The organism is Mesorhizobium sp. WSM4809 (genome assembly GCF_055811655.1).
In genome coordinates this window covers 514,084-571,754 of the sequence record NZ_JBVVQW010000004.1, presented here as the reverse complement: position 1 = coordinate 571,754, position 57,671 = coordinate 514,084, and the positions used below count along the sequence as shown (strand labels likewise).

The following is a 57,671-nucleotide window of genomic DNA, read 5'->3' as shown; positions in this document are numbered from 1 at the left end:
CGACGAAAACGGCCAGGCATGGCAGGCCACGCCCGGTGCAGTCGCGTGGCTGGCGGAGGTTACCAGAAAGCTGAAACCACGACGACTGCGTGACTGACCACCGGAACCGATGGGCGTGTTCTAATTTGGGTATACCCGGCCTGAACACCTGCCCTGAACACGTCGCAACCGGAAAAGCTTGTATATTGTGGGCTCAATCTTCGTCAATGAACAGAGCATCGCGCCGACACACCCAAAATGAACAGTTTGCATGACCCGCATCGGATACGCCCGCACCTCCACCACCGAACAGAACCTCGCCGCGCAGATCGCCGCGCTCAAGGCCGCCGGCTGCGAGGTCATCCGCGAAGAGCAGAAAAGCGGTTCAGTCCGCCAGCTACGCCGCATCAGCGTCCGGTTGCAGACGCTCGCACCTCAGATGCAGTCCGCTCCGTCTGCAGGAAATCTACGCCGGGCTCGATCCTGTCCTGCTATTCCGCGATATCCGTGCCGTGCAGGAGCGACTCGCTGCGCTTGCCGATACTCCGCCCGCCATGCGCCCTGACGGAACAGCTCAGCCAATCGACCTTTTCTTGGCGAGTTTGCGGACTGCTTGGAAGGACGGAGCTATCCGGCCGACGGGTCGCCCGATTGTGAAAGCCAAAAGGGGGCGGCGGCGTCCTGACCCTCTCGTCAAGGCGACTGCGGACTCACGAAATTGGTTCGAAGCCGAACCATGGCGAAACCGGCAGCGAACTTCTGTCACGACTGCAGGCCGAGTATCCCGGCGATTACCCGGACAAAATGCTTCGAACGCTTCAGCGCCGGCTAAAAGTCTGGCGCAGCGAACAGGCGGACGCGTTGCTGTTTGGCCCCTTGAACAAGGAGCCGCCGATCCTGCAGATCGCGGGGCCACACTGAGGCGCCGTGGCGCTCGCTAAGGAGGCCGGGAGCAAAATGGATGAGGCAACGCTGGAATCTCGAGGAACATCGTTACGTGAGGCAATACGGCATCTCATCCTGATCGTCGCGCTATAGAGTTCCAGGCCTACATCGCCTTCCAACAATGCCAGCCTGATCAATTACGGCGAGAGCTACGGCCCGGAGAGCGCATCAGCGCATCTGTCGTGAAAAGAGCTGTTCTGCTTGGCCCCAGCCATGGAGCTCAACGTCCCGCGTCGGAGCGCTCTCTGCTTCTGAAGGAGGCCATCAGCTCCGCTCGGGCTTGATCGGAGGCTTGGCTGATGGACGTCGTGGTTGCTTCGCTCGGCTGCCGCCCCATGGCGCTTTGCGGATTGTCAGTCCTCTGCCTCTTCGCTGGCCGCAACAGCGCTGTTGAATCTTCATTGTTGATGATGACGCCCCCGCTGTTCACGAGGTTGCTCCTGTCAAGTGTACTCGTCAGCTCGTCCTGGGCCTCGCGCGTCTTGCCCAAGTGCCGTTCAAACGGCGCTGGCGCGATTTGTCGGGCTTGCTGCTCTTGCAAGACGGCGTGTTGCACCTGCGACCCGGCTGCTGCAAAAGCATCCGCGGGGATTGCGGCAAGCTCGTGCGGCAAGCGGCCCTCCCTCAGTCGGTTTTGCAGCGCCTGCCGGTCGGCGAAGAGATAGTCGAGGTGCAGCGGCAGCTGCGGGACTGGCCGCTCTTCGTTCGCCAATCGAAGAACCAGCTCGCGCGTGCCGTCCACCACAAAGACGCCGCAATCAACACCGTTGTTCTGCCGGGCCATGGCGGGTGTCACAAAGGTGGTCGCGTCCAGTCTTGTTGCGAGCTCTCGTGCAGGTGCGTCATTGGATCCCCGTCGATCGCGCTGATGGATGGAGTCGTAGTGATAGGCGACCGCTCTTTCCGGGTCGCGGCGATCAACGAGCAGCAACGACCAATGCTCGTTGCGTCCATCATTCTCCACCATAGCCATGGGATTGCCACTGTTCACTGGCAGGAACACGAAGTCGGCTGCGACGTCGTTTTGATGATAGATGGACAGCAATGTAGGTTGCGGGTCCCGGTCGTGACGGCGCAGTTGCTGGGAGACCAAGGAATCCACCAACCGCGTTCGGGCGGCGAGCGCTGGGTGGGCGGCCTGCAGGCTCTGCTCCAGCAACCGGTAATCCCTGTGAATATGGACGTCGCCCAGCAAGTCGTCGCCGAGCACCGCGCCCGCGGGAAGGTTGGACGAGCCTGACGGAAAAGCTCCGATCGGAGCATCGGAGGAGGTGGTCAGATCGACCAACGGAACATCGCGATAGGTGTCTGACAGCCTGGCGGTCGCTGGCGAGGCGGGTTCTGGAACCCTTGCCGGTAGTGCTGCCGCTGCAGCTTCCCTCATCCGACCGCGATGGACGAGCCAAAAGTCGTTGCGCCCTTCCGGCCTCTCGGCGGTGTGGCCGTGACCTTTGATCTCATAGTTCCATTTCGGGTTTTCCGCATCCGGCAAGAGGCCATGGTGGTCCAAGGAAGAGAGCATTGCGTCTGGCACGCGTTGAGTCCCATGGGAGAAGCCTTTGGGGACGGCGAATGAGACGTCTATGGAGTTCTCGATGGCAGCGAGGGGTGCCTCAGACCTTGCGGAGGGCGCGGCCTGCGCATGCAGCCTTCCGATGTGTTCGGACCCTGTGCCTTGAACCGGCACCCCTTCCAATGGCAATTCACCCAACTGCTGCATGGGGGGCTGCATCGGCACGCGACCGCCCGAATTGCCGATTTCGCTCAGCGGCTGCTGAATGGCGGCGGCTTGCGGCGTATTCGGGACCCTCTGCCTCTCCGCTGACCGCAACAGCGCTGTGGAATGTTCATTGTTGATGATCACCCGCTCGGGTGGCAGGTGGTTGCCCTGGTCAAGCGCATCCGGCGAGGGCCGGATCTGCTGTTGGCTGGCAGCTAACGCCGGCGGGGCGGCGGCCTGAACTCCGGCGTGCCCAGAGCCGGCCGGTGCCAAAGCGTCCGCCACGATGCTGTTGAGGTCACCCGGTCCAGCGGGCATCCCTGGGTCGCTGAAAAAAGACGAGGCGGCTTGATCATCCTGCCGTTGCTGAAGCACTTCGCGGAACCCATGTTCCAGTCGCAGAAGCTCCTTTGGATTGGTTGGCGACTCGTCAGCTTGATCGAACAGCCTCCGGGCCGTCTCGAGACCCCCGTCTGACACGGGCTCCGCATCGCGAACCCGTTGCAGCGCGGAGAGGAGCTTGCGGTTGCCTGGAAACAACCTCTCGGCGAATTTGATCCGCGAATCGTGATCCAGCCCAGAGATCGTCTGGCCCCGACTCTCAAGCGCCTCAGAAAATCTGCGGAGACTACGACCATAGACACCACGGGTGCTTGAGGCCAAGCTGCTGTCACTGGCCACTTGTTCCAAGACATGCGCGTCTGCCTTTGAGGGCACTGCCGGCCGGGCAGTCGCTGAATAGTCCGGCTCATGATACGCACGCAGGACGTTCAAAGCCTTCTTCAAATAATCGTTTTTCGGAAAGACAGCATCGACGTGATCGACCAGGGATTGGTGATTTTTTAGATCAGACGCTTGGCCGCGAGCGCCGAGATCATTCACCAATCGGCGAAGTGCATACTTGTACATTCGGAGCGTGCTCTCGCTATGGTGTTGCTGAGCCGCAGCGTGGGCGATCGCCTTATCAATAACGTCCTGGTGTTCGCCGGACAGATGGGGATAGCCGGTAGCACGGGCGCCACTCGCGACAGGAGCGGGATCGGCTCGGCGCGGCTCGGCCACGTGCTGCTCAAAGCCCGCTTGCCGGGCCTGGCCCGCATCCGGCAAGGGGTCATGGCGGTCCAAGGAAGAGAGCATCGCGTCTGGGACGCGTTGAGTCCCATGGGAGAAGCCGTTGGGGACGGCGAATGAAACGTTTATGGAGTCCTCGATCGCAGCGGGGGGCTTCTTAGACCTTGCGGAGGGCGCGGCCTGCGCATGCAGCCTTCCGATGTGTTCGGACCCTGTGCCTTGAACCGGCACCCCTTCCAATGGCAATTCACCCAACTGCTGCATGGGGGGCTGCATCGGCACGCGACCGCCCGAATTGCCGATTTCGCTCAGCGGCTGCTGAATGGCGGCGGCTTGCGGCGTATTCGGGACCGTCTGCCTCTCCGCTGACCGCAACAGCGCTGTGGAATGTTCATTGTTGATGATCACCCGCTCGGGCGGCAGGTGGTTGCCCTGGTCAAGCGCATCCGGCGAGGGCCGGATCTGCTGTTGGCTGGCAGCTAACGCTGGCGGGGCGGCGGCCTGAACTCCGGCGTGCCCAGAGGCGGCTGCTGCGAAAGCGTCGGCCACGATGCTGTTGTGGTCACCCGGTCCAGCGGGCATCCCTGGGTCGCTGAAAAAAGACGAGGCGGCTTGATCATCCTGCCGTTGCTGAAGCACTTCGCGGAACCCATGTTCCAGTCGCAGAAGCTCCTTTGGATTGGTTGGCGACTCGTCAGCTTGATCGAACAGCCTCCGGGCCGTCTCGAGACCCCCGTCTGACACGGGCTCCGCATCGCGAACCCGTTGCAGCGCGGAGAGGAGATTGCGGTTGCCTGGAAACAACGTCTCGGCGAATTTGATCCGCGAATCGTGATCCAGCCCAGAGATCGTCTGGCCCCGACTCTCAAGCGCCTTAGAAAATCTGCGGAGACTACGACCATAGACAACACGGCTGCTCGAGGCCAACCTGCTGTCACTGGTCACTTGTTCTAAGATATGCGCGTCGGGCCGCCGGCCAGTCGCTGAATAGCCCGGCTCATGAAACGCACGGAGGACGTTCAACGCCGTCTTTATATCATTATTTTTCGGAAGGAAAGCATCGACGTGATCGACCAAGGATTGGTGATTTTTTAGATCAGACGCTTGGCCACGAGCGCCGAGATCATTCGCCAACTGGCGAAGTGAATACGAGTATCTTCGGAGCGTGCTCTCGCTATATTTTTGCTGAGCCGCAGCGTGGGCGATCGCCTTATCAATAACGTCCCGGTGTTCGTCGGACAGATGGGGATAGGCGGTAGCACGGGCGCCAGGTGAGGCGGACTCCGCATCGCGAACCCGTTGCAACGCAAACATGAGATTGCGGCTGTCTGGAAACAACCTCTTGGCGAAGTCGATCCGCGAATCATGATCCAGCCCAGAGATCGTCAGGCTCTGACTCTCAAGCGCCTCAGAAAATCTGCGAAGAGTACGAACATACTCGGCACGGCTGCTTGGGGCCAAGCTGCTGTCACTGGTCACTTGTTCTATGATATGCGCGTCTGCCTTTGAGGGCACCGGCGCTGGCGGCTCATGATACGCACGCAGGACGTTCAACGCCGTCTTTATATCACCGTCTTTCGGCAAGAAACCATCGACGTGATCGACCAGGGATTGGTGATTTTTTAGATCGGTCCCTTGGCCACGAGCGCCGAGATCATTCGCCAATCGGCGAAGTGCAGACGTGTAATTTCGGACCGTGCTCTCGCTATATTTTTTCTGAACCGCAGCGTGGGCGATCGCCTTATCAATAACGTCCCGGTGTTCGTCGGACAGATGGGGATAGCCGGTAGCACGGGCGCCACTCGCGACAGGATCGGCTCGGCGCGGCTCGGCCACGTGCTGCTCAAAGCCCGCTTGCCGGGCCTGGCCCGCATCCGGCAAGGGGCCATGGCGGTCCAAGGAAGAGAGCATCGCGTCTGGGACGGGTTGAGTCCCATGGGAGAGGCCTTTGGGGACGGCGAATGAAACGTTTATGGAGTCCTCGATCGCAACGGGGGGCTTTTCAGACCTTGCGGAGGGCGCGGCCTCAGGATGCAGCCTTCCGATGTGTTCGGACCCTGTCCCTTGAACGGATAGCCCTTGCAATGGCAATTCACCCAACTGCTGCATGGGGGGCTGCATCGGCACGCGGCCGCCTGAATTGCCGATTTCGCTCAGCGGCTGCTGAATGGCGGCGGCTTGCGGCGTATTCAGGCCCCTCTGGCTCTCCGCTCGCCATACCAGCGCTGTGGACTGTTCATTGTTGATGATCAGCCGCTCGGGTGGCAGCTGGTTGCCCTGGTCAAGCGCATCCGGCGAGGGCCGGATCTGCTGTTGGCTGGCAGCTAACACTGGCGGGGCGGCGGCCTCAACTCCGGCGTGCCCAGAGCTGGCCGCTGCGAACGCGTCGGCCACGATGCTGTTGTGGTCACCCGGTCCAGCGGGCATCCCTGGCTCGCTGAGAAGAAACGAGGCGGCTTGATCATCCTGCCGTCGCTCAAGCCGTTCGCTCAATTGTTCCAGTCGCAGAACCTCTTCTGGATTGGTTGGCGACTCGTCAGCTTGATGGAACAGCCTCCGGGCCTCGGCAAGGTGCTGCTCATCGCCCACTTGCCGTGCCTGGTCCGATTGCCCCTCTTCCAAGCCGGCGTCCTGCACCTGCGACAAAGCTGCTACCCGGGATGGGTTACTATTTCGCGGGTTCATACTGGCCTCACATCAAACCGTATCATAGTCCTGCGCCAATCCACGCAACTGCTCATTGGGTTGAGATTCTGCCGAGAGCCCCTCGTCTGCTTGCATCAAGGGTGCCGGCTCCGGGAGGGCGCCTGTCTGGCTTTCGAAGATTCGTTTAAGGATGCGGTCCGAAAAATATCGCACCTTTCTTAGTTGCAATGGTGGCAGGCCTTTGATGAGAACAATCTCGTAGTCGTCATCGAGCAGCCGAATCTGTTCGGGACGCAGCAGCGGTGCACCTTGATGCGAATTCTGAATGTTCCAATCGAACGTTCGCGCTTGGCTGTAGGAAATCGATTTGGCTTCGAACGTGTATTCACCGATGGCTTTGGAAATGTAGGTTGGAGTCTCGTCATCGGCCGTGGCCATGAACACTTGCAGGCCGGTATTGCTGAGAAAATTCTGCTTGCCAGCCTCGCCATAGGCCCCCGTCAGTGCCGAGAGGCTTTGGATGATGAGCATGAAGCGACCCTTGTAGTCCGCGATGGTCGTAATTGCGGTCTCGATCGCCTCCAGCTTACCCAAGTGCTTGAATTCATCGAGCACAAAGAAGTGCAACGTCCTGAACTGCACGTCGCGTTTGCCTCTCGGCGGATTTGAAGCTCCCAAGATCACGTGCTGTATCGCGCGGGTTAGCGATTACCAACCGTTCTGCAACATTGGTTCAGTGGCCCGTCTGGAAGGTCAAGGTGGTTACGGCGTTCCTCGGCCCTCCTCCCGTCGCGGGATGAACTTCCAGCTGCACGTGTCAGTTTGCTATCGCGATCCATTGCTCGGCTTCCAGAGTCGTTTCTCTACCCCATGAGGTTACCACCGAAGCTTGATTTGCTACACCAATATGGTGTTACACTTGTAGTCTCGCAGAGGCTTCTCCCAGCTCTCTGGGTCACGTCGAGAGCCGTAACCGGATCAGATTTTCCGGGCGGAGGGGGTTTGCGGCGAGCGCGTTCGTGATTCACTATTTGCGGACGCTACCACCGACTGATTCGCTTGAAGGCCTGTCGCTTGCTCAGCTCCGCGGGCCGTTTGCTGCGCTGATCGGCTTAGTGCGCGGTCTTCAAGGCCGGGTCGAGAGCCTTGAGATCGAGAACCAGGTGCTGCGCGCCGAGATCCAGACCCCAAGATCGCCCTCCGGACAAGCCGACCAAGCCGTCGGAATGGGCAACGCAGCCGGCATCTGGCAAGGGGAAGCGACGCCGTCGCGGCGCAAAGCGCGACGGCGGTCGCGTGAGCCACGAGGTTACGGTTGCGGAGAGCGCTCCTGCGGGCTCACGCTTCAAGGGATACAAGACGATCCTGGTGCGCGATCTGGTTCTGTCGGCCGGGGTGATGCGCTATCGCTGGGGGTGCTGGGTGACACCAAGCGGCGAGAGGCTCGTGGCGCCGCTGCAGGCGGGGATTGTTGGCGGCCTGGGGCGCGAACCTGCGCCGCTTCATCCTGGCCTGTCACGTTCAGCGGCAGGTGACCCTCGACAACGGCCTCCTGTTCTCGCGACGACTGCGCAGGAACCGCAGCGAACGCATCTGGGCACCGCCACAGCACGGCCGCATCCTCCAGGTCCTGCATAACCGAGATATGCCGGCGCCTTCTTCTACGGTCGAACGCTTGGTCGGCCCCGGCCGGGCGGCGGCGTCTCGCAGATCAAGGTGAATAATATGGCCGAGTGGCGGTTAGTCATGCCGACCTGCATCCGGGTTATATCGACTGGGAGCACTTCAAGGCCAACCAGGAGCGTGTCGCCACCAACGAACAAGCTTATGGAATGCAGCGCCGCGCCGGGACAGTCCGCGAAGGATCCGCCTGCTCCAGGGCAGAGTTCTCTGCAGCCTTTGCAGCGGGCAAACATGGGCGTCCATTACAACGGCCCTCCGCCGAGGGCCCGTCGGCGAGTCGGAAGCCGAAAGAGTCGCGGCTCCCCTCACCCGTTCGGCCGTTCCGTCGTACCAGGCGAGCGTCTCGCAGCGCGAAAGCTGCTCAGGCGACCCTTCGCGATTTTGGCCGGATCGACGTCGTCCTGGGGCAGGAAAGCAGGCAAAGACTGGCAAAAAGCGTCCGCCGCAGCCCGGCGTCGATCACTAGAACCTGGCGCGGGCGCGGCGGAACTGCAGGGCGGCGGCCATTCCGGAATAGCTGCCGCAGGTCTCCTGAATCGAAGCCTCTATCCGATCGACGAACGCCTCAAGTTTCGCGGGCAGCAAGACCGGCCGGGACCAGGTGTATTCGGTATCCTAATCATCGCACAGCGTGTTTAGCTTGGGGTCGCGCAGAAGGTGAATGGCGTCAGCGCGGTGAGGTGGACCGCGACGCTAAGCTAAAAACGTGTTGGACTAAGCGACGGGGCGGCTCACTGGTATGGGCGTTCAATTGATCTGGCGCCTTAAATGGCAGGAAGGCCTCGCGGCCGGTTCGAGGCGCATCATATCCTCCTCCGAAGCAGCACGAGCAAGTATCGTCACAAGCCCCGAGCGCTTCGCGTTCGGCGGTGTACAATTTCCGACAGTGTCGGATACAGAGTCAGATCTACTGGGTTGCGTTTAAATCGTTTTCTCATTTGGCACAGTACATGCACGTCATCCGCAAGCACGACCGACCAACAAGAAGACGCATGGTCACCTCACCGAAGCATACAGCCGCGGAACAAACACTTCGCCGCGAACTTGCTTATCGCCTACCACCAAAACCGGAGGCCATCGATGTCTGACGGGTTTCCCAGAATACCTGCTGCGACCGCGCTTGCCCTTCGACCGCTCCGGCTCCGCCCGTTACGGACGAGGAAAAGTGACGGATTTCCTGCTCGACGACGGCATGGAGGTGGTCGTCATCCCCGATCACCTGCGCCGGTCGTCGCCCGTGTGGTGCAAGGTCGGCAACATCGCGCCCACGAGGAGATTTCCGATGTCTGAAGCCAGTCAGGAAAAGTTGGACGCATTCTTGAGGAAAATGGTCGGCGATCTCGGTGCGATCGCTACGGGCGCGGGGGTCTTGCTGGGCGACAGACTCGGCCTGTTCAAGGCATTGCGTGAAGGCGGCAAGACGACGGCCGCCGAACTTTCGACACGCACCTGCACCCAGGAACGCCTTGTAAGGGAATGGCTTTCCGGGCAGGCGGCGGCGGGCTACGTCGACTACGATGAAGCGAGCGACGAGTTCTATCTCAACGCCGAGCAGGGACTGGTGTTCGCCGATGAAGATAGCCCGGCCTTCATGGCTGGCGCGTTCGAGTTCCTGTCCGCGCTGTGGCTCGATGAAGAAAAGGTGAGGCAGGCATTCCAGTCCGGCAAGGGCGTGGCGTGGCACGATCATAGCGCGTGTCTGTTTCGCGGTACGGAGCGGTTCTTCCGTCCAGGCTACAATGGCAATCTGATCGGCTCCTGGCTGCCGGCTCTGGAGGGCGTAGTCGAGAAGCTCGAACGCGGCGTGGAGGTCGCGGATGTCGGATGCGGTCACGGCGCATCGACCGTGCTCATGGCGCGTGCTTTCCCCAATTCGCGCTTCGTCGGCTTCGATTATCACTCCGCTTCGATCGAGCGTGCCCGAAAGGCCGCCGACGAAGCCGGCGTTGGCGCCAACACGCGCTTCGAGGTCGCGGCCGCCAAGACCTATCCCGGCACGTATGACCTCGTCGCTTTCTTTGATTGCCTTCACGACATGGGCGATCCAGAGGGCGCCGCCGCCCATGTCCGCGGGTCGCTCAAGCCGGATGGCACCTGGATGATCGTCGAGCCGTTGGCGCATGACCATCTGGCGGCGAACCTCAATCCCGTCGGACGCGTCTATTATGCCGCTTCCACATTCGTGTGCACGCCCGCTTCGCTGTCGCAGGAAGTCGGACTTGGGCTTGGTGCCCAGGCCGGCGAGGCGAGGTTGCGCAAGGTGGTGACCGCCGGCGGCTTCAAGCGATTCCGTCGCGCCGCGGAGACGCCGTTCAACATGGTGCTGGAGGCTCGCCCCTAGCGCGGCCGTCGCTAGAAATTGTAGCTCATCGTGAAGATCACCGCCAAAATCCGGACGCACATTTATCGGCAAATTTTTCAAAGGCGCCCTGGGTTTACGCAGAGGTCGCTGCCGAGCCGCCGTCTCTAAACCACTGAGGTCGATGTCCGGCAGATTCTTTCCCTTGCTGCGGTCACAAGGCGGGCGGCCGATACGAAGTCTGGGAAGGAGATCGGCACCTCGGAGGTCGAGCGGATCTGGACGGGAGTGTCAAACGGACCCGCCCCAGACCTCGCAACGTCAAGCTCGTCCTATCCGCGAGAAACCCAACAGCGCCAGGAGCGCCACGCGACCAGTGGCCTATTTATCAACTCGAAAGCGCTTTCCATCTTCGCAATGCGTTCCGTCAATGCCATCTGAACAGGCTCATCGTGTCTGCAGCTCACGACGCCTTGCGAGGCAACGCAGTCTGGTGTCCTAGCCATTGGTGAATTTCGTCGGCGATGCGCTCGGCGTGCGCGGTGACCTCGGGTATTCCCATCAATTCACCGACGCTGCCACGCGCCAGCGGCCCGCTGACAAAAATGCTGTCGGTCGTGCCCGGATGTGCCGACCGCATGGCCTTGGCCGTCGGTTTCAAGTCCAAGACCGGCCTGGTCTAGTCGGACTAGCTCCAACCGTCCGAGAGCGGCGACCGCCGTATTGGTCCGGAAAATATCGGCATGCGCCGGCCCAGTCGTCACGATCACGCTGTCGTAAGCCTGGCAAGGACGCGGCGTTGGCCACGCAGTCGCTGCGTGACGCGAATTCGCCCGTCGACTTGCTCGGCGCCGGCAATCGATGCGGCGCGATAGGCGAGCGTGCCTTCGGCAACCCGGCGATCGAGCACGGCCGCGATCTGTGGCGCTATGCGGAAGCGATGGACATCCCACAGCGCGCGCAAATGGCCGCACGACGCGGCGTTGCTCAGCGAGCGGCAGGGCCTGCCAGATGATTGCCCTTGTCGCCGGACGGCGTCGAGAACCGGTGCCAGCCTTCGCCCTGTTGCGCGGCGGTTGCGATGGTCGACCGGATACGCCTGAGCAACGCTGTGGCGCTGCGTGCAGACAGGTGGTGAAGTCGCCGATCGGATCGGCATGCGTAGCCGCATGGCCTCGCGACCGGTAGCCATGGCGCGACAGTGCGGTGATGCGACCGCGATGGCCACTGCGGTCGAGCGTCGCGATTACATCCGCCGACGTCAGTCCAGTGCCAACTATCAGCACATGGTCGTCGCGTCCGATCGCTCCCAGCCTTTCGAGATCATAGGGATTGGCCACAAACCCGGCTGCGCCAATCACGGACTGCAGCGGCAATAGCAAAGCCGGTGGCGGATGCGTCGTCGCAATCACCAGGGCGTCCGCTGCGAGCGTTCCTCCATCAGCGAGGATCAGGTGGTAGCCCTCGCCACTGAGCTCGGCTGACGCAACTGCGGATCTGACATGGCGGATCGTTTTACCGAGCAGAAAGGGCTGAAGATGGGATTCCACGTAGCGCCCGAAAACGCGACGATGCGGGTAGAGCGCTCCTTTGGCGGCAATAGCCTCGGCATCGTCCGCAATGGCGCGGGTCTGCTCCAGCCAGTCGGCAAAGTGGCTGTCTTGGCCAGAGATCAGCGTCATCCTCGACGCCGGCACATTGATGCGGTGTGAAGGATCGGGCGTCGAATAGGCCAGACCATAGCCGAGCCCCTCTCGGGGCTCGACGACGACGATTTCGGCAGCACCGGCGGGCAGAAGCCGCGCAAGATGAAACGCAGTCGCCGCACCGGAAAAGCCGCCGCCGATGATGACTACGACCGGCCCTCTGCCCGATTCTCTGGCGCTCAAGACTGACTCGCGCGGAGCGCCGATGGCCGATGGTCGCCGGCCACCGTTTCGCCGAGGGCCCCATGTTCACGGCCGTCGGTCGCGTCGAGATTTCATGATCAAGCGGCAATAGCGGTAGCACCAGTTCGCCAAAACGATAGGCTTCCTCCAGATGCGGATAACCGGAGAGGATGAAGGTAATCGATACCAATACGCTCCGTTCCGCCACCGTGGCCGCATCGCCGACCAGGGCGGTGCCGGCGCCGCCGCGAACCAGGCCGACCCCGGCCCACAGGTTGGGGCTGATTTCGAGCTTGTCGCGATGCCGCCATGCAGCCGCCTCATGCGCGATTGGCCAACAGAATCCATGCGCGCGAACACCTTCTGTGCCTCGGCGATCGTTTTGTCGTTCAGCCGGCTGATCAGCCGGTCGGCATCGGCCCAGGCTTCGTCGTTGGTTTCACGGACGATGACATGCAATCGGATTCCAAAACTCACCGCTCGTCCCGCCTTCTCGGCAAGGCCGCGCACATGGTCAACCTTGGCGGCGACGTCGGCCGGCGGTTCGCCCCAAGTCAAATATTTGTCGATCTGCTCGGCGGCGACCGCATTGGCCACCTCTGATGAGCCGCCGAGAGCGGCGGATGTGGCGTCTGCCCGGGCGGAAACAGCAGCCGGCCGCCCTCGATACGGAAGTGCTTGCCTGCGAAGGCAAAAGTCTCGCCACGCAGCACGGCCTTGTAGATGTCGAGGAATTCCCGCGTCACCTCATAGCGCTCGTCATGGCTGATGAAGATGCCGTCGCCCTTGTTCTCGACGGGGTCCCCGCCGGTGACCACATTGATCAGCAGGCGTCCGCCGGAAATGCGGTCGAGCGTCGAGGTCATGCGGGCGGCGAGCGTCGGCGATTGCAGGCCCGGCCGGACGGCGACAAGAAAGCGAAGCCGCTGCGTCAGCGGCGCCAGAGCCGACGCCACAACCCAGCTGTCCTCCCAACTGCGTCCGGTGTGGTGTTCAGAATTATCTGCCTCTCTCCGGAATTAAGCCGAGGTTAGAAGATCGTGTGCGGTATTGCGCGCGCCCGGTCAAACCGTGTCGATTTGCGGCGTGGCCGACGTGTCTCAAGCTAGGCGGCGTCGCACTCTGGTCCCGATTGTCGTGCGACGGTGAATGCGCTGGGCTAGACCTTGGTCGAAAGGGCTGCTCCGGTTTACCAATCCTGTCGTCTTGGGTTGACCAATCCGTGGCCGATCGTGAGCGGGTTTACCAATAGGGGCGGCTACATTGTACGCAAATCCAACCACTTATTGCCAATCCAGAATTAACTGTCATTGAGGTCATTGGTAAACTCGATCTTTCGATCGGAAACCCATACCCTCAGCCAGAAAACTCGCCTTTTTTCAATTGCATAGCCCACGCGCCAGCAACCCATAATTCCGGACTGGTAAACCCCGTGAATGCCAAATAATTCCGGACGTCACACCAGTATGCCCTTTTATGCGACTTTCGGAGCACAGACCAGGAACATTTGGCGTTTTCCATTCATCGCCTAAGGCCAGTTTCGCGCTGGAAAAAGCCAAAATGCGGGAGTTCAAAAGTGGCCGCAACGGGCCGTTTGCTGACGGACAGGTTTGCGCTCGAACGGCCGGGAAGCTGCCCTTCAGAAGCGACCCATACAAGCCGTTCCTGCGATACAAGAGCTGTTCCAAAGCTGGAGAGCAATTGAGCCGTCGCTTGGTCGAGTAAGTCAAAAGAGCTGGCAGGATCGTTCAACCGACCAGTTACTTTGCTCTCGGGCGCCCCATTGGAAGCGATCGGGTGACGTCTACAAGCCTATGGATTAGATGGCGGAAATCGCTCTGCAATGAACATCGGAGGGCGAAAGATCGAACCTGATGTTGTTGACACAGCCCGCGAATGCACCGGTCTATTGCTCATTTTTCAAGGGAGCAACTGGCCGCCATATCCGGCCGAAGGGTCGATTCGTTCGGGCGGCGGCCGCAACGTAGCGGCGGAATATTCTGCATAGTCTACCAAGAAGACCTTGTCCTCGATCGGTCCGGCATCTCGTGAAGCGACTCTCCGCGCCGCGAAGTAAATCGATTCCACCCCCAAGGCGCTGCCTGTAGCGACTCTTGACAACGCGCAATACGAGGTTCCAGCGGCCGACCAGCCAATGATCCGGGTGTCCGGGGGCACCGCCTGCGCTTCTTCACCGAGTTGCGTCCCCGTCCCGTCGTTGAGAAGCGCCCCCAATTGTACGAGATAGACTTCCTCCCGTGATGAAAGGCCAATCCAAAAGGCTTCCTTGTCATCAACGGGAAGAAGCAATCGTCCATTGCGCGCTCTTGCGATAGGGAGCGCTCCCAAGCTTCGCGGGGCGACACGGACAACGCCAGTATTGGGCAGCTCGAATCGTTGAAAAGACATGGTCAGCGTTCCGAGTTGCAAGCCAAAGCCCGCTTCACCCGGAGACCAGCCGCGCTCCATCTAGGTTCCCCGTTTCTTCTGCAGGGCTTTCAGAGCCGAGGCAGGGAGCTGGTAGGTGAGGGCAAAGCGGCGCACCTGCGCCTCTGTTGACGCAAAGCCAAGCTTGCCGTCGGCGGCGTCGAATCCCGTAGGCTTCGGTTCCGCACAAGCCAGTGACTTCGCAGCCGATGGAACGGAGGACCGCCCGGATGCGGCGCGCTTCGAACCGCTCGGCGAGAATTTGGCCGCGCTCTTCCCGGTTTTCGGCTTGGCCGCCTTCATGGACTTCGACGCGGGGGCTGCAAGCTTCTTGGGCGCGACGGGGTCGAAACCCATCATCTCCTGCGGCACCGGCGCCGCAAGAGGAGCCGCCGCAACGAGGTTCTCCAGAAGTGTCGAACGATAGGTTTTCCTTACTTCGCGGTTCGCCGACCATGCAAGATAGGGCGGCATTGTCGAAAGCGCGGCGACGCGATTCCATAGAGCAAGTGGAACGAGCGCCCGGTTTTGCTGGCTCGCTTCGACCATCAGTCGCCAACTCCGTTCGAATAAGGGCGGCGCCGTGAAAGGTTGCGTCCGGCGCAAAGACACGTCAGGGCAGCGAAGCGAGAGCGCTTCCACATCTGGGTGCTCACTGCCGACGAGGCCGCGTAGGTTGGCGACCACGATATTGAGATCGTTGAGGTCGACCGAGTGGTCGGCCTCGTCTTGAACAAGTAAGAGATGCGCGCCGACGATGCCTTCGAGCGGGTTCTTATACTTCTGCAGGAGCAACTCCTCCAGCCTGTCGTTTAGAATGGGACGCTCTTCGGCAAGTGCGATCGAAGCCTTCTCGAATCTGTCGTTTTCTGCGACCGACCAAAGCACCTTGCGGTCCGGCGGTTCATCCTTTCCATTCCGCATGATGAAGGATATCCGAGGAGGCCCTTCTTGCTCGCCGGTTTGGAAGCGCAAGAGATAGGCTTCAAGACGCCAGCCCGCAACTGCCGGCAATGTCATCTCGGTCGTTCCGGCAGATGGGTTGTGGAACCTCAGGAATGCGATTGTGGGCTCGATATCAACGGTATGGTGTGCGATCCCATCCTTCGAGGCCTCGTCTTTGGTGCTGGTCTTGGAAAGGTCTGCGATCTCCCTGCCGTGTGAGTCGACGATCCTGACACCCTCCCAGGGATTGGCGATTGCGGCGACCGTATCGGATGTCCAACTTCTCGCAACAACCGCGATCTGCGCCCTTCCAGGCCCGGGAGCCAGTCGCTCCGCAAAGTGATCAACCAAAGCTGACTGGTTCTCGTGAGAAAGCGGTGCGTCGCGAAATGGGACCGCGGACGCAATTCGAGGCAGAGCGCCGGGGCCCAGAATCAGGTCTTGGTCGAGAAGGAACACCTGATCCACAAGATCCCTGGCTACCCGGATGCGGGCGCGGTAGATGCCACATCTCAATCTTGCGTCAAGTCGCCCTTTGCCGTTGTCGGCGGTCTCGAACTCCGCGGTTTCGATCGAGATCTGGTTTGCCGAGTCGCCTCCGTCGAGGGACAGATTGAAAGTGTTCGGGGTAAGCGATACCTTCGGTCCCTTCTCCGTTACCTTCACCGCCCCCGCTCGCGTCACCTCGAAACCTTGACGATAGCCGCTGTCGGGAACCTCGATGACATGGAGGCCTGCGGGCAGCTTGGCGGTCATGGCCACCAATGTCTCAAACGCCGAGGCCTGGGGCGGCGCGCCAGACCATAGGCGGGCGGACTTTCCAACGGCGTCCGGCTCGAACTGCAGCTGAATGTCGAACGTCATCGGCGCGATCCCCTTCGCGAGCACGATTTGCGGATGCTCGGCGACGATTTCGGGCTCGAGCGAGATCTCGAGATTTTTCCGGTCCGCCTCTCCAAGACGATGCGGGAGGGCGTTTCGGAGCCAGTTGGCCATGCTTTGGCCGGTCACGGAGCCCGCCCCATTGACCGCGGCGCCTTTAACTCCGTCGAGGAATGCCCAGGTGAAGACGCCGTGGAACTTTCCGCCGTCCTCCGCGACGGGCGCTTCCACGGCTTTCAAAGGCCGCTTGGCGGCGAAGGCAGCGAAGGCAGCGCCAGGCGGAACGGGATTGCTGACCGCCGCTAGCGGTGGCGGATTTGGCACCGCGATCGACATGCGGTTCATGCAGGCGTCGAGCAACAGAACAAATTCCTGAAAATAGCCAGCATCCTGCCACCAATTCAGCCATGCCGATGCGGAGATGTTCGCATTGACCTTGTTAGGTGCCACATCAGCGGTCAGCAGGCAGCCCATGCGCTGGACAGTCGAAAAGCCGTGACCGGACATATAGATGTAGAGACGTTCGCCGACTGTCCGGCCCATGCCTGCTGCGACATTTCTCTCGGCGAGGCCCTCGATCCACATAAACGCGTGCCGATTAAGGTGCTCCGCCCAAGGCTCATCGGACGGCGGTGCCGGAAAGTCGGAAGAGACGATCTTCTTGACATTGTCCGGCGGCAGATCGCCGCCGGTGGGTGCGAGCAGCCACTTGCAGATGCTTTCTACGTCATTTTCCGGCCCCTGCAGGTCAGCTGGAGGGTTCGTGAGACCTGGATAGGTCTTCAGACCGATCGCGATTGCGTAGTGGTCGTGCTTCGGCATTGGTCACTTGGGATATGCTTGGCTGACGAGTTGCCTGTCCGTTTTCGAAAGCTCAGAATTCATACCCGCCGAAAACCCGTCAAGGGTCCACGCCTTCGGGATAGGGTACATCATGATCGACAACGAATCGACTGGCGAAGCAATCACCGTATCGTCTGGATAATGGTGGAACATGTTGTTCTCGATGGTCGCAAGATCCCAATTGTTGGGAGGTCCGCTGAGATCGGCAATCACCGCGTCACGGTTCCACTTTATGCCGCCCAGCGGATTCTGGTGTTCATGGATCAGGCCCACCGCATGGCCAAACTCGTGAAGCACCACACGGCGCAAAACATCTTCGCTCGAGCCGTCGTCCAGCCATCCGTAGTTCATAGTTTCTCGGGGCTCGGGGATTTGACGGCACACCGTGCCGAGATAGGACCACGAACCGTTGCCCTGAACGAACGCGATGCGAATGTCCGTTGGCCCCTTAGCCCGGAAATCCAGCGTCAGATTCGCAACATTCTCCCACTCCTTGGCGACCGCGCGGACCCGGGCCTGAAGCGCGGCGGAACCGCCAACAAACCGGCAGGTGATCAGGGCGCCATCGTCCCACATCGCCTCCTTGAGCACCGCAGCCTTGTGGAATGAGACCCCGGTTTTGTCTGCGCCCGTCATCGGCGCTCCGGTAAGGCACATGCAAAAGTGTTTCGGATTCTCGGCCATCGCTTATCTCCTTATGGTTGGGTTGGTTTTTCTCTGATTGCGGTCTCGACCGCCACTTGTCGCCCCTCGATCGCGGCGACGCGCTGGTGGAGATTGAGATTCACGTCCATCGGTCGGTTACCGGCCGGCACCTCGCCCTGCAGCTCCTCGTCAGCCTGCAGCTTCTTGCGGCGACCGTCCAGGAACCACGCGACGCCGAACGCGCCGCCTGAATTGCGCACCATGATGATGAGAGCCAGGAAATAGGCGAAGAACCCGCCGAACAGGCCGATGCCATAGGCGCCGAAAAGAGCCTTGTCGCCGTCGCCAAAAAGCGAGGTTACCCCAGCGCCGCCAACGATACCCACGATCGTGGTCAGATCGCTGAATTGGACGTCGGCCTTGCGATAGCGATTGATGTAGTAGACCAGCCAGCCGATGATCGCACCGAAGCTGGCTGCCCCGAGATGGGCGATGTCTAACATGCTAACTCGTCCTCCTGTTGTGGGCCAGGTGCCAGTCGTCGCGACATGCCGGCGCACCAAATATAAACCCCTCGGTGCAAAGTCATACCCAATGATACTCCCAATATTGTCTCCATATAACCGCTAGGTGTAAATAACGCTATGGACACAACGATCGCAGAGAACGATATAAGTGTATTATAAATTCGCTTTTGGCACCTGTCTCGAAGACCAACAAGCCACCCGCATGGGATGCTTAAGAGAATTCCTTCCCAAACGAGCATACGTTCTTTCCTCACTAGCGGCAGCATTGATGAAGAACTAGACGATTCCGATCTCAATCAGATGCGCGCAGGCGTCGCCGTACCATTTTGCCGCCCGGTCGAGATGGTCGCCATAAGTACGCAAACCCCACGGGCTATGCGCACTGCTGTAGAGTCCGCCGGCGTTGAACGCGGCCGCGACGAAGATCGGATCGAAGCCGCTCTTGTTTTGCCGGATCCGGATTTCCGCGGCGCCAAGATCAAGATTGGTTGCAAAATCATACAACGGATGATTAGCCGGCTTAGGGTCTGGTTTGGCCGGATACACCGGTGCGACCGCAAAGGGATCGTAGTCGAGGTCGAACACCGTGCCTTTCGAGCGGATGACCCAGCGTGCCGTCGTGCCGAGCGATTGCACGGGGCCTGCCGAATAGTCCCCGAGCGTCTGCGGATTGACGTCGTCGTTCTCGACATGCGCCTCCCAGCGGAATGTTTTCGGGCCTGTGAATTTGTCGGCTTTATAGATGTGCGTCTCGGTCGCCACCGTCATCAGGAGCAGCGCCGGCGGTATGCCGTGTTTGGCGCTCGCGGCGAGCAACTCGGAACCCATGTACTCCATGATCTTGCGCATCGTATCGAGGCCATGCTCCCAACGCTGGCGCTCGACAGTGCCGTTCTCGCGGGTGGCAAGGCCGCGCTCGTCGTACCGCCATTCCCTTGTTCCGTTGCCGAACGAATGCCAATTCTTCTCATCCATCGGCGGTACGGCTGCCGGTACAAAAGCAATCGAGGGCGCGCTGACGGTCTGCATGCGGTCCGATTTTGCAATACTGAGGGGAGCCACGGCCTGATCGGCATCGAGCCGCACGGCGGACGCGGCAAGGTCGAGAAGTAACTGGCTTGGATTGCGCAATCGGCTCGGGCGGGGGTTGGCCTTCGGCCAGGAATAGTTTTTGGTCGTGCCGCTCGAATAGGTCTCAAAATGCAGCATGTTCAATCGGCCGACAGTGCCGATCCGCTGCCCGGCGTTCACCCGGTCGCCGATGCTCAGGCCGAGCGATGAGAGCGAGTTGGGCGAGACTTCGCCGTAGTTGACCACATATCCATCGTGCTGCACCAAGAGCGCGTTGGTGTTTTCATAAAAGGGGTAGAAATTGGCGATTCTGCCGTCTTCCACGGCGACGACCGCGTCCCCTTCGGAAGAGTAAAGATCAATCGCGCAGTGATAGCGGGCGCCGCCGCTTCGGTCGGCAAGGAAGCGACGTGAGGCATTGGCACCCGAAGCGCCGCCGCCGACCAGGCGCGTGTTGACTTCCAAGGCGCGCGGATGGCGTGTCACAACAGGCCAGTAGGATGTGCTTGCGGTGGACGTGGCGAACGCAATCGGGTCCCCGGTCGGGATCGGCAGGGCTTGATCGGCGGCAGCTGTGCCGGCGTCGGCATGCGCTGCAAAGTGATAATCGATGGACGCGAGCGCGTCGTCTGTTGCCTCTGGAGCTTGCGTGCTTGCGACTCCCGCCTTTGCCGCCGCGACAAAGTTGACGTCGCTCGGCGAGCGCCCGCGCGATCCCTTGCTGTAGAAGGCGACGCGGTCGAGGAACGTCCGCCAGCCATTTGGCTGCCCGCGCAGGACGCTGGGGCAGTTTTTGCCTGTCCAGTCATGATGCTGGCGCAGGCCCTCGGGCGCGGTGATGCCGAGCTGCATGCCCAGAAACACGCAAAGCCGCGCCGCCTGGTCGTATGCGGCTGCTTCATTCATGCCGCGATGCATGCAGACCTCGATGCCAATGCTGGATGCATTGGCGGCGGCATGAGCGTGCCATCCCATCTCATTGACCGGGAGATGCTGATAGATGTCGTTGTCATCGACCGTGAAGTGCCACGATACCCTGCGGGCGACCGCGTCACTGCCGCGAATGTATCGATTGTGTGCTGCGGCGTCGGCGCCCGGACCGGAATTGTCCGTATTATGGATGGTCAGTGTGGTCGGCCGTATCCGTGTTCCAGGCCGCGTCGGGAAGCCCGATGGCAAGAGGTCGACAACGATGCCGAGAGGATTGGCCGATGCCGCGCCGATTGCCCGTCGCGGGCCGGCATTCGATTTGACCAGTATTTTCGGCGCTAGTTTATCCAAGGCATCCTCCTTTGACGGGCAGCGCAATCGCTTGAACGAATTCACCAACGCGGTTTGCAAAATTGGTGCAGACGAGATGCTCGCAATCCTAGATCACGGAAAAACTCGTGGGCGTGAAAACACCGTGAAATACTTCGATGCGAGCCTAAGGGGGGGAATGGAGTGGCTACCGCGTGCGTGTCACCACCGGCTACCAGCAACTCTTGCCGAACGGATTTCGCTCACTTCAGCCATATGATTTTGCGTTCCCCGCGTGGGTCAGCAATGGCGCAATAACATTTGCTTCTTCTAATGGATGGCGGGACGCCGAAAATTGCAGTAAGTAAATATAGGGCACAGAGTACTACTGCGGGCGGACATGCTAAAGCTAAATGCTCTCGGCAGGCTAACCCTCACCGATGAGGGGGGGCGTGATTTCGCGCCACAGGGCAGCAAGGCGCGCGGGGCGATTGCGCTTCTGGCCGTCGCGCCCGGCCACACCCGCACGCGGGCATGGCTGCAGCAGCGCTTGTGGAGCGACCGGGCAGCGGAACAGGCGGCAGGCAGTTTGCGGGCGGTCCTCAGTGAGATCCGCCGCGGGCTGGGGCCGCACCGTCAACTGCTGGTAGCCTCGCGGCATGCCGTGACTTTAGAGCCCGCGGGCTTCAGGGTTGTGTACGAAGCGTCCGTCGATATGAGGCAGGGAGGTACGGTCGAGGCCTTTGAAGACGTCGACGTGCACGACCGTGAATTCGAACATGTTATCCGCGACGTGCGCAGCCATGTCCTAGAGAGATGGGTGCAGCAGCGCAGGGCAGCGCCGCGTCGAAGACGCATCGTCCTTGTGCGCAGCGATGCACGAGGAGCGCCAGCGGCCGATGTCGGCGCACGTCTGTTGCAAAATCGTATCCTGAGTGCATTGCGGCAGATGGACGATTTGGAAATCATGAGTGCGGACGGGTCCGACGGTGCGGATGATCTCGATGCACCCGGAGGCCAGCCGCAGGCGATACTCTTGATCCGAGTGCTTTCCGTTGCGGTTAGCAACGACGTTTTCCTGTCCGTCGAAATTCAGAATGGCCGTCGGCTGTGGTCCGACAATGCGAGCGTGCCTGGTGCCATCGGCGCGATGCACGAGTCGGTCGATTTGGACAGGCTTGCGCTCAACACAGTCGAACGCGTTTCCGATGCTTTCGCCGAAGCGGCATCGATTAATGGAGCGGATGCTTGTGCATCCGTCCTGGCGCACCAAGCGCGGAACCTGTTTTTTCGTCTTGACAAGAAAAGCCTCATTGCCGCTGACAGCCTATTCAAGCGCGCTTTCGAGATTGAGCCGCGCGGCCGGTACCTGGTCTGGCGCGGCTTCTTGCGCAATGCCGCATTCTTTCAACATCGAACGATGTCATTCCTGGACAACGTTGCGCCGGTCACCGAGCTCGCTGTGGAAGCGCTCCGCCACTCGCCCGACGATGCCGTTGTTCAGACAATCAGTTCGCAGATTGAGTATATTCACCAAGGCAATCTGCGTACGCCGCTCGTGATGGCGCAGCGCGGCGTCGAGCGCGATCCGACGGACCCGTTGGGATGGGCGCTGCTCTCCAACGCCTTGAGCACAAACGGCAAGTTGGAAGAGGGATACCAGACCGCCCGGCGTGCACTGGACCTTACCAAACATAGTCCTTTTCAGTTCTATTTCGAGCATTTCGCCTGCATGGCCGCAACAGCTCTGGCGGACTACGATCGGGCGCTGTTGCACGCCAGAACGGGCCTTCGCTTCCGCCCGGACTTTGTCTCAACACGGCGCTATGAGGTGGCCTTGCACCTGCACCGCGATGAGACGCCGCTGCTCCGTCAGGCGGTCAAAGCGCTACGGCAGCAGGAGCCAGGCTTCAGCCCAATGGCCCTACTTGATCCGAGCTATCCGGTGAATACGCTGAGGCGTCTGCCGATCATGGAGACTGTACAAAGGAGAGTTGCGGGCCCGATCAACGATCTGCTGGAGCCGTGAACGGCTGTCGACGACCGCGCGCGGGAAACACAAGGTGAACTGCCGTCCGAAAAGCGCGAAGCGCCAGAGTATAGCGCTCGCCGAGATCCGCCGTGCCCCGTCGCGTCAAGCACGGCACCTATATTCAATTCTTGTCGCGGCCAATTTAAGATTGTGGGCGCTAGAGCAAGTCCCCTGCTTCCCGTGAAATCACCGTGAATTCGTCAACGCGGTCGGGTGGATCAGTGCCGTCCCACTATCTTTATCTTTGTGGGGCCGATTTACTTAAGGGAGTTTCAAACGCGTTCAATCAGGAGAGTCCCTTGGCAGCGCCAAAACGTCCCGATCGCTTCGGTCCTGAAGAACTCGCCGCGCTGAGTGCTGCGCTCGACAAGAACAGGCTGTGGTACTGGCCTGAGGATCAGTCGGTCGTTGCAAGCGCGATGGCGGCTTATGCCAAGAAGTTCGGCGCTCACCGCGCCGTCGCCACGTCATCAGGGACGGCCAGTCTCCATGTGGCTGTGGCGGCCTCGCAGATGCCCACCGGGTCGGAAGTGATCACAACCCCGATCACTGACATCGGTACAATCAATGCAATCCTCTACCAGAATCTTATCCCCGTGTTCGCGGACGTCGACCCCGACACCGCCATGCCCCGTCCAGAGCACATCGAGGCGGTCATAACCGAGCGGACAAAAGGGGTGGTTGCTGTGCACTTGGCGGGCCGCCCCACCGAGATCGACGCCATCGCCTCGCTTTGCGCCAAGAAGGGCATCGTGCTCATCGAAGACTGCGCTCAGGCGTTGGGAGCTATCTACCAAGGAAAATCGGTTGGCAGGTTCGGGCGTTTCGGGTGTTTCAGCCTTAACGATCAAAAGCACATTACCAGCGGCGAAGGCGGTCTTGTTCTGACAGGCTCGGACGATGACTTCTATCTCTGCCACAACTACGCCGACAAGTACTATGACCGGCACGGTCGCAACGTGCGGCTGCACGCGCTTGCACCAAATTACCGTATGAGTGAACTGGACGGCGCAATGGCAGCCGCCCAGTTGCCGAAGCTCGATGGCATTGTTCAAAAGCGGCGCGAACTGGGCGACCGACTGAACGAGGAGTTAGCGAGAATCTCAGGCATCATCCCGCAGGGAAAGCCGGCGGACGGCGAATGCAGCTACTTCTTCTTTCTTCTGCGGATCGACCCCACAGTCATCAAGTGCACGAGGGATGAGTTCCTTTCGCAGCTTGGCGATCAGGGATTGGAATTTTCACGCTCCTACGTGCCAAGGCCGATCTACCGCAGTCCATACTTCTTGAACAAATCCTTCTTCCCCGGAGCGTGGCCTGCTGAGGTCGTATCGGGACGGGTTTATGACTACACCAAGATTTCTCTACCCGGCGCCGAAGAAGCGGTGGCGACGGGGATCTCGATCCCGTTGAATGAAGGGTTCGAAAATAGCGACATCGAGGCGTATATCGCAGCGATTAAGTTAGTCGCCGAACGCAATCGCTGAGAATGTTTTCGGGGAGATGGCCATGGCGAAGCGTGCACTTCTGTTTTCTCTGGTGAGCGTATTTTTCGCGGCTTTCTTGTCGGCCAGCCCTGCTCAGGTTGCGGACGAGCCACCCTGCGCCGTGCACGAAGGAACGCCATTCAATGAGGCCGCGCGCATCAAATTCGCATGTTCAAGCACGAGACCCCTGACGGAAGGCGCAAGCCACCGCGAGTTCGCTCTCAAACTGGGGTCGCTGGCAGCGATCGCTACCCCGAAATTGTCCTGGAAACAGATCGATCCAATGCAAGAACCGGCCCGCTATGCGAAAGCGCTGCTGGAGTACGGCATGAAAGACAATCAGGGGGTCGACTGGCGCATTGAAGACAACAAGGCAAGCACATGGTGCCACGCGCCCTGGTTTCAGGATCTGCGTGAACGGCTGCGCGGCATGACACTGGAGCGCGGATCCCGCCCGTTCGAACTTCATGCCAGGCAACAGACATTCAGTCAGAACTGGGCGATCGGCTTTTATAACGACGTTGCTTGCCGGAGGCTTGCCCTGGTGTGGCAGGACCCCGCCTCACCCAAGACGAAGGATTTCGCCTTTCCCGATGGCAGCTACGCGATCAAGCTGCTCTTCACGGCTGCCGACCCTTCGGAGGTGCCTTATCTCACCGGGTCACTGGAATGGGATGCCGCGATCGGCGAAAAGGGCGAGGTCACCAGGATGCGCCTGCTGCAGGTCGATGTGGCGGTCAAGGACAATCGGCTCAACGGTGTGTCGGGGTGGTTCTTCGGTACCTTCATGTATGATGCCGGAACGCCCGGCAACACACCTTATGAAAGACTGACGCCCGTCGGCGTGACGTGGGGCAATGACCCCATGCTGACAGCGTTCCAGTATGAGCAGCGTGGCAAGGCGGTGCGTGAATCCTGGGTCAACCCTGCTGTTGCAGAGAAGTTCTTCGCTTTGCCTCGGCACACCCTTGGCCTCTTTGGCCGGTTGAACGGGCCGGTGGACAATCCGAAATCATCATGCATCGCTTGCCACGGACAAGCGCTCGACTGGGGACGCGCCATCACGAGAGGAAGCCTGGCTGAGGTGTCGGCCGGCCTGCTTATGCCGGGGCCGCCGCAGGATCCTTACGACGATGGCGTTGTGGGACGCTACTTCCTCAATCTCGGTGTGGCATCGTTTGTCAACGGCACTCAGCCGCTTGATTACTCACTGCAAGTAGCCCTGGGCATAAAGAATTTTCGGGCTTGGGTGTTTGCCAACTACCCACAGATGGCGGACCAAGCCACCGATGTGCCGAAGTTCGGTTTTCCGACTGATCCGTTTGATGCCGTACCGCTGGCTCCGACAGAACCATCCATGGAACTCTTCAAGCGGTAGGTCGGATCGCGCCTGAGCAGGTAACTCCGTCATCGGGAAGGGAACGGGAGCATGCACGACTTCTTCGGACCGCGCGAACCGGGCTTCGACATTCCCGGCCGAGCATACGCTCTGCTCATCGACGGGGCCGACAGCGAGTTTGTGCTCTTCGACGCTGTCAACGCGGATTACTTCGACCGGATCTATGCGCTGTCCGGGCCACTCCCTCAACCGGGCAGTTGGCGAAGCCATGTCGACGGCGCGCCGATTTACGCGATCGAAATCAATGCGTCGGATGCCGGGGCCGAGTGGCTTGCACGGCATCCGCACGATGCTCTGCCTGAGTGGTCGCAGATCGAGTTGGTCCCAGACGGCAAGGGCGAGGCCGCCGTCTACAACAGTATCGCCGGCCCGCCGCGTCGAGCCAGGATTTCGGTTCGGCCCGCGTCGAACAAGGTCGCGCGCATGTTGGCGCTGGCGACTGATCTTGGGCCATACGTCAGGCCGGAGGATGTGGTCTGCCTCCGGCATGATCCTCCGGTCATCCTGACCCACTGGCATTACGACCATTTCCATGCGGCCAACATCTATCCGTTGGGGCAGGCTATGACTTGGATCGCACCACTGCAGACGCTTGGCCCAGGCCCGCAGTCGGCGATGGCAAACGCCATTGCGACCACGGGCACGCTGATGGTCTGGAACGGCAACGGAATCCTTTCGGCCGGCAAGATCGATCTGGAGCGCTGCACCGGGCCTTGGAGCAACCAGAACAGGTCCGGCATTGCGGTGTGGGTCTGGGGAACAGCCGGCAGCGATCCGATCTTGCTGCCGGGGGACGCAGGCTACAGCGATGTTCCCACGCTTGTCGCAGGTAAGGCGATCGCGGGCGTCGCGGCCGCCCATCATGGCGGTCGCGCAACGGGCACGCCACCGGCGAAGCCCGGCACCGGCACGCCGCGCGTCGCGCTCTCCTATGGACACAGCAACATCTACGGGCATCCGTTGGCGACTTCACTTCAGGGCCTGGCGACCTCGCGCTGGGCAATCGGCCATCCCGCCGCAGGCCTTGACGAACGGCGCACTGAAGATCGTCCGGGAGGTGCGGGCGGTACTGGTCTCGGCCACATTCGCTTGAACTGGACCGGCAACAGCGGTGCATACCACACCTGCAGCTGCGGCTGCACACTCGATCCGACACAGTAGACGACCAACCAGACGAAAGAGAGCAGGCCATGAAGTGCGTGGTATTTGTGCCGGGGATCATGGGCTCGATCCTGTCGCTGCCGGACGGCGAGGAAGTCTGGCCTCCGACACCGCTCGAGGTCACCTTCGGCTACAAGCGTAAACAGAAACTGCTGCTGGAAGACCTCGTCGTTGGCGATGTGGTGCGCGCGGTGTCCTGCTTCGACGTCTACAAGCCGCTCGTCAACACGTTCGCCACCATCGGCTTCAAGGAGAGCGGGCCGGGCGACCGCCTCCACGTCTTCCCCTATGACTGGCGGCGAGATCTTGAAGTCCTTGCCGATCAGTTGGCAGACCGGCTCGACACGCTGCCCGCCGGCACAACGTCGATCACCATCGTTGCCCACAGCATGGGCGGGTTGATCAGCCGATTGATGCTCGAGGCCGGCAAGTTCGATGCAAGACCCTGGTTCGGGAAGATCAATGCGTTCATGACGCTGGCAACGCCGCATCTCGGCGCACCGCTCGCACTGGCGCGTATACTCGGCCTCGACAGCGCCATGGGCATCAGCGCGGCCGACTTTCGCGAAATCACGGCGGACAAGCGCTATCCGTCCGGCTACCAGCTTCTTCCCGCACCAGGCGAAGCGGCCTGCTGGGACATCAAGGCAGGCGGCACGCTGGGCGACCTTGATATCTATGACCCGGCTGTCGCCACCAGCCTTGGAATGAATCCGGCATTGGTCGCCCGTGCCGCCTGGGTTCACGAGACGCTCAGGAATGGGAAGGAACCCCAGCATATCCGGTATTTCTACTTCGCCGGAACCGGCCACAAGACCGCGACCCGCATAAACGTCGGCACGAGCTCCAGACAGGTGACCCGTTCAGAAGACGCCGGCGACGGCACGGTACCGTTGTGGAGTGCACTTCCGGTTTCGGCGCAAAAGCAGCTCGTCGTCGGCGAGCATGCCGGCTTCTTCACGGAAACCACCTTCAAGGCCGTGTTCTTCCGCCTCTTCGGCAAGAACTTTCCGACTCCGCCCGTTGGCGTGAAGGGGACAGAGACCGCAACACTTTCCGTACAGTCCCTGACCATCCGCAAGACAGATGAGATTGAACTAGTCATCGCACCGTCGGCACCGGTCGACATCGTCAAGGGAAAGGTAGTGCTGGAAAGCACGGACGGACCCGACCAATCTTTCACGGCCGCCGGCGAGGCCCTGAAGGTAAGCTACTCCGGTCCACCAATCCCTTCGCTGAAGCTGCGCCTGCCGCCCCTCGGCAAGCCAGGCTTCTATCGCGCGCGCTTCGCCGGCAAGCCTTCCGGGGAGAAACCAGCGCAGTTCGTGGTGACCTACAAATAGGAGAGGACGCCTGTGGCGAAGAAGAAGACGGTTCCCGACACCAACGTCGTCAAGCTAAAATATATGGACGCCGAGCCAGGCCCTGCGCCCAAGGGTACGAAAACCCGGATGCAGGGCTGGGAGTATGCGGCGACAGAGCCTCTGCTCGACGGGCCGGTGTCACGGCGCGTGGCGGTGATCGACCTCGATCCCGACACTGGCGCGGTGATGCCCGGTGCGCGTTTCGTGCCGCCGAAGGGCCGGACGCAGGGATACTACAAGGTCAACGACGAACTGGACTTCGAGGCCGCCGACTTCATGCAGGTCAGTGTGTTCACGGCGGTCATGAAGATGATGTCTATCTTCGAGGGGCAGGATGTACTCGGCCGCAAGCTCAGCTGGGCCTTCGACGGCGAGCAGTTGCTCGTCGTGCCACGCGCCGGCAAGATGCCAAATGCCTTCTACCATCGCGATTCACGCAGCCTGCAGTTCTTCTTCGTCGACGACCCCAACCCCAAGAAGCCCGGCAAGTTCGTCTACACCTGCCTGTCGCCGGACGTCGTCGGGCACGAAACGACGCACGCGATCCTCGATGGCATCGCGCCCGATCTTTACAATGCGACGTCGCCGCAATCGCTCGCAATGCACGAGGCGATTGCCGACCTCGGAGCGGTGATGCTCGCGGTGCGCACGGATCGCCTGCTGCGTCAGGTGATGATCGACACTGGCGGCGACCTCCGGAAAGCCGAAGCCTTCAACGAGATCGCCCGGCAGTTCGGTGAGGCCCTCTACGGCGAAGGGCGACCGCTGCGTGACCTCAACAACAAAGCGTCGATGCTTAAGCCCGACGATCTCGATCTAAATGAGCCGCACGACCTCAGCACCGTGCTCACCGGCGCGCTCTATGCCCTGCTTGTCGCCGAATACGAGGAAATCAGGCAGGAGGATTTTCAGGACAAGCTTGCCAAAGACAAGCAGAAGCGAAAGCAGGCGGGCCTGTCGGCACCGACGAAGGAGGAAAAGGACAAGATCCGCTTTTCCGTTTCAGGTTTCGCGCTGTTCAAGGCGACTGAGAAGTTCAAACGCATCGCCTTCCGAGCGTTGGACTATCTGCCGCCGGGCGAGATCTCCTTCGCCGACTACGGCCGCGCCATGGTCGTTGCCGACACCTATTCGAACCCGCAAGACTCCGAACCGCGTGACTTTATCAAAGCGGAATTTTTGCGACGGGGGATGGTCAATGACGCCGGAACGCTCGACCCTGTCGATGCAGGCTTCGACATACCCGCCGACCTCGACCTTGAGCAATTGGTACGCAGCGACTGGGCAGCCTACCAGTTCGCAGAAAAATGGCGCCAGAAGCTTTTGATCCCCGCCAACATGCCGTTCGAAGTGCGGCCGCGGCTCGACGTCAGCCGCAAGACCTGGCGCAAGAACGGAGAGCCGGCCGTGATGCGGGCACTCCTGTTCAAGGTTGCATGGCAGTCCACCCAGACGTTCCAGATTGGCGACTTCTTTAACGAGGTGGCCGTCACACGCGGCACAGCGCTCGCGGTCGACTGGGAGACGCGCAAGGTGCATGCGCTGCTGTCGACCAGCCCCGATCATCCCTCGCAGCGTGACGCGTCGACCTTGCGCAACGATGCCATGAGGAAGGCATTCCTTGCCACCAACATCGCTGAGGGGGTCCTCGAGTTCGGCTCCCCAAATGTCCAGATCCAGAATGGTACATTGCGCATTCGCGCGATGGGCCAGATGCTGCACATGATGGGGCACTGAGATGGCAAGAAAACTCAGGATCAGGATCTACAATGTCTTGTTTGGCGATGCCATCCTGCTGACCATTCCCGAGATCGACGATGCCGGTCAGGAGGTCATGCTCAACGTGCTAATCGATGTCGGCAATGCGCTTGCCGGGACGGCGGGTCGCGACGAGGTCTTCAAGCCCGTGCTTGAAAATATCAGGGACGAACTCGGCGGCAAGCCAATCGATCTCTACATCATGACTCATGAGCACATGGACCATGTGCAAGGGCTTCTCCATGGCGCCAGGAAGCTCGGTATCGAGTTCAAGGCGAGACACCTGTGGATGACCGCCTCGTCGGAAGGCGCGTCCTACTACAACCGCTTCCCAAAGGCGAAGCGGAAGCAACTCGCTGCACTCGCGGCCTACGACAGCGTCGCCGAGTTTCTCGCAAAGAGCGCCGTACCAGTGCCGCTCGGGATCCAGGCCCTGCTCGACATCAACAACCCGCGATCCACCAAGGACTGCGTCAAGCATATCAGCGAACTCGGGCTTGACGGCGTGAAGGCGCTCTACGTGCATCGCACGACCGACGTCTCGGGGCATCACCCATTCCGCCGCACGAAAGTCCGGCTACTCGCGCCGGAGGAGGACACGTCGATCTACTACGGCGCGCTGCCGCCCCGCACGCTGGGTGCCCTGTTCGACGGCGCTGCACCCCTATCGCTCGACGCCAAAGCCATCACGCCCCCGGCGGGTGTCTCTGCAGGGGACTTCTTCGATCTGATCGAGTTTCGTTCCAGCGGCATGGCCGCCAATCTGCGCACGATCGACAAGGCCGCCAACAATTCGAGCATAGCCATCGAGCTCGAATGGGACGGCTGGCGGCTGCTCTTCCCCGGCGACGCGGAAGAGAAGAGCTGGGAGATGATGGATCGGGAAAACGAATTGAAGCCAGTGCATTTCCTGAAGGTCAGCCATCACGGCAGCAAGAACGGCTCGCCGCGGCATCAACTCGACAAGGTGCTGCCCGAGCAGGCGCCGGACGGCCGCCCCCGCTTCGCCGTCGTGTCAACACGCGAGGGCGCCTACTCCGGTGTACCCGACACCGACACGCTGACCCTGCTGGCGGGACGAGCAAAGCTTGAGGATACGCGCGCGCTGAATGATGGTGGCTGGTTCGATGTAACGTTTCCCGATGACGGCGGCGTGCCGGAATCACACCCAGCCCCATAACGCGATTTTTGGTTAGGAGGTGCAAATGCTCCGATTGTTACCAGCCGGCCCTGCGAGCGGAAGGGGCTAACAGTATGCACGCAGCGGCCGCCAATAGCCTCGTTCAAGCGCTGACCTGGCGGCTACGCGACATGCGCATCCGGGCCGGCATCTTCGAGATAGAGCAGGCCGCCGCCGTGCTTTCCACTCAGGAAGCATGGACGAAGGAGGAGCTGAGGCTGGCGCTGCTTCCCATCTTCTGCAAGCGTCAAGAACAGCGCGAACTGGTTTCGACGCTGATTGATGAGTTGCTAGCGCCGCCTTCCCCACTATCCGGGCAGGCGGCCAGGGAAAACGTCGATCCGATCGAGCCCAAAATAAAGGATCCCAGGCCCGATGAGCCCCCGCAGGCGGAACCGGGCTTCAGGCAAAAGCTCCAGGCCCGGATCGTCCGTTTCCTAGAAATCGCTCGCAATCCAAAATGGATGTCGCGGGTGCTTTGGCTGCTTGTTGCTGTCTTCCTGCTCACAGCGTTTATCATTCTTTTTCCGGGCGCCCTTTCGGATCTGGGAGACAGGCTGGCGCTGGTCGCTATGTCTGTGTCCGGCATCTTCACAGACCCGGTCGGAGGCGAACTCATCGCCGAGCACGAGGACCCGGAGGGCCTGGCTTTCGCACTTCTGGTTCGCCACAGCACGGTCGCGGGGCTGGTCGCATCCAGTGTCGTCGCGGTCCTGCTCATTTTCGAGCTGAGGAAAAAGGCCGACATCAAAAGCGAACTTCCCAAGGACAAGCCGCAAATCCCTCAGCCTCTAGCCAAGGGTGACAATTCGGTATTTCGGGTCGGCTCGCTTGGAGGGCCTCCGCCACGCTTCCTCACGCCGCAGCTCGCATCCGAAATCGTCGAGCTTTTGAACTACCGTTTGACCGAGAGCGACAGGCCGGAGCTGGATCTGCGCGCCACCGTCGACCGCCGCGTGCGCGGTACCATCGACAGCCTCGTTTTCGAGAAGCGCAAGGAGTTGCCGACCGTCGTCATACTCACCGATGCGTCCTGCGACGCCAGCTACTGGAACACGATTGCTGCGGAATTCCAGATCGCGCTTGAGCGGCGCGGCGTGGTTGTCGAGGCCCTTGTCTATTCCGGTTCGTTGTCAGGGATAAACCGGTCGGACCCGTATCGAACTGGCACGGTCGCCTCGGCGCTGGAGACGATCGCCGAGGGCAGTGGCTGGATGCTCACCGCCGTCTTCGGCGATCTGAGGCGCTTGTCACGCCGAGATGCCTCGCTGCTTGCCGACCTGCGCGAGCAGGGACCGGTGCTGACCTTCGACTACTACGACCCGCGGCTATGGGACAGCCGCCACGAAGTGCTGGACAGTCTTGGCATCGGGCCGCACGCTGCGACTGGACCCGCTTTAAGGCGGGCCCTTGCCTCCGCCTTTGCGCCAGATCGCGCGGCGATCCGTAAGGCTGGGTCTCCAAAGGTGTCAGTTGCCGTCTTCGAGACTCTTTCCGAGCCTCACGCGCAATGGGCTTCGGCCTGTGCTATGGTTGAGCCGGTTTCCTTCTCGCTCGCTGAGAAGCTGCGAGGCGCGCATCCTCAGCTTGGTGACGAGGGGGAAGGGCTTGCCTTTTCCCTGCTCGTGCGCCTGCCCGGAAGCTGGATCGGCCCGGAAGGCCTGCGTTTCTCGGCCGAGATGCGCCGGCGACTGCTATCGCGGTCCTCGGTCACACCACGCGATCAGCAGTTCGCCTTCCTGAGCGTGCTGGACGGGGCTTTCGGAGAGGAGCCGACATCGATCACCGCCGCCGAACTGTGGCGCTACACGCGGGCTCAGGCCGAACTTTTCACACCGCGCCAGGTACGCGCACTGCAGGATCTCGCTGACATCAAAGCGGGCGGGCTGATCGACGAGCGCAAGTTCGTGGATTTTGTCCAGCGGCTGCGCCAGCCCGGCCAATCCGCCGAACAAGGAACGATGCTCCTGCCGCAACACTCGACCCGGGTTCCCGCATTGACCGGCCGTCCGCACACCGAGCCCGGGCCGGAAGAGGAAACCGCGGAGGAACCGGAGACTGCATCCGCAACCTGGTCGCTCGGCCTTTCCGAGGTTCGCGTCCGGCTGAGCGCTGATGCCACCCCGCTTGTCGCCTTCCTGCCCGGAGGCAGAAATGTCCTCGTGATGGAACCGGACGCTACGAACGCGCAGGCCATCTTCAGCCGTATCGACGCCGTGCTTGGCACCCGTGAACCGGTCAGCCTTCGCGAACCGCTGTCCAGAGCCGACACCGTGCCTCACGATTTCTCGGAGATGATGGTTTTCCCGAACATCCAGGCCGGGGTTCTGGCAACCCGGTCCGGACGCCTTTTCTCGTTCCAGCAAGCCGGAGAGGCCGGCAAGACTACTGCCGAACCGCTGGCCAACCTGTCCTTGGTGGAGGTGCCAATAGGGACGACAGAGATCGGCGGCTCGCCCCTGGTCGCGCTGAGCACAGTGGGAAACCGCATCGCCTGCTGTGGCCGGCGCGCGGATACCCTTATCGTGACCAATATGAACGAAGGAAACAGGCCTCAGCACTTCAGCTTGCCCGGCGCCATCACCGCACTCGCCTTCTCGCAGGGTGGCGCCGTGCTGTGCGGTCTGGAAAACGGCAACATTTTCCGCGTGGCCGACCTGGCGTTGCCTTCTGGACTCGAACCGTCCTCTACCAGCGAGTCGCTCTCCGGCCCAGGTTCGCCCGAAAGCATAGGGTCCTTCGGTCTTGAAATCACCGCCCTGGCAGAAATCGTCCCGGAAGACTCCAATCGAACCGCCACCGTCGTCGCGCTCTCCGATGGCAGGATCGTATTCGGCGAAGGGCTATCCCACGGCAATGCCGAACTGGCGTTGCCGTGGCGGCCGCGATGGCTCACCCCCTTCCCGGACCGCAAGGCCGCGCTGGTCGACAACACTCCCGTCGGCTTTTCCTTGGCCGCGACGGGTTCGAAGGGCGAATTCGACATTGCCGGGTTTCCGCTCAACAACGAGGGCTACCAATACCGGGCGGAATCGCTGATCAGCGAAAGCGTCGACCCGTCGCGCGACGGCGTCGCCATCCTTGCAATAAATGCCGAACGTCGCCGCGTCGTTGTGCGCAATGGCATTTATCTCGAAGTCCGTCCCCTGCTGTATGACCTGCCTGAACCCGAGGAGGCAAAGGCCGCCACGCAGGAGCAAGAAGCGCCACCCTCGGCGCAGGGACCGGCCTTTAGCGGCGAAGAGCAGCAAACGGTGCCAGCATGAGGCGCACCGAAATTCGCATCAAGCAGGCCGGGGACACCATCCAGATCCTGCATCCGGCTACCAGGACCTGGCAGGATACGACGCTCTCGCGGGACATGAAGCTCGATAATCGGTCAATCCCCGACATCAAAGCCCTGCTCGATAACTATCTCGACAAAGACTACTTGCCCAACAACACCTGGGACATGCGCGTCACTGAGCAATCGAAGATCGGCGTGGAACTTTGGAACAGCGTGTTCGGCAAGAGCGTCGATTTCGACCCCGGCTCGTGGCTACATTTCATTCCTGAAGTCAGCGAGTCGAAGAGCGAGGACTTCATCGACTTCATATGCAAGGTACCGTGGACCATGCTCACGCGCGGCGCGCTCGGCAAGCCGATGTTCATGGCGCTAGACCGCAGTGATCCCGTTGCCATCACCGTCGATGCCAGTGCCGTCGCACCCGATGAGCGACGTGGAAACTACAACATCCTGCAGCCGCCTACCCCGCGCCTATTGCTCGTCATGCCCGAGGTCAACCACACCGACGCAGCCAAGAACACCGGTGCGGCCTCACACCGGGAAGCGTTGCAGAAGATCCTTGAGCCACATTACGAGGCCGGCAAGGCCCCGCAGAACATCAAATGCGTGCGCAGTCTCGCTGAGTTCGAAAGCGCCATGCTGACGGAGCGATTCGATCCGCATATCATCTATTTTTACGGACACGGCACCACGCCCGGCGCCAAGGGCACCAAGTTCCAGTTCGATAACAATGGTAAGGAGGACTGGCAGGATGTCGGCGACATCGCCTTCGTCATCACCCAGGTCGTCAACACCAACGGCAATCCGCCCTTCATCTGGTTCAATGCGTGCTTGGGCGCCGCCGCCAACCAGGACAGCGCGTTGCGCAGTTTCTCCGCAACAGCCTCCTGCGTCGTCGCCATGCGTACGGTCGTGCGCATGGACGCCAGCCGTATCCTGGCCGAACGGGCGTTGAAAGCGATTATCGTCGATCGCTTCTCGCCGCCTATCGCCGTGCGCGAGGTGCTGCGTAACTGCCCCACAGACTGGATGCGTAGCGGCCACTGGGCGTCCACGGTGGTTGCCGCCCAGTTTGCCGACTGGACCGCCCTCGGCAACGACGACGAGCGCGTGGCCGAGGACGACGACGCTGTCGGCAACTTCCCGATCCGTGTCGACCGCGTCGATGCGCTTGGCATGATCGAAAGCCGGCTAAACGCTTCCTTCGTCGCGCCTGCGGCTTCTGACGATCCGGCAGTGCTGTTCTGGAGCGGGGCGGCTGACCAGATGCCGACGATCTTCGAAGAGCGAGTGCGCGACGTCGTTGTCGAGCGCTTTCCAGGCCACAAGCCTGTGCTGTTGAAGGTGGAACTTCAGGCGGCTGCGCGTCCGAAGGATCCTGACGAGCTGGACACTCAACTGCGCGTGGCGATCTTCAAGGGGTTGAGCAACAATGCCGACGTTCCGGTGGAAGATGCCTCATTTGGCCGCATCCGGCGGCTAATCGTCAACAAGTCGCCGGGCCGCAACGGCGTGCTGATGCTGTTGCACGGTCCGCTCGCCGCATCCGATGCCGATCTTGTGAAGGCCTATATGCGCATCTGGAAGAGCCTTTGCGACGACCTCAAAGACAGTCCCAACTCGCCGCGCGTCGCACTGGCCTTCGGCTTCGATGCCGAACAGGGCGAGACATTTGAGGCGTCGGAAGGGGATGAAGTCGTCCATCTTGGGGCTGTCCCGCCGGCCGAGATCAAGACGCATCTCGGCCGCTACCGCCGTTTCTATAATATCGCACCCGCCGATCTGGAGACCGAAAGCCTCAAGCTGGCACGCGATACCGAGGGAAGTTTCAGGACATTGCTTGAAAAGCTGGAAAAGAAAGCCGGTTTCAGGCGCTAGGATTGGAGGCAGACATGCAAGTATTTCGCCTGATCGACCGTCTGGCAGACGGCGCAACCGCTATACTCGACGAACGCCAGAAGCGGGTGAACCGCTTCTTCGACACCAACAAGGGCCGCGCCGGGAGCTACGTCGCTTCGCCCGAGTTGAAAACGGCCGTGGACGTCGCACTGACCCTTGGCCGGCCGCTGTTGCTGACCGGCGAACCGGGTTCGGGCAAGACGCTGGCCGCGTTCTGGCTCGCCCAGCAGCTCGAGTTGGACAACGGCCACTTCCACGAATACCAGGTGCGCTCCGATTCCCGGGCACGCGACATCTGCTATGATTTCGACGCGGTCTCCTGGTTCCGCCAGAGCCAGATTGCGCAGAAGGAGGTCGACAAATCAGGCTTCCTCAGCGCGCGCGCGTTGGGCATCGCCTTCGGCTGGAATGGTGAGGAGGATGCGAAGCCGCATGTCGTGCTGATCGACGAAATCGACAAGGCGCCGCGTGACTTCCCCAATGACCTGCTGCTCGAACTCGACCAGATGAAGTTCACCATCGCCGAAACCGGAAGGACTATTGGTCCACCGAAGCAGCGTCCGATCATCGTGATCACCTCGAACTCCGAGCGGCGACTGCCGGATCCGTTCCTGCGCCGTTGCGTCACGCACCATATCGAGATCAAACCGGAAACCGTCCTGGATATCCTCAAGGCGCGCCTGAAAGCCTATCGCGGCGACGCGCCGGCCAATCCCCAGGACAATCAGCTGATCGAGGCCGGCGGCGCGTTCTGGAGTGGACTAACAGAGTTGGAGGGCAGGTTCAGCCGCAAGCCTACCGTCGCCGAATTTTGGCAATGGCTGGTCCTGGCTAGCGAATTTCCAGATGACTCCACGGTGAACCTGATCGAGACGCTGAAGAAGAAACGCGGCGCGGATATAGCGAAGTTGCCGCGCATCAACAGCCTGTTCCTACCGGCCGACCTGGGGGTTATCTCCAGTGTCTGATCCCGTCCAACCTGCACAGGCGGATAGTTGGTGGGGGCGTGTCGCGAGCCATTTCGTCCGCCGAAAATGGGCCTACGTCTTCGCCGCCTTTGTCTGGGCACTGGTGTGGTATGCTGTCATGAATGTTCTGACCGTCGCACTGGAGAGAATACCCGGCCTTGGCGAGGTCGCGCCTTTTCCCGTCGATGTCATGCCCCTCATCGCCGGCGTACCGATCATCATCGTCGGCTGGCGGGCCGTGGCGCTGGGAAGCCGACTTGAAGAGGCGATCGGGAATTTCGACGACGGTGCGGCTTTCGTGTTCCCCGCCGGCCAGGCCGGTGCCATGAAGAAGTTCATGAGCGACCTGAGAAGGACGATCAGCTGGTACTCTAAGCTCGTTTCGGCGGTGATTTTCCTGATTTCGCTGACGGGCGTCATTCTCCTGACCTCTATCAACGATCTGGATTCCGCCCATCTTTTCATCTCCTTCCTGCTGATCGTCGGTGTGCCGGCGATCGCTTTGCCCATCGGCACATTACTCGGTCGGCTGCTCGGCTACGGCCAGTTCGTCCGCATCATGGGCCGCAATGGCATCGCACTGGCAGGCCTTTCGACGCCGCAGGCGCGCGCGGCCTTGCGCGAATTGGAGAGCGTCCATGCCTTCGCCATCATCGCACTGTCGGTGCTCTGCTTCTGGTTCGCCGGATGGTGGATCAGCTGGGGTCTGGGCTACGGGCTCGAATACGAAAGCATGTGGCGAACCCAGTTCCTGGTTCTCTCGCTTGTCTCGATAAGCCTCTTCATCACGGCCGGCATTTGGCCCGCCTGGAGCTTCCGTCGACGCGTCGCCGAACTTAGCGGCGGAACTGCAGGCCGCCACGCCAGGGAAGAGCAGATTCGGCAGGCGAACGCCGATCTCGTACTTTGGCAGGGAGCGACCGCGCAAAAAGCACGCCAGCAGCGTGAACGCATCGTAGAGCTGAAGCGCTTCATCGCCAATTTGGAGGACCAGCGCATCGAAAGCTGGTTGCTCGACCCGAGGTTGCTGGCCTTCCTGCTGGCCATCAACCTGGCGATCCTCGTCCTTCCCTTGCTGATACCCGAAGCGCGCTCGCCGGCGGCGGCTTTCTAAATCCGAACAGCTTTCAAGGAATCTGAAAATGATCGACGCCGTTTCGATTTCCATGCTGCCGGCCAGGGACGGCGACTGCCTGTTCGTCGAGGCGGCCGGGTTCCGCCTTCTTGTCGATGGTGGGCGGCCGCAGACCGGGCTGACTGTACTGCCAGCCTTTCTCGCTTCCTTGCCTACGCGCCCCGGCAAGCCAACCATTGACCTAATGATCCTGACACATGTCGATGCCGACCACATAGCTGGTGTGCTGACCTTTCTAGCCGACCCTCGCGGGTTGACCATCGGCGAGGTGTGGTTTAACGGCGCCGAGCATCACGCACGCGCCGCGGACTTTTTTGTTAAGCCGCCGGCGCCGGAGGATGTACCCGACGCGGATCCTGACGACCTCAAGACGCTCAGCGTGAAGCAGGCGCTACAGTTCGATGCCCGCGTCAAGGAACTCGGCATAGCGTGGAACACGAGACTGAAGGGCGAGGCCGTCATGGTCCTGCCGGATGGCGAACTGCCGCGCGTGACGCTGGCGCCCGGCCTCGACCTCGTCCTGCTTGGCCCACCCAGGCAGAAGTTGGCCGACTTCTATCCGGATTGGGAAGACTGTATCAGGGAGTTCGCGGCTGAAGAAGAACGCGAGGCCGACAAGGTCCTCTCGGCCGAACCGAGAATCGTGCCGACCGTGGAGAATCTCGGTGAGCTGGCAGGGGACGCGGAAACAGCGGATCGTACCAGGCCGAACGGCGCGAGCATCGCCTTCGTGTTGGAGGCCGGCGAAAAGAAACGCATCCTCTTCACCGCAGACGCGCATCCCACCGACGTGGCGAGCGGCGTCGAGCGCTATGGCGGTCAGGGCCGTGTGTCTTTCGATGCCGTGAAGGTCGCGCATCACGGCAGCGCCAAGAACAACATATCCGTGCTGATCGACAGGCTGCAATCGCCACGCTGGCTGATCTCGACCGACGGATCCGGCCATGGCCATCCGGATTCCTCCGCTATCGCCCGCATCGTGCTGACGCTCAGCAAGGAAAAACTGCTAATCTTCAATTACCCTTCGAAAATCAACTTGGACTGGGACAAGGCTGACCTGAAGGAAAAGTTCAAGTATTCGACCTGTTATGGCGACGGTGAGACCGCCATCACGATCAGGGTTTGACGCGGTGCAGATATCTTCGGATTCGATTGTCCCATGAATACGATGTCCTCACTCAGAAGCGCGTTAGCTAGCTGTGAGCTGCGGTCGCTGTAGGCTTTGTAGGTCAGTTTGCGGCGCTTTTTGTCCTGTCTATCCTACGGTTATCGGTTGATCCCGTGCTGTCGCCAGTCGAGGCGTCCATTGCGGTCTAAGCGCTCCTTCTTATACCCATTGGCCGTATCCTCGTGACCGATCAGGGCATCGAGACTCAGCTAAGCTAAGCCAAGCCAACGTGAGTTCAGGAAGGCTGCTTCTCGCCTGAGCGGCCTCCAAGAGCCGTAATAAACGACGGCCGCTTACAGGATGCGCACGTGGTCAGCGCAATGACCGAGATTCGGCGCAAAGCTGCCAGCCAGATCGCCCCGCCGCATTTCAGATTTGCGTCCGAGGCGCCAGGGTAGCCGGCGGGTTTTTCATGCTGACATTTGGCTAACTAAACGGCGAGCGATGATCGAGGCGCGGAAAGGCTGCTGATAGGCCGCAAGCGGACGGGCGCTTCGGGCTGCGAACCCTAAAGAGCGGACATTCCGGTTTGGCGTGGGCATCGTCGTGATTTTACCAAAGCGGGAAGTGTGCCGGCAGACTCGAATGATATGGCAGCGGCAATGTTACTTCGACTCCGAACGATGGCGGTGACTGAACTGCACAACGATAGTCGCAAGATATCGAGAACTTGCAGTTGAGCGTTCGGTCTGTTGTCGATAGGCTCAGTTGCTGGGATTCGGGGGTAAGCTGCAAGTGACGTCGGTTTTTGTCGCATACGCCTCCGGTAATCAGTTCCACGGTGACATGATTGTCGCGGCCTGCAAATCGGCTTCAACTTCCGATCGATCAATAACGCCTTGGTCGACACTTGACACGTCGGGCTCACCAGTTGCGCGGTCGGTGGAAAGCTGGATAGAAGGCGCCGACGCTTTCATTGCCGACATCTCTCTCGTCAATCACAACGTGACCTACGAGCTGGGATTTGCGATCGGATTGCAAAAGCCCACGCGATTGATCCGCTCGACCCACATGGACTTCCAACCGGTCAAAGCCATCGGCTTGCTAGATACCTTGGGCTACGACGGCTACGACTATGATCACGTTCTTGTTCGCACCCTGTCAAAACGCGATGAAACGACCCGCTGGGCTGAACTGGCGAAAAATAAGGATCAGCCGGTTTTCATCCTTCAACTTCCGACCCCCACTGAATCCACCCTACGGACGACCAGCGCCGTAAAGAAGATTGCGCGGATCAAATTCCGCAACTTCAATTCGAGCGAGATCAGCCGACTGAACGCCAGCGAAGCCTATGAACAGGTGGCATCCTGTTCGGCATCATCGCTTTCTGGATGGAAGGTGACAGCGAGCAGGCTGCTCGCAACAACCAAAGAGCGGCTTTCATTTACGGCATTGCCCGCGGTCGAAACATTCCGGCATTGTTAATAGCTCACCAGAAGTCCAGCCTTCCTCTGGACCTACAGGACCAAGCCGACCGGTGGTGGAAACTAGCGGACATCGATGAGATCATAGGCGCTTTCAGGTTGCCGTGGCAGACGTTGCCAACGAGTTCGTCTCGATTAAGCCAGACCACGAAAACCTGCTTGAACGATTGAGTTGCGGCGATCCTGTAGCCGAGAATGAAGCAACCTCGCTTGCAGACCATTTCCTAGAGACCGACGGCTATCAGCGAACTCTCCTCGGCGAAGCCAACGTTCTGGTCGGCAGGAAAGGAAGCGGCAAGACAGCGGTTTTCCTACAAGTAAGAGATCGCACTAGGTCAAATAAGGCAAACATCGTCATCGACTTAATTCCAGACGGTTACCAGCTCATCAAGATGAAAGAGTTTATCTTGGATAAGCTAAGCTTCGGCACCCGGAAGGAAGTTATCGCGGTTTTTTGGGAATACGTACTTTGGTCGAAATCACCTACAAGCTATTGGAGAAGGACGAAACGAGGGCGTTGCGCGACATGCGTCTTCTCCAGGGCTACAACAAGCTCAAGGCGCTATTTGAGGCGCGTGTCGACACAGGAACCGGGGACTTCTCCGAACGACTGAAACGACTGGCACAAAACGTTGTCGACCGGTTTCGCAGCAGCGCCATCGTTGACGTTGAACTTCACCAACTGGATTCATCCAAGGTGCTAGAGGCCATCTATGGGCAGGACGTCCGAGAACTCCGAGAGACCGTTCTTGAGTATCTTCGCCTCAAGGGTTTCGTTCTATTCCTCTTCGACAATCTCGACCGCTTTTGGACGCCAGGGGGCTTCACCGACGACGATGCCCTGATAGTGGTCGGGCTGACGGAGTCAATGCAGGAGATCGCACGGAAGTTCCGTCGGAAGTCGCTTGAATTTAGGTGGGCCATTTTTATTCGGAGCGACGTATACGAGTTCCTAATACGCGGGATGGCGGACTACGGAAAGTTGGCTGTCCAAAGCATTGAATGGTCCGATCGCAGCTTGATGAAGGCCCTATTCGAACAGCGCCTCCAGTCGAGTGTCTCCGCCATTGGCGAGTCTTGGAGTTCGCTATGGGGTCGGGCTTCCGTGGCGACGGTAAACGGGCGCCCTGTCCTCGATTTCCTCATCGACGGCTGCCTTATGAGACCCCGCTATTTTATCCGTCTTTTCGAGACAGCACGTCGTCGCGCCCTGACGTTTGGGCGCAACAAGATGGAGGAAGAGGACTACGTCGTCGCATTGAGGGAGCTAGGATGGCAGGTGTTGGAAGATTTGGATCGCGAGATCGCCGATCTAGTCCCGAACGGATCGGACCTACTCTTTGAAATTCTACAGCATCGCGACGGACTGACGGCGGCAAAGTTCCGGTACATAGCGGCAAAGCAGATGAAGACGCCGGACAACGTGGAGAAGCTGCTCGATGTCATGCTCTGGAATGGCAGCGTCGGAGTTCTGGACAATGGCGCTCCGAAATACATCTTCGACTCGGGATATAAGCGCCAGTATTTGGCGGCCTTGGTCAAGGCAAACGAGGGTGTCCAGTTCACGCTACACCCCACTCTGGTTGCCGCCTTGGGCTCTGCGGTTTAGATCGGCAGACCTCACCATCGCCGTGCTCGGTAAGTTATCTGGCGCCGGCCGACAGCGGCAATTTCTTACTTCCTGGACCTGTCGTCCGACCCCCTATAGTTGAAACGCGTCGCCGGTTCTATTAACCAGCCCGCAATCCCCCGCCAGTTCCAGGATCGTAGGCAGCCGGTCTTCTGTGACAGTCGGCTCCCACGGCTTTCTTGCAAGCGAGATCAGTCCGCCTTCTTCAATGGACAGCCTCAACCTTTGATTCTGGCCGTCGAAACGGTTGACCGCCGTGGCAAAATGCTGGCTCAACACCATCGATTCCAGAACGAACTGGATCGCCTGTTTGAGCGAAACATCGCCGAGTGCCGTTAACCGCTTGCGCAGATGAAAGAGGGATAGCCGCGATGCGCCGCCAACTGAAATTTGGGTGCGCTCGTTTTCAGCAAAGTACCCCGCGAATGATGCGCACAGCAACAGCGCATAGAAGCTAATCGCGGCGAATCGCTCGTCCTTGGCTTTGAATGCCTTTTGTATCTCTTCCATAAGGGCGAACGGTGAAAAGAGCCCGTCGGATCGGCCCCGCGCTACGAAGTCATTGACCGAGGAGATCTGCGTATCAAGCTTGCCGATCATCAAGGCAAGAGGGTCGTCCGGATCGAGTCCGGAGGAATGCGTCCGGAACAGCCGTTCGGCTTCACTCGTTAGCCCGGCGGTGTCATGGAGACCGCCAATTATTCGCCTTTCGCACCAGGACAGCAGGCTCTCCAGTGCGAGGCGCTGGAGCTGCCGCACCTGAAGGACGATCCATTTGCGAAGCGCGGGCCGAAGCTCCGCCGGCACCTCATAGGCGTTGCCGTCCGGCCGCCCCGAAAAGAACATCCCACGGCGGATATCTTCGGCTGCGTGTGCTCCCGCGCAATGCGATAGATGAAGCCTGGCAAGGGCGATCGTGCTGCTGCGCTGCCCAAGCAGGTTTGAATAATCGCCGATGCGGCCTTCGTCGAAGACAGCGTCGCGAAATGCGTCGCGTTCCGCATCGGTGGGAGAATTCGCGCCCCAGAGCGTCCATAGCGCCCGCGCATCATCTTCGGTGGCCGTTACCGGCGCGAGCGTATCGAGCAGGCGGGAATAGAGACCGGCATTCGCCCGGAGAACGCCATCGAGCGCTTCGGCGAGGGCCACTCCCTTGCCCGTTGCCCGGAAAAAGCCCCCCTTGAACGGTTCGAGGAAGCCTAGCCCCGTGGCGGTCTTTGAGGCGGGGCCGTACCAGAGAGCGGCGATCAGGCTGGTACTGCTTTGCACCCGGCCCCATGCTTTGAATGTCAACAGCACTGAACCACCGCCCGCAGGGGGTTCAGCTTGCTTTCCGGGGATTCCCGGCGTGTCCTCAAGCCGTGCACCCCAGGTGAAGAGGATTTCGACCCGCTCTCTGAATTCTTGCACTTCCTCGCTATTCGGTTGGTCTTTTCCCGCCTTCTCGCACAGGCCGTGAAACTTCCAGAAAATCCAGCTCAGAAGCGAAAACGGGCGGATGTACGAGGTGACATTGTTCGTTCCAGGTATAAGCGCAGCCATCATGTCGAGATTGGCCTGGCGCAGGCCGAGAAAATCCACGCCGTTGTTCTCGGACGAAGGCGGCGGCAGGAAGAATGCCGACTGGGGTAAGGAAGTGTTCATGGGTGCAGGTTCACCGTGAACCGGTTGCAGTGGATGCACTTGGCAAACCGCAATCGCTGAAACTCTGCCGCCTGCTGAGGCGAGAATGAGAACTGCTGGAAGGCGCATGCCTTCGAGTCTGATCGGCCGGCGGGCCTTACCTTCTTTTGCCAATCGGGGCGGGATAGCGCTTTGTTCAACTCGGCGCCAAGGGGCGAGTTGAAGACCTCCCAATCTGCCGGAACTGCTAGCGCCTTGGAAGCGAGAGCGAGAGCGTCCGCGAGCTGCTGTCTTGTGGTTCGCTGTGCCAGAATGGCCGTAAGCGAGCCAGCTAATACTGCTTGCTCCGACACGCCGCCCAGCAAAAGCGCGGCAAACCCCACATCGACATCGGGTATCAGCGAGCCCAGCGCCTTCGTTCTGTCTACAGTCCCACCGAAATACCGCTCCAGACTGTCATGGAGTTCGGCCGCGATCTTCCCCGCATGGCCCGCCCCGGCAGCCAAACGAAAAAGGATGGCCGCCGCCGTAACGATATGCTGCTGGAGCGATGTCAGACGCGCGGGCTCGGGCTTCGCGAGCCGGCAGGCCTTCAAAAACCAGGAATGAAGGAACTCATGAGCGCCGTCGAGATCGTTGAGGCGGTATACGCGCATCCACATCACGACCTCAAGCTCCATTGCCAACAACCCTCTCACCACGTTGGGCTTGCCCTCGGCGTCCACGATCAAACGCCCAATCTCGCGCTCAAAATCCGTTAGGCCTAGTTTGCGCGCGCGCTCATCTGGCGTAGACCCTTCCTTGCCGCTCGTTTCCGGATCCTCCTCTTCTGCCACAACGGACTCGCCTGAATGCTGCAAAGCCGCCGACTTCGCGCGGCCATGCCCAAGGAGCATGCGGCGCAGCCGGGTCATCGCAACGTCAAACTGGTCAGGAGTGGACGAAATGCCGGAAGGTCGAACAGTGCCTTGAGAACCCTCTGCGCCCGGCGCCAGGTCGGCGAGGTTCACTGTGACGGATTTGCCGGAACCGTCCTGGTGTTCGCCGTCTTCCGAAGCCTTCTGCACCGGACGGTCGAACATACGCAGATAGTGCTCCGCCTGCATGCTCAATTGGTCGAGCAGCGCTTCAAAGTCGTCATCTGTTCCCTCACGACGCATCAGTCGGCTCAGCGAGCCTGCGGTCAAACGCCTCCTGCCCGAAAGAGACAAAAACATCTCGTTGTGAACCCATCCGCGCGCCTCACGCTCGCCCCTGGTCATCACGGCTTGCAGGGCGGGCATTTCGGAGAAAGCTTCGAGCGCCGAAGACCTGACCGAAAAGCTCCCGTCTGCCTCCACTGGAGCATCGAACGAGGTGGCCTCGCCATCCGCCTGTATCAAACGCCCCGTCCAAACGCCTTGCGTCGGTTGCAGGGAGATTATCCGGCCCGTGAGCAATGCAGCGTCATGACGATCAAAGCCGGCATAGACGATCTCATTCTCCTTTAGGCCTGATGGCATTCGCCCTTGCGGCTCGAAGGCAGGCGGGTCGGTGGGATCCCAGGCGAGCGGAATGCTTCCGGGAGGAAGTGCGCGCAAGACCCCAAGCTCTACATTGTCGCTGGTGGTCAGCGCCTTGCGCGTCGCATTGATGCTTCCTGTGAGAAGAAGCCTGACCGTCTCCGTCTGAAACTCGTACCACTTGGCGTGGACGAAGCGTTTGTCTTTGCGGAACGGTCTTACGGGCGATACCGGATGCGGCCACGCAACGGTCTGTGCGAACGGAAAAGGGCTAGCGCCCGCCTTCGTGACCGCGACGCCAGTGTAGGATAATCTCAACCGATCGGCGAGGGTCCGCACCGCAAGTCCGTCGTGGTCGTGATAAGGAGACATGATAACCGCTTCGGTGCAGGCACCGTACGGAGCCAGTAGGCCCGGTAACTGATCGATCACGGGCTCATCGACGGGATGCACGAGCCGCAGCGGGGGAGAGCCACCCTGATCGGTCCCTTGATCCGCCGCAGCTCTGGCGCGGCCGGCAAAGTCTTCAACCCATTCTGAGCTTGCTATTTTGATGTCGGGACGCGAACCGATGGCTTCCAGAAAGTCGGCGAAATCGCGGAAGGCGCTCGCCGCAGAACCCGGCGAAAGGGCCTCGAACACTTCAGCGTTCTTGCCATGTCCGCCGAAGGTCAGATTGCCGCTGCCGACCAGGAGCAGATCGCCCTCATCGCCCGCAAGGTAAATGCATTTTGCATGAAACACCCCGTTCGGCAGGGCGACTGGGATGAGCCGGTACTCCTGCCCGACGCGCATGGAACGGCGCTCCAGCAGTGACGATCGATAGCCTTCCGCGTCAGCGACTAGCCAAATGTCCGAACAGCCTCCACGCAGCAGGGGCCGCAGAATTTCTGACTCAAAATAGCTAAGACTCAGGGTATACGTCGTGAGGAGCGCATGCTTCCAAGGGCGCATTCGCACTATGTCGGAAATAGAAGGCTCGGCTTTGTTCTTGTCATTCATGCTTTTTGCTACGCTTGCTCACCCCGACCCGATTAGAGCTTAGTGGTTCGGATTTCAGCGAATCCAGTATCCGTGCAATCTTATGGACCAGATACTCGACCCATGCATAGGCGAACGTGTAGTCGCCGTGCGCGGCATGATAAATGCAGTAATCCCGGTTGGTACCTCCGGCTTGGCCGTGCCTCTGCGCGGGGACCTGCAGCATCATCATCCGTAGCTTCAGGATGCCGCCACTCAGGAGGCAGGTCAGTTGCGTGTGACCCTTGCCGATCTCAATGGCCATATTCGCACTCGGTCCGACGACGCGGTGGAAGAAGCTTGGCGCGAGGCCAGGGAAAAATTGGAAGTCGCTGAAGAGCGAGTGGGACGCTTCGAAATCGAAAAGGCCGTTCTCGACCGGCTGCGCACAACGCTGGGCGCTGCACGCTCGGCGGTACGCGATCTATATCTTAAGCCGGTCATGTCCGAGCTGCGGCCGCTACTCAGACTGTTATTCGACGACATCTCCATAGTGTTCCATGAGAAAACACTGTTGCCGCAGACCGTTCGTCGCAATGGTCAGGACGAGGATGTCGAGAGGTTGAGTGGCGGCATGCGAGAACAGCTTTCGGTTCTGACCCGGCTGGCCTTCGCCCGTCTGCTCGCCCGCAACGGGCGCCCCACACCGGTCATCCTGGATGACGCGTTGGTCTATTCCGATGACGATCGCATTGAGCGCATGTTCGACGCTTTGCATCGTCAATGCGCGATCAGCAGATTCTCGTATTCTCCTGCCGCCAACGCCCGTTCGCAAAACTCGGCGGAAACATTTTGCAGATGAGCGACTGGCAACCGAGTCCTAAGTGGAGATGAGATGACCCTGTCCGAAATTTGTATATATCTTTCGGACACGCTGCTTGTTGATCGTCCGAAAAACCTCTACAATTTTCGGACATGAGCAGCGACTCACCCGATCTGAAGACAGCCATGCTTGACCGCATCCGTGCCGACGCGCCGCGCAAGGTGTGGACGCCGAGTGATTTCGTGGATCTCGCATCGCGGGACGCCATCGATAAGGCGTTGCAGCGGTTGACGAAGGCGCAAACCCTCAGGCGAATCGATCGAGGACTCTACGATCAGTCTGGCTTCAACAAGCTCACCCAAAAAACCAACCCGCCCGATCCGCGCTCGGTCATCGACGCGGTTGGTCGACGCGACCAAACCCGGATGCTTGTCGATGGCATGACCGCAGCAAACGATCTGGGCCTGACCGACGCGGTCCCCGCAAAAATCGTGGTGCACACAGACGCCCGCCGTCGTGCGATCAAGCTCGGTAACGTCACGATCACCTTCCGTCCGACCGCGGCAAGCAAGCTGTTCTGGGCCGGGCGACCGGCGATGCGCGTCGTCCAGGCGCTTCACTGGCTCCGCGATCTCCTGGTCCGTGAAGGAGAGAGTGATCACGTCAAGCGCAAGCTCGCCAAACTCTTCGAGGATCCCGTTGCGGGCCCGCCGCTGAAAGCTGACATAATTGCGGGAATGACGGCGCTGCCAACCTGGATGTGGGTGTTTCTCAAGCCGCTTGTCGAAAACGACGCTGGCGTTGGTCGTTGGCATGTCGGTGATGATGATCATGCTGGTGCCGATGCTGATCATGATCGTCAGCGACAACGAACGAGGGACGGCGACGACGATCACGCAGCCATCGGCCGACGGAAGCCGAAACCGCACTCTGCCGACAAGACACGAACCGCCAAGCGCGGCGCAACCCGGACCGCGAAGACATGAATGCGGCTTTCGACGAGGTCCTCGCGGCAGGGTCAGACACGATGTTAAGCGCCTTCGATACGACGGCGCTGCGCCTCGGCACGGCATCCCAGAATATCGAAAAGGACTTCTGGGTCTGCTGGACGCTGGATGCCTTGTTCAATGGACTGAAAGATGGGGGACCCCGCCTCCTTTTCAAGGGCGGAACCTCCTTGTCCAAAGGCTTCGGTCTGATCAAACGCTTCTCAGAGGATATCGACGTCACGGTGTTTCGGGACGACATTGGCGAACCGGCGACCATCGAGGAGCTTGACGCTCTGAGCGGTACGAAACGCAAGGCGCGCCTCGATGCGATCAAGGACGCCTGCCAAGCCTACATCAACGGCCCGCTGCGCGCTGAGTTGACTCTGATCCTCCAAGAAAGGCTCAAGGCCGCCGGCTTCGATACCGGGGCGGGACGGGTGGACGCCGACGATGCCGATCCCGGTGGGCAGACGCTGCTGATCTGGTATCCAGCGGCAACGCCGCGATCGGATTATGTGCGAGCGGCGATCAAGATCGAGTCTGGCGCGAAATCCGCGCTCGACCCCAATAGCGAAGTGCCGATCAAACCCTATGTCGATGATGATCTGCCGGCGCTCGACCTGACCGTGCCGGCCGTGCGAACGGTCGACCCTGAGCGAACCTTCTGGGATAAGATCGTCATCCTCCATGGGTTGCGGCGCTGGTTCGACAAGCGAGGAGAGCTGCGTGGGGGCGGCCAGCGCGTGTCTCGACACTACTATGATCTGCACCAACTCGCCGCGACGCCGGTGGGCGACGCCGCCATCGCTAACAGCGCGCTCGGCGCGGACTGCGTCGCGCATGCCCGGATGTTCTTCGATCGACCGGACTTCGATCTAGCGAGCGCCGTGCCTGGCTCGTTCGCGCTTGCACCGCATGACGCCATGATCGAACAGTTGCGCATCGATTACAGAGCCATGAAGGGGATGATCTTCGGCGATCCTCCGGGATTTGAGGCGGTGCTCGACAGCATCCGCTCGCTCGAGACGCGTCTGAACAAGAGGCGCGATATGGAAAGCGAGGCGGCGCGATGAACCAGTTTGAGGGAGCTGCCGGTGCAGGGCAAGGGGCAGACGCGCAGCGCACCCGCCAAGCAACAGTAACACCGCTGCGCAAGCGACGCCTCAGCGGCGAACTCTACAAGCGCGACCAGAGGGTAGAAGCGCTCATCGCCGAACTGGCGGCCCTCTCGCTTGACGAGTTGATCGCCAGGGCTGCAATAAGGAAGCGCTCCGACCCAGCCTACGTCCCCAGCGAATGTCTCGTCTATTTCATCCGCTCGACCCGCCAAGACAACAACGAGATGTGGTTTGAGCGGCTCTATCGGATCCTGACTGAACGGGTAATGCGTAGTTTGTCCAGAGCGGAAAGCCCTGATGGCAAGACGGAATCTTTGACGCGCGGGGTCGTGCGCGACAAGGTGTTCGGCCGCTTCGTCGAGCTGCTGTCGGCGGATCGCGCCGCCTATGTCGACAAGGTCGACTACTTCGAGGTGCGTTTCGACGGCGCGCTGGCTAGCCTGCGGCGCGATGCCCAGGAACAGGCCTGGCGCGACGAGAACCGTTCCCGACCACTGGAATACGACCAAGAAAGCGGTGAGCTGTCACCGGAAGTCGAGGCGGCTGCCGGGGTTCACGACCCGTTCGCCTTGTCGGATTTGGACGATCCGGCTTACCGGTTAGGCCTGGATGCCGCGATTGCGGCTCTACCCATAGAACAAAGCAGGATCATTCATATGCTGAGACAGGGCTTCCCCATCGATTCAAAGGAGCCGGACGTCATGACCATCGCCAAGGCCCTGGGCCGCTCGGAAAAGACCGTCCGAACCTATCGCGACAAAGCCTTCGCTGCCCTGCGGGCCGCCATGGCCGATGGAGAAGAGCGGTGAGCCCCGCAGGAGAACGTCCAACCCGCGAGTCTGTGCTCGACGCGTTCGCGGTCGAGAGCGAGCCTGGCCGGTCAACCTTGGAGCGGTATTTGCGGCTTTATCCGGAATATGCCCAAGAGCTCGTTGACCTGTCGCGCGAGCTTAGCCGCGAAGTCTACGACGATGACGCGCCGCTGACCGCTGCCGATCAGGCCCTCCTCGACGCTGCCTGGTCGCAGCACGCGGCGGCCATGCCGGCGCCGATGACGGACCCCTTCGCGGCTCTTACGGTCGCCGATTGGCGTGCCGTCGCCCTGCGTCTTGACGTGCCCCGGCAGGTCGTGACCGCGCTGCGCGAGCGACGGATCTCCTTCATCAGTATCCCGCGACGGTTTCTCGGCAGGCTTGCCCAGGAGGTGAGCAGTTCGGTCACACAGTTGGAGTTGTCCTGGGGCCTCGCGCAGCTGGCGGCCGGGCGCAGCTACAAGGCCGACGACAAGCCCGCGATCGGCGGGCAGGTCACTTTCGAGCAGGTGCTGATCGACGCAGGCGTCCCGGCAGAGAAGCGCGCCCGGTTGTTGGCAGAGGCGGATTGACATGGACAGCGTGGAGCTCGCCAGGCAAGTCGCCGCCGAGCTTCATGCTCGCCTGGTTGCTTCCGGCGCCGATCCCTGGTCGCCCTATGACTTTGCTGTCGCCGAAGCCAGGCGACGGGGGATTGATGTCGAACCGACGGCCGCTGGGGCAGCCGTCCTCAATGGCGGCCGTGCGACCTTCGTCACCGACGACGATCTGATCCTTCACGAGAATGTCGGCTCGCGGTTCGAGCAAGCCTTCCTGGTCGCCCACGAGATTGGTCATGCCGAACTCGGCGACGATCCTGAGGGCGAGCCAGTCCCGGCGATTGATCCCAGCCGCGCCGCAGAGCCGTCGCCCGTTGGAATGGATCGGGTTGTCGACTATGGCCGCAGGCAACGCCGTGAGGTCCAGATGGACCTGTTTGCACGCGAGCTGCTGCTCCCGCGGACCCTGGTCCGCACACTTCATATTGACGAAGGGCTCTCCGCGTCCGCCATTGCCGCGAAGCTCGGCGCGCCATTCGAGATGGTCGCGCAACAGCTGTTCGACGCCTTGCTGCTGCCGCCAGTGCCACCTGTGACGGCGGCGACGCATATCGAGCGGCCGCTGAATTCGCTGCAAGCCTCGGCGGCGGCTCATCGCGGGGAGGCGTATCTGCTTGAGGCGGGCCCTGGCACTGGCAAGACGCAGACGTTGATCGCTCGCGTCGAAGGCCTTCTGGAGGAGGGTGTCGATCCGCGGCGCCTTTTGCTTCTGACCTTCTCCAACAAGGCGGCGGGAGAGATGGCGGAGCGGATCGCCCGCAAGCGACCCGAGGCTGCCGCCGCGATGTGGATCGGCACGTTCCACGCATTCGGTCTCGATATCATCCGTCGTTTCCATGCAGAACTCGGCCTGCCGAATGATCCGCGGATGATGGATCGGACCGAGGCGGCCGAGCTCCTCGAGGAGGAGTTCCCGCGCCTGAGGCTTGCTCATTACCGCAATCTCTACGATCCGACCCAGATCATCGCCGACATGTTGGCCGCCGTTTCCCGGGCAAAAGACGAGGTGGTCGAAGCCGAAGCCTACGCCGCACTCGCCGGCGCAATGCTTGCGAAAGCCGGGGACTCCGATACGCGCGACGTCGCTGAACGCGCCGGCGAGGTAGCCCGCGTCTACGCCGCCTATGAACAGCTCAAGCGCAACGCACATTGCATCGACTTCGGCGACCTTGTCGCATTGCCGGTGCAACTGCTCGAGAAGGACGTCGCCATCTGTGCAACACTACAAGCTCAATATGACCATGTCCTGGTGGATGAGTATCAGGACGTGAACCGCAGCAGCGTGCGGTTGCTGCATGCGTTGCGCCCAGATGGCCGCAATCTCTGGATGGTCGGTGACGCCAAGCAGTCGATCTACCGGTTTCGCGGCGCCTCGTCCTTCAACATGGCACGGTTCGGCAAAGAGGACTTCGCTAACGGCAAGCGCGGCCGATTGAAGTGCAACTATCGTTCGGTGCCAGAAATTGTCGAAAGCTTCTCCAGCTTCGCTACCACCATGTGCGCCGGAGATGCGGACAGCGGCCTTGAAGCGCATCGCGACGGCAAAGGTCAAAAGCCCGAACTGCGGACTGTGCAGCGGGCCGATCAGCAGCAAGTTGCTCTTGCAGACGCGATCGAGCAGCTTCGCGGTGAGGGCTTTGCCTACCGTGACCAGGCGGTCCTATGCACCGGCAATGAGAAGCTGTCGACGATCGGGCAGGATCTCGAACGGCTTGGTGTTCCCGTCTTGTTTCTGGGCAGCCTGTTCGAGCGGGCCGAGGTCAAGGATCTCCTGGCCTTGCTGTCCATTCTCGTCGATCGGCGCGCCATGGGCTTGCTGCGTATCGCGTGCTGGCCCGACTTCACAACTTCCTTCTCTGACGTGGCGGCGATCTTTGAGCACCTGCGGGCAGCCGACCACGCGCCGGGCGCCTGGCTCCAGCAGGTGGATGCGATCCCCGGCCTAAGCGACGCCGGCCGTCAGGCACTCTCCAGGCTTGCGATTGCGCTCGACGGCTTCGACCAGACAGCCTCGCCCTGGACCGTGCTCGCGACGCTATTGCTCGATCGTACCCGCATGGTCGCGCGCCTTGGCGCATCCGCAGAGCTCGCCGACCGTACGCGCGGCATCGCGATCTGGCAGTTTCTCAACTTCATGCGCGTCCAGCCGGCCAGCCGCGGCCTGCCGATCACGCGTGTGCTCGACCGGGTGCGCAGGCTTGTCCGTCTCGGCGACGATCGCGACCTGCGTCAGCTTCCGGCAGCCGCCCAGCATCTCGACGCCGTGCGGCTGATGACCATCCACGGTGCCAAGGGCCTGGAGTTCGGCGGTGTCCATATTCCGGGGCTCAACAGCGACACCATCCCGCGCACACCGCCTGCGCCGCCCTGTCCGGCCCCCGACGGCATGATCGCGGGGGCCGCAGGCAACGCGTTGGAGGCGTTCCGCGCGGGCCAGACCGAGGAGCAGGAGTGCCTGTTCTATGTGGCGCAATCGCGCGCCCGCGATCGCCTGATCCTTTATGCACCGACCGAGAAGAGCAACGGCTACAATCGTGCGCTGTCGCCCTTCCTCGACCGTCTCGGAGCCACCCTGACGCGCGGCTCGGTCGTGCCGGCGCGACCGCTTCCTATGGCGGCGGAAGCGCAGGGCATCGATTTGATCGTCGAGGGACGGCTGCAGTTCGGAGCTCCGCAAATCGCTTTGTATGAATCCTGCCCGCGCCGCTTTTTCTACACTCATGTCCTGCACGTCGGTGGGCGCCGAACCACTACGGCCTTTATGCACTTGCACGAGGCGGTTCGCTCGGTAGTCAAGGCGGTTATCGCGTCGGACCTGCCTGTGACCGAGCAGGAACTCACTGATCAGACCGATGCAGCGCTTGCCGGTGAGGGACTGGGGGAGCATGGCTACCGCGCTGAATTCCGCGATCTCGCATTGGCGATGCTGCGTTTCTTTCTGTCGGGCCGCGCAGGAGCGATTGCTGAGGCGCCTGTGGCGGTCAGTATCAACCTCGGCGGCGAAGAGATCCTCGTCGAGCCGGACGAGGTGCTGATGCGGCCTGACGGTATCCGCGCCGTGCGTCGCGTCCGCACGGGTCACATGCGATCGGCCGAGAGCAAGGATGTCGGCGCCGCGGCGCTGATCCTGGCGGTCAATCAGGCCTATCCCGGCGCTGTTGCCGAGCTCGTCCATCTCTCCGACGGCGAGGCATCCGAGCTTTCCCTTTCAGACCGCGAGTTGAAGGGACGCACGGACAAGCTTTCAAAGTTTCTTGGCGACATCCGCGCTGGACGGTTCCCGGCCGAAATCTCATCGCGCACCTGTCCGAACTGCCCGGCTTTCTTCATCTGCGGACCGACACCCGACGGACCCTTGCAAAAAAAGTTTGCCTGACCTTACCGGTCGGCGAAACTCAATCCGATTGGTCGCTTAGAGCCGTGGCCCCGCCCCGGCCCCAACCTGAGGACCAATCGCAATGAACACTGAAGAACTTCTCGACTACGACGACGTCGGTGACGCCCTGCGCGAAGGGCGGTCTCTGCGTCCGGCGCGGGGATATCGCTTCCTCCTCGCCCAGGGCGATCTCAACTTCCTGTCCCGTCAGGTGAGCGATCCCGTGCCGCTTGGCCGTCAGCTGCTCGAGGCCGGCGCCCTGGACGCTCAGGACGGCTACAGCCTCTTCGCTATCCTGCCCTCGGGCGACTTCGAGGATGTGCTGCTGAACGAACCCTTCGATCTGCGCGAGCACGGCGCCGAGCGGTTCGTTGCCTTCCTGACGGATCGCGACTTCAAGCTGACCTTGAACGACGACGAGCTGCGCTGGGGCAAGCCCGTTATCAGCGGCGCGGTGCTCTATAGTCTGGCCAAACCTGGCGAGGGCGAAGGCGTTTTCCTCGAAGTTCCCGGCGGCGAAGATCGCCAGATCGAACATGGGGAGCTGATCGATCTGGCCGAACCCGGCATCGAGCGCTTCATCACCGCGCCGAAGCGGCCGCCAACGTTCGAGATCATCGTCAATTCGCGGCCGCGCACGGTGAACGACGACACGGTCACGTTCGAGCAGATCGTCCATCTCGCCTTTCCGGGCCAGCACGAGCCCAACGTTGTGTTCTCGATGACCTACCGCCACGCGGCATCAACGCCGCACGCCGGTGAGCTCGGGGCTGGCGGCTCTGTCGATGTCAAGAAAAAGGGGACCGTGTTCAATGTCACACGCACTGTTCAGTCTTAACCCAGACCTCAAGCGGCTGAGGGACGAAGGCTACTTCGTCCAGCAGCGCGGTGGATATCTTGTCATGCGCGAGGTGCCCTATGTCGATGCACGGCGGCAGCTGCGCATTGGCACCCTGATCTCCAGCCTCACACTCGCCGGGGACCGGACGCGCAAGCCCGACACCCATGTTGCCCACTGGGATGGCGACTTCCCGTGTCACGCCGACGGGTCGCCCATCCAGGCCATCGCGCACCAAACCGGCGCCTTCGATCTCGGACATGGCCTGAAGGCGACGCATGCCTTCTCAAGCAAACCGGCCGAGGGCTACGCCGACTATCACCACAAGATGACCAGCTACGCCAACATCATCGCCGGTCCGGCCGGGGTGCTGAACCCCGGCATGACGGCTCGCACCATCCGTGAGCCTGAAGCAGAGGAAGACAGCGTCTTCAACTATGTCGAGACCGCCTCTGACCGTGCCGGGATCGGCGCCTTGGCCGAGCGGCTGGCCAGCGACCGGGTTGCCATCATTGGCGTCGGCGGCACTGGCGGCTACATCCTGGATTTCGTCGCCAAGACGCCGGTTCGCGAGATCCGCCTCTTCGACAGCGACGAGTTCTTGACCCACAACGCGTTTCGGGCACCGGGCGCTCCGAGCCTGGACGAACTGCGACAAGCGCCAAAGAAAGTCGAATATCTGAAGGATATCTATAGCCGGATGCATCGCAATATCGTGGCGCATGACGTGGCGCTCGGGCCGGATAACCTGCACCTTCTCGACGGCGTTACCTTCGCGTTCCTGTCGCTCGATGCCAGCGATGCGAAGCGGCTGATCGTCGAGAAGCTCGAGGCGACCGGCGCTGCGTTCATCGATGTCGGCATGGGCCTTGAGCTCGACGAAGGATCACTGGGCGGCATCCTGCGGGTGACCGCCAGCACGCCTCAGAAACGGGATCATGTGCCTCAGCGCATTTCATTCGCCGGTGGGGGCGAGGAAGACATCTATGCGTCCAACATTCAGGTTGCAGATCTCAACGCCTTCAATGCTGTCCTTGCCGTGGTGAAGTGGAAGAAAATCCGCGGCTTCTACCGAGACCTCGAGCGCGAGCATCACTGCACTTACACCACCGACGGCAACATGCTGATCAATGGGGACCTCACGTGATACGCCACAAGCGACTCGAGCATCGTTTCGTCGACCACATTCCCGAGCGCCTTGGGACAGGCGTGCTGTACGTGTCGATCGAATATGCGACATCGGCCCACAGCTGCTGCTGCGGTTGCGGCGAGGAAGTTGTCACGCCGTTCACGCCCACGGACTGGAAGATGACGTTCGACGGTGAGACCATTTCGCTTTATCCGTCGATCGGCAACTGGACGTTGCCGTGCCGGTCGCACTATGTGATCGACCGCGGCAAGGTGGTCGAAGCCGGCCCCTGGAGCGACGAGCAAGTGGACGCCGAGCGTCGGCGTGATCGCGCCGCCAAAGCTCGTTTCTACGGGCAACCGCCCATGGCCGAACCTCCCGCTCAACCCGTTCCGCCCAAGGTGGCACCAGGCTTCTGGCAGCGCCTTTGGAACCGGATATCCAGTCGATTCTAACGATAAACTTGTGGATTACATTCCATCAGCGCATCTCGCCCGGAATTCTAGTGTTTGCCTGCTATAGATAGCCTTCATGAACGGGTTTGACAGACTTCTCACAAAATAGCGCGTCAGAAAATATCGCAACGCAACAGTCACGCGCGAGGCGGCGCCGGCCCTGGGCCGGCGCCCGAATGAGAACTGACTCGAAAGGAGGCGACCCCCCAATGGCCATCTCGGGCCGATCCACCCTCGTCGTTCACGGCCGCCTCGCCATGCGGGAAGGCCGCCTGGCGGCGGCGCGCGACCGCCGACATGGCCTGCAGGTCATGTCGTTCGAGCAGGCGGCGGTGCGGCTCGCCGGAGGTTTCGTCCGGCCGATTGATGATGAAAGCCTAAGCGCCGCGATCCAGGCCGTCTTGCCGGCAACGCCAATGGGCGAACTGGAGAGCATCAAATCGCTGCCCGGCATGATCGACGCAGTTGCAGGTACCCTGCACAAGGCGTGGCGCGCGGGCATGGACCTAGCTGCGCGAGCGGTCGATCATCCGCGCCTGGAGGCCATCGCACGCCTGGAAGCTGCGGTCCTCGACCAGCTTCCCGCCGGCATGATGCGCCCTGTCGACATCGTCGCCGCGGCGACCGGCCGTGTCGGCCATGCGCCGGCTATCATCGGTCCGATGGAAATCATCGGCCTGACCGAACTCTCGCCCTGCTGGAGGCCGTTGCTCCGAGCCCTCACCGCGCAGATCCCGGTGCAGTG

At 61.0% G+C, this 57,671-nt stretch carries 33 protein-coding genes and 6 pseudogenes (1 of these 39 running past the window's edge); 27 read left to right on the top strand and 12 right to left on the bottom strand.

The window, feature by feature from the left end; genetic code table 11:
- Window positions 1-250: 250 nt before the first annotated feature.
- Both AC0L24_RS13820 and AC0L24_RS13815 read left to right on the top strand, forming a co-directional pair.
- A pseudogene (locus AC0L24_RS13820) lies at window positions 251-328 on the top strand (recombinase family protein); the annotation flags it as partial.
- A gap of 20 nt (window positions 329-348) precedes the next feature.
- Window positions 349-900, top strand: a pseudogene (locus AC0L24_RS13815) (ISNCY family transposase); the annotation flags it as partial.
- Window positions 901-1,144: 244 nt separating this feature from the next.
- Here AC0L24_RS13815 and AC0L24_RS13810 read toward each other — a convergent pair.
- On the bottom strand, window positions 1,145-6,361 hold the full coding sequence (locus AC0L24_RS13810) for a Ulp1 family isopeptidase (protein WP_473563836.1): 5,217 nt from the start codon (window positions 6,359-6,361) through the stop codon (window positions 1,145-1,147).
- Between the two features lie 51 nt (window positions 6,362-6,412).
- Window positions 6,413-6,979 (bottom strand): annotated as a pseudogene (locus tag AC0L24_RS13805) (type IV secretory system conjugative DNA transfer family protein); the annotation flags it as partial.
- Between the two features lie 2,347 nt (window positions 6,980-9,326).
- Between AC0L24_RS13805 and AC0L24_RS13800 the strand changes: the two are divergent.
- Entirely contained in the window at window positions 9,327-10,385 is a 1,059-nt protein-coding gene (locus AC0L24_RS13800) for a class I SAM-dependent methyltransferase (RefSeq protein WP_473563850.1), read from the top strand.
- A 524-nt stretch (window positions 10,386-10,909) separates the two neighbouring features.
- Here AC0L24_RS13800 and AC0L24_RS13795 read toward each other — a convergent pair.
- The 7 genes and pseudogenes from AC0L24_RS13795 to AC0L24_RS13765 form a co-directional block, all read right to left on the bottom strand.
- A complete protein-coding gene (locus tag AC0L24_RS13795) occupies window positions 10,910-12,232 on the bottom strand; it encodes an FAD/NAD(P)-binding protein (RefSeq protein ID WP_473563835.1) in 1,323 nt (440 codons plus the stop codon).
- Window positions 12,229-13,218 (bottom strand): annotated as a pseudogene (gene ssuD / locus AC0L24_RS13790) (alkanesulfonate monooxygenase); the annotation flags it as partial. The gene AC0L24_RS13795 and the pseudogene ssuD, both read right to left, overlap by 4 nt.
- Before the next feature lie 934 nt (window positions 13,219-14,152).
- Window positions 14,153-14,701, bottom strand: coding sequence for a hypothetical protein (locus tag AC0L24_RS13785; RefSeq protein ID WP_473563834.1), 549 nt, complete (start codon window positions 14,699-14,701; stop codon window positions 14,153-14,155).
- Window positions 14,702-17,308, bottom strand: a complete 2,607-nt coding sequence (locus AC0L24_RS13780) for a hypothetical protein (protein WP_473563833.1) — start codon at window positions 17,306-17,308, stop codon at window positions 14,702-14,704.
- 3 nt (window positions 17,309-17,311) lie between these two features.
- Window positions 17,312-18,013: a M12 family metallopeptidase gene (locus AC0L24_RS13775; RefSeq protein WP_473563832.1), complete on the bottom strand. Its 702-nt coding sequence runs from the start codon at window positions 18,011-18,013 to the stop codon at window positions 17,312-17,314.
- Window positions 18,014-18,024: 11 nt separating this feature from the next.
- Window positions 18,025-18,477 (bottom strand): hypothetical protein, encoded by a 453-nt coding sequence (locus tag AC0L24_RS13770; protein ID WP_473563831.1) that lies wholly within the window; start codon window positions 18,475-18,477, stop codon window positions 18,025-18,027.
- 300 nt (window positions 18,478-18,777) lie between these two features.
- Window positions 18,778-20,898: an N-acetylmuramoyl-L-alanine amidase gene (locus AC0L24_RS13765; RefSeq protein WP_473563849.1), complete on the bottom strand. Its 2,121-nt coding sequence runs from the start codon at window positions 20,896-20,898 to the stop codon at window positions 18,778-18,780.
- Window positions 20,899-21,211: 313 nt separating this feature from the next.
- On the opposite strand from AC0L24_RS13765, the gene AC0L24_RS13760 reads away from it, so the two are divergent.
- From AC0L24_RS13760 to AC0L24_RS13695, 14 genes and pseudogenes are all read left to right on the top strand, one after another.
- On the top strand, window positions 21,212-22,840 hold the full coding sequence (locus AC0L24_RS13760; RefSeq protein ID WP_473563830.1) for a hypothetical protein: 1,629 nt from the start codon (window positions 21,212-21,214) through the stop codon (window positions 22,838-22,840).
- A gap of 302 nt (window positions 22,841-23,142) precedes the next feature.
- Window positions 23,143-24,330, top strand: a complete 1,188-nt coding sequence (locus AC0L24_RS13755; RefSeq protein ID WP_473563829.1) for a DegT/DnrJ/EryC1/StrS family aminotransferase — start codon at window positions 23,143-23,145, stop codon at window positions 24,328-24,330.
- Between the two features lie 22 nt (window positions 24,331-24,352).
- A complete protein-coding gene (locus AC0L24_RS13750) occupies window positions 24,353-25,708 on the top strand; it encodes a hypothetical protein (RefSeq protein ID WP_473563828.1) in 1,356 nt (451 codons plus the stop codon).
- A 51-nt stretch (window positions 25,709-25,759) separates the two neighbouring features.
- Window positions 25,760-26,890 (top strand): ComEC/Rec2 family competence protein, encoded by a 1,131-nt coding sequence (locus tag AC0L24_RS13745; RefSeq protein WP_473563827.1) that lies wholly within the window; start codon window positions 25,760-25,762, stop codon window positions 26,888-26,890.
- Between the two features lie 29 nt (window positions 26,891-26,919).
- The gene (locus AC0L24_RS13740) at window positions 26,920-28,233 is read left to right on the top strand and encodes an alpha/beta hydrolase (protein ID WP_473563826.1); all 1,314 of its coding nucleotides are present in this window, start codon (window positions 26,920-26,922) and stop codon (window positions 28,231-28,233) included.
- A 12-nt stretch (window positions 28,234-28,245) separates the two neighbouring features.
- A complete protein-coding gene (locus AC0L24_RS13735; protein ID WP_473563825.1) occupies window positions 28,246-29,991 on the top strand; it encodes a gluzincin family metallopeptidase in 1,746 nt (581 codons plus the stop codon).
- Window position 29,992: 1 nt separating this feature from the next.
- On the top strand, window positions 29,993-31,192 hold the full coding sequence (locus tag AC0L24_RS13730) for a ComEC/Rec2 family competence protein (RefSeq protein ID WP_473563824.1): 1,200 nt from the start codon (window positions 29,993-29,995) through the stop codon (window positions 31,190-31,192).
- Window positions 31,193-31,266: 74 nt separating this feature from the next.
- Window positions 31,267-34,458, top strand: coding sequence for a hypothetical protein (locus AC0L24_RS13725; RefSeq protein WP_473563823.1), 3,192 nt, complete (start codon window positions 31,267-31,269; stop codon window positions 34,456-34,458).
- Entirely contained in the window at window positions 34,455-36,356 is a 1,902-nt protein-coding gene (locus tag AC0L24_RS13720) for a hypothetical protein (protein ID WP_473563822.1), read from the top strand. Before AC0L24_RS13725 ends, AC0L24_RS13720 begins: the two co-directional genes overlap by 4 nt.
- A gap of 2 nt (window positions 36,357-36,358) precedes the next feature.
- Complete coding sequence (locus AC0L24_RS13715; RefSeq protein ID WP_473563821.1) at window positions 36,359-37,345, top strand: AAA family ATPase; 987 nt, start codon at window positions 36,359-36,361, stop codon at window positions 37,343-37,345.
- A 118-nt stretch (window positions 37,346-37,463) separates the two neighbouring features.
- Window positions 37,464-38,459: a hypothetical protein gene (locus tag AC0L24_RS13710; RefSeq protein ID WP_473563820.1), complete on the top strand. Its 996-nt coding sequence runs from the start codon at window positions 37,464-37,466 to the stop codon at window positions 38,457-38,459.
- 28 nt (window positions 38,460-38,487) lie between these two features.
- Window positions 38,488-39,606, top strand: coding sequence for an MBL fold metallo-hydrolase (locus AC0L24_RS13705; RefSeq protein ID WP_473563819.1), 1,119 nt, complete (start codon window positions 38,488-38,490; stop codon window positions 39,604-39,606).
- A gap of 777 nt (window positions 39,607-40,383) precedes the next feature.
- Window positions 40,384-41,073 carry a hypothetical protein gene (locus AC0L24_RS13700; RefSeq protein WP_473563818.1) on the top strand — a complete coding sequence of 230 codons (690 nt, stop codon included), beginning with the start codon at window positions 40,384-40,386 and terminating at the stop codon, window positions 41,071-41,073.
- 103 nt (window positions 41,074-41,176) lie between these two features.
- Window positions 41,177-42,681, top strand: a pseudogene (locus AC0L24_RS13695) (P-loop ATPase, Sll1717 family).
- 93 nt (window positions 42,682-42,774) lie between these two features.
- Here the strand turns inward: AC0L24_RS13695 and AC0L24_RS13690 are convergent.
- Genes AC0L24_RS13690 through AC0L24_RS13680 form a run of 3 tightly spaced genes read right to left on the bottom strand, consistent with a single transcriptional unit; the run spans window position 42,775 to window position 47,112 of the window.
- Window positions 42,775-44,346, bottom strand: coding sequence for a hypothetical protein (locus AC0L24_RS13690; protein WP_473563817.1), 1,572 nt, complete (start codon window positions 44,344-44,346; stop codon window positions 42,775-42,777).
- On the bottom strand, window positions 44,343-46,829 hold the full coding sequence (locus AC0L24_RS13685; protein ID WP_473563816.1) for a phospholipase D-like domain-containing protein: 2,487 nt from the start codon (window positions 46,827-46,829) through the stop codon (window positions 44,343-44,345). The genes AC0L24_RS13690 and AC0L24_RS13685 overlap by 4 nt, the downstream gene beginning before the upstream one ends.
- Entirely contained in the window at window positions 46,822-47,112 is a 291-nt protein-coding gene (locus AC0L24_RS13680) for a hypothetical protein (protein ID WP_473563815.1), read from the bottom strand. The genes AC0L24_RS13685 and AC0L24_RS13680 overlap by 8 nt, the downstream gene beginning before the upstream one ends.
- On the opposite strand from AC0L24_RS13680, the pseudogene AC0L24_RS13675 reads away from it, so the two are divergent.
- The 10 genes and pseudogenes from AC0L24_RS13675 to AC0L24_RS13630 all read left to right on the top strand — a co-directional run.
- A pseudogene (locus AC0L24_RS13675) lies at window positions 47,053-47,681 on the top strand (ATP-binding protein); the annotation flags it as partial. The gene AC0L24_RS13680 and the pseudogene AC0L24_RS13675 overlap by 60 nt on opposite strands.
- 114 nt (window positions 47,682-47,795) lie before the next feature.
- Complete coding sequence (locus AC0L24_RS13670) at window positions 47,796-48,596, top strand: DUF6088 family protein (RefSeq protein WP_473563814.1); 801 nt, start codon at window positions 47,796-47,798, stop codon at window positions 48,594-48,596.
- On the top strand, window positions 48,593-49,672 hold the full coding sequence (locus AC0L24_RS13665) for a nucleotidyl transferase AbiEii/AbiGii toxin family protein (protein WP_473563813.1): 1,080 nt from the start codon (window positions 48,593-48,595) through the stop codon (window positions 49,670-49,672). The genes AC0L24_RS13670 and AC0L24_RS13665 overlap by 4 nt, the downstream gene beginning before the upstream one ends.
- Window positions 49,669-50,526 carry a DNA-binding response regulator gene (locus tag AC0L24_RS13660; protein ID WP_473563812.1) on the top strand — a complete coding sequence of 286 codons (858 nt, stop codon included), beginning with the start codon at window positions 49,669-49,671 and terminating at the stop codon, window positions 50,524-50,526. Before AC0L24_RS13665 ends, AC0L24_RS13660 begins: the two co-directional genes overlap by 4 nt.
- Window positions 50,523-51,101: a hypothetical protein gene (locus AC0L24_RS13655; RefSeq protein WP_473563811.1), complete on the top strand. Its 579-nt coding sequence runs from the start codon at window positions 50,523-50,525 to the stop codon at window positions 51,099-51,101. Before AC0L24_RS13660 ends, AC0L24_RS13655 begins: the two co-directional genes overlap by 4 nt.
- Window position 51,102: 1 nt before the next feature.
- Window positions 51,103-54,504, top strand: a complete 3,402-nt coding sequence (locus AC0L24_RS13650; RefSeq protein WP_473563810.1) for a UvrD-helicase domain-containing protein — start codon at window positions 51,103-51,105, stop codon at window positions 54,502-54,504.
- 82 nt (window positions 54,505-54,586) lie between these two features.
- A complete protein-coding gene (locus AC0L24_RS13645) occupies window positions 54,587-55,342 on the top strand; it encodes a multiubiquitin domain-containing protein (RefSeq protein ID WP_473563809.1) in 756 nt (251 codons plus the stop codon).
- Window positions 55,317-56,489 carry a ThiF family adenylyltransferase gene (locus tag AC0L24_RS13640; protein WP_473563808.1) on the top strand — a complete coding sequence of 391 codons (1,173 nt, stop codon included), beginning with the start codon at window positions 55,317-55,319 and terminating at the stop codon, window positions 56,487-56,489. The genes AC0L24_RS13645 and AC0L24_RS13640 overlap by 26 nt, the downstream gene beginning before the upstream one ends.
- Window positions 56,486-56,926 (top strand): ubiquitination-like system serine protease family protein, encoded by a 441-nt coding sequence (locus tag AC0L24_RS13635; RefSeq protein WP_473563807.1) that lies wholly within the window; start codon window positions 56,486-56,488, stop codon window positions 56,924-56,926. Before AC0L24_RS13640 ends, AC0L24_RS13635 begins: the two co-directional genes overlap by 4 nt.
- 209 nt (window positions 56,927-57,135) lie before the next feature.
- A protein-coding gene (locus tag AC0L24_RS13630; protein WP_473563806.1) for a PD-(D/E)XK nuclease family protein crosses the window boundary here: on the top strand, window positions 57,136-57,671 show its 5' portion. 2,119 nt of this gene lie beyond the right edge of the window; only the first 536 of its 2,655 coding nucleotides appear in the window; it begins with the start codon at window positions 57,136-57,138; its stop codon lies off the right edge, out of view.

Excerpts from the sequence above, each read along its gene's own strand:
- AC0L24_RS13800 (WP_473563850.1), top strand. The coding sequence starts at position 9,327 with ATGTCTGAAGCCAGTCAGGAAAAGTTGGACGCATTCTTGAGGAAAATG.
- AC0L24_RS13785 (WP_473563834.1), bottom strand. The coding sequence starts at position 14,701 with ATGGAGCGCGGCTGGTCTCCGGGTGAAGCGGGCTTTGGCTTGCAACTC.
- AC0L24_RS13780 (WP_473563833.1), bottom strand. The coding sequence starts at position 17,308 with ATGCCGAAGCACGACCACTACGCAATCGCGATCGGTCTGAAGACCTAT.
- AC0L24_RS13775 (WP_473563832.1), bottom strand. The coding sequence starts at position 18,013 with ATGGCCGAGAATCCGAAACACTTTTGCATGTGCCTTACCGGAGCGCCG.
- AC0L24_RS13770 (WP_473563831.1), bottom strand. The coding sequence starts at position 18,477 with ATGTTAGACATCGCCCATCTCGGGGCAGCCAGCTTCGGTGCGATCATC.
- AC0L24_RS13760 (WP_473563830.1), top strand. The coding sequence starts at position 21,212 with ATGCTAAAGCTAAATGCTCTCGGCAGGCTAACCCTCACCGATGAGGGG.
- AC0L24_RS13750 (WP_473563828.1), top strand. The coding sequence starts at position 24,353 with ATGGCGAAGCGTGCACTTCTGTTTTCTCTGGTGAGCGTATTTTTCGCG.
- AC0L24_RS13745 (WP_473563827.1), top strand. The coding sequence starts at position 25,760 with ATGCACGACTTCTTCGGACCGCGCGAACCGGGCTTCGACATTCCCGGC.
- AC0L24_RS13740 (WP_473563826.1), top strand. The coding sequence starts at position 26,920 with ATGAAGTGCGTGGTATTTGTGCCGGGGATCATGGGCTCGATCCTGTCG.
- AC0L24_RS13730 (WP_473563824.1), top strand. The coding sequence starts at position 29,993 with ATGGCAAGAAAACTCAGGATCAGGATCTACAATGTCTTGTTTGGCGAT.
- AC0L24_RS13725 (WP_473563823.1), top strand. The coding sequence starts at position 31,267 with ATGCACGCAGCGGCCGCCAATAGCCTCGTTCAAGCGCTGACCTGGCGG.
- AC0L24_RS13720 (WP_473563822.1), top strand. The coding sequence starts at position 34,455 with ATGAGGCGCACCGAAATTCGCATCAAGCAGGCCGGGGACACCATCCAG.
- AC0L24_RS13710 (WP_473563820.1), top strand. The coding sequence starts at position 37,464 with ATGAATGTTCTGACCGTCGCACTGGAGAGAATACCCGGCCTTGGCGAG.
- AC0L24_RS13705 (WP_473563819.1), top strand. The coding sequence starts at position 38,488 with ATGATCGACGCCGTTTCGATTTCCATGCTGCCGGCCAGGGACGGCGAC.
- AC0L24_RS13690 (WP_473563817.1), bottom strand. The coding sequence starts at position 44,346 with ATGAACACTTCCTTACCCCAGTCGGCATTCTTCCTGCCGCCGCCTTCG.
- AC0L24_RS13685 (WP_473563816.1), bottom strand. The coding sequence starts at position 46,829 with ATGAATGACAAGAACAAAGCCGAGCCTTCTATTTCCGACATAGTGCGA.
- AC0L24_RS13680 (WP_473563815.1), bottom strand. The coding sequence starts at position 47,112 with ATGGCCATTGAGATCGGCAAGGGTCACACGCAACTGACCTGCCTCCTG.
- AC0L24_RS13670 (WP_473563814.1), top strand. The coding sequence starts at position 47,796 with ATGCTTGACCGCATCCGTGCCGACGCGCCGCGCAAGGTGTGGACGCCG.
- AC0L24_RS13665 (WP_473563813.1), top strand. The coding sequence starts at position 48,593 with ATGAATGCGGCTTTCGACGAGGTCCTCGCGGCAGGGTCAGACACGATG.
- AC0L24_RS13660 (WP_473563812.1), top strand. The coding sequence starts at position 49,669 with ATGAACCAGTTTGAGGGAGCTGCCGGTGCAGGGCAAGGGGCAGACGCG.
- AC0L24_RS13650 (WP_473563810.1), top strand. The coding sequence starts at position 51,103 with ATGGACAGCGTGGAGCTCGCCAGGCAAGTCGCCGCCGAGCTTCATGCT.
- AC0L24_RS13645 (WP_473563809.1), top strand. The coding sequence starts at position 54,587 with ATGAACACTGAAGAACTTCTCGACTACGACGACGTCGGTGACGCCCTG.
- AC0L24_RS13640 (WP_473563808.1), top strand. The coding sequence starts at position 55,317 with ATGTCACACGCACTGTTCAGTCTTAACCCAGACCTCAAGCGGCTGAGG.